A 49,187-nucleotide genomic window follows, 5' to 3' on the forward strand; every position below is an offset into this window, starting at 1 on the left:
TCGATCCCGTTAACTCCCATTTTAGCGGGTGTAGTTTAGTGGTAAAACTACAGCCTTCCAAGCTGTTGTCGCGAGTTCGATTCTCGTCACCCGCTTTGAACTTTGTTCTTTGTACCAAGTTTTTAACTTGGGCGCGTAGCTCAGGTGGTTAGAGCGCACGCCTGATAAGCGTGAGGTCGGTGGTTCGAGTCCACTCGTGCCCATAGTGTTTAGTCCATTAGTGGGGGATTGGAATATTATCTGTTCACTAAGAAGACGCGGGCTTGTTCCCGTATAAACTATTTTGGAGGATTACCCAAGTCCGGCTGAAGGGAACGGTCTTGAAAACCGTCAGGCGTGTAAAAGCGTGCGTGGGTTCGAATCCCACATCCTCCTTTTGTATTAACGCGGGATGGAGCAGCTCGGTAGCTCGTCGGGCTCATAACCCGAAGGTCGTAGGTTCAAATCCTGCTCCCGCAATAAGGCTCGGTAGCTCAGTTGGTAGAGCAATGGATTGAAGCTCCATGTGTCGGCGGTTCGATTCCGTCTCGCGCCATTTATATATTTTGGAAGGGTAGCGAAGAGGCTAAACGCGGCGGACTGTAAATCCGCTCCTTCGGGTTCGGGGGTTCGAATCCCTCCCCTTCCATTTTACGGGCATAGTTTAAAGGTAGAACTAAGGTCTCCAAAACCTTCAGTGTGGGTTCAATTCCTACTGCCCGTGTTAATAGAATTATGGCGGGTGTGGTGAAGTGGTTAACACACCAGATTGTGGCTCTGGCATGCGTGGGTTCGATCCCCATCACTCGCCTATTTTATATTATTGGGGTATAGCCAAGCGGTAAGGCAAGGGACTTTGACTCCCTCATGCGTTGGTTCGAATCCAGCTACCCCAGTTACTATTTGCCGGCGTGGCGGAATTGGCAGACGCGCTGGACTCAAAATCCAGTGTCCGCAAGGACGTGCCGGTTCGACCCCGGCCGCCGGTATAGTATAGCGATAAGGAACGTTGTAAGTCTTCGTTCCTTTTTTATGTTATTTTTGGTATAATAATACTTATCCAAATTTTATTTAGATTATGAAAGTGTAGGGAAGTATGTCTCGTTCTATCGATTTATTAAAACATCGGTATTTGAAAAATATTAAAGAAAATCCTGAATTGTTTGTCGGGATTGAGCTGGAATATCCTGTTGTAAACTTGGAAGGGGATGCTACAGATGTTGAAGTTATCAAGTACTTATTCCGATATTTAGTTTCTTCTTTTGATTTCACTGTCGAAAAGGTAGATGATTTTGGCAATCCGATCCAGTTAGTAGATCCGATAAGTCAGGATGCTATTTTGTTTGAAGTTTCCTATACTACGATTGAGTTTGCATTTGGTAAGGCCGAAACAATTCAAGAGGTCGAAAATCGTTTCAATAATTATATGGATGTAATTCAGAGACAATTAGGCGAATCCAATCATGCTATCGTTGGTTGCGGTATTCATCCTAACTGGGATAAAAATGAGAATTGTCCAGTGGCTTATCCACGCTATCAGATGTTGATGGATTATTTGAATTTGAGTAGGAATGTGATTGAATCAGATTTACATCATTTCCCTGAATATGGTGCTTTTATCTGTGGGAGTCAGGTTCAGCTGGATGTTTCAAAATCTAACTACTTACGGGTGATTAATGCTTTTACTCAAATTGAAGGAGTTAAGGCTTATTTATTTGCCAATTCTGAGTTTTCAGGTGAGGATTGGGATACGAAAATTTCAAGGGATATTTTTTGGGAAGAATCGATGCATGGTATATATCCAGAGAACGTCGGTGTCAATGCTAGGCTCTTTAAAGATAAGGATGATTTTTTTGATTATCTAGATCATTCTGCAATTTTTACTGCGGAACGTGATGGGCAAACCTATTATTTTTATCCGATTCAGGCTAGGGACTATTTGGATACACCTGAAATCCAAGCATTTGATCTTAATGGGGATGAGGTTCTTATTTCCCCTCAAGAGAAGGATTTTGAAACTCATCGTAGTTATCAGTACCAAGACTTAACGACTCGCGGAACAGTTGAGTTTCGTAGTGTGTGTACTCAATCTCTAGATAGAACCTTCGCTTCAGCAGCTTTTCACTTAGGATTGTTGGTCAATTTATATAAGTTAGAAGCTTACTTAGAAACAGCACCTTTTTTTAAAGAATTTGGGCGAAATTATAAGTTTTTAAGACGACAATTTTCTAAGAAAAAGCTTACAGAACAGGAAGAAACTGCAATTATAGAGTTTTCAAAAGACTTACTCCAGCTAGCTGAGGAAGGTCTGCAGATGAGAAATAAACAAGAAATGATTTATTTACAGCCTTTGAAAGAAGAATTGGGACTATAATTTCTTTTATAAAGGGAGAATTTTCTGAAAAATCATGATATAATGGAAGAGACTATAGATAAAGGATAGAGAGTAATGACATTAGTTTATCAATCAACGCGTGATGCGAAAAATACAGTAACTGCTAGCCAAGCTATTTTGCAAGGTTTGGCGACGGACGGTGGTTTGTTTACACCGCTTACTTATCCAAAGGTCGATTTGGACTTTGACAAATTGAAAGATGCTTCTTATCAGGAAGTTGCTAAGTTAGTTTTGTCAGCATTTTTAGATGACTTTACAGCTGAAGAGTTGGACTACTGTATCAACAATGCCTACGATAGCAAATTTGATACTCCAGCTATCGCACCATTAGTGAAATTAGACGGGCAATACAACTTGGAACTTTTCCATGGTTCAACAATTGCTTTTAAGGATATGGCCTTGTCTATCTTGCCATACTTTATGACGACTGCTGCTAAGAAACATGGCTTGGAGAACAAAATCGTCATTTTAACAGCGACATCTGGTGATACTGGGAAAGCTGCTATGGCAGGGTTTGCGGATGTTCCTGGCACTGAGATTATCGTCTTTTATCCAAAGGATGGTGTCAGCAAGGTACAAGAGTTGCAAATGACCACTCAGACTGGTGACAATACTCATGTTATCGCCATTGATGGTAATTTTGACGATGCGCAAACCAACGTGAAACATATGTTTAACGATGTAGCCCTTCGTGAAAAATTGGCTACCAACAAGTTGCAATTTTCATCAGCTAACTCGATGAACATTGGTCGTCTGGTGCCACAGATTGTCTACTATGTGTATGCTTACGCTCAGTTGGTCAAGACTGCTGAGATCGTGGCTGGTGATAAGATTAACTTCACAGTACCAACAGGAAACTTTGGAAATATCTTGGCTGCCTTTTATGCCAAACAAATCGGTCTTCCAGTTGGCAAATTAATCTGTGCTTCAAATGACAACAATGTTTTGACAGACTTCTTCAAAACACGTGTTTACGATAAGAAACGTGAGTTTAAGGTAACAACTAGCCCATCTATGGATATCTTGGTATCTTCAAACTTGGAGCGTCTCATTTTCCATCTTTTGGGTAATGATGCGGTTAAGACAGCTGAACTCATGAATGCTTTGAATAGCCAAGGTCAATATGAGTTGACAGACTTTGATGCAGAGATTCTTGACCTCTTTGCAGCTGAATATGCGACTGAGGAAGAAACAGCAGCAGAAATCAAGCGTGTTTATGAGTCAGATTCTTATATCGAGGATCCACATACGGCGGTTGCCTCAGCAGTTTATAGAAAATACCAAGCGGCTACTGGCGATGCGACTAAGACAGTGATTGCTTCAACAGCTAGTCCATACAAGTTCCCAGTAGTTGCAGTAGAAGCTGTAACGGGGAAAGTTGGCTTGACTGACTTTGAAGCCTTGGCTCAATTACATGAAATCTCAGGCGTTGCAGTGCCACCAGCAGTTGATGGGCTTGAAACAGCTTCTGTTCGTCATAAGACAACAGTGGCAGCTGCTGATATGCAATCAGCGGTTGAGGCTTATCTAGGACTTTAAGACAGAGGGAGTAAACTCGGTTGGGAAACCAACTGAGTTTCTTTTCATCAGGAGGAGAGATTGTTTAAGAAAAATAAAGACATTCTTAATATTGCCTTGCCAGCTATGGGCGAAAACTTTTTGCAGATGCTCATGGGAATGGTGGACAGTTATTTGGTCGCTCACTTGGGCTTGATAGCTATTTCGGGTGTATCAGTAGCTGGCAATATTATTACGATTTATCAGGCGATTTTCATCGCTCTGGGAGCTGCTATTTCCAGTGTTATTTCAAAAAGCATGGGGCAGAAAGACCAGTCGAAGTTAACCTATCATGTGACCGAGGCCTTGAAGATTACCTTATTATTAAGTTTCCTTTTAGGAGTTTTGTCCATCTTCGCTGGGAAAGAGATGATAGGGCTTTTGGGGACGGAGAGAGATGTAGCTGAGAGTGGTGGACTCTATCTATCTTTGGTAGGCGGATCGATTGTTCTTTTGGGCTTGATGACTAGTCTGGGTGCCTTGATTCGTGCAACGCATAATCCACGTCTGCCTCTTTATGTTAGCCTCTTGTCAAATGCTTTGAATATTCTCTTTTCAAGTCTAGCTATTTTTGTTCTGGATATGGGGATAGCTGGTGTTGCTTGGGGGACAATTCTGTCTCGTTTGGTTGGTCTTGTGATTTTGTGGTTACAATTAAAACTTCCTTATGCGAAGCCAACTTTTGGTTTAGATAAGGAGCTGTTGACCTTGGCTTTACCAGCAGCTGGAGAACGTCTCATGATGCGGGCTGGAGATGTCGTGATCATTGCCTTGGTTGTTTCTTTTGGGACGGAGGCAGTGGCTGGAAATGCAATCGGAGAAGTTTTGACCCAGTTTAACTATATGCCTGTCTTTGGCGTGGCTACGGCAACTGTCATGCTGGTGGCCCGAGCAGTTGGAGAGAATAATTGGAAAAGAGTCGCTAGTTTGAGCAAACAAACCTTTTGGCTTTCTCTGATTCTCATGTTGCCCTTGACCTTTAGTATCTATGCCTTGGGGGTACCATTAACTCATCTCTATACGACTGATTCTCTAGCGGTGGAGGCTAGTGTTTTAGTGACACTTTTTTCACTACTTGGTACTCCTATGACGATAGGAACAGTCATCTATACAGCAGTCTGGCAGGGTTTGGGCAATGCTCGGCTTCCCTTTTATGCGACAAGTATAGGAATGTGGTGTATCCGCATTGGAACAGGATATCTGATGGGGATTGTGCTTGGTTGGGGCTTGCCCGGTATTTGGGCCGGAACCCTTTTGGATAATGGTTTTCGTTGGTTATTTCTACGTTACCGTTACCAGCGTTATATGAGCTTGAAAGGATAGGAAATGCAAAAAACAGCTTTTATTTGGGATTTAGACGGGACTTTATTGGACTCTTACGAAGCAATTTTATCAGGGATTGAGGAGACTTTTGGTCAGTTTGTTATTCCTTATGATAAGGAGAAGGTGAGAGAGTTTATCCTCAAGTATTCGGTGCAAGATTTGCTTGTGCAGGTGGCAGAAGAGCGAAAGCTAGATGTGGAAGTGCTAAATCAGGTGCGTGCCCAGAGTCTGACTGAGAAGAATGCTCAGGTAGTTTTGATGCCAGGTGCGCGTGAGGTGCTAGCTTGGGCAGACGAGACAGGGATTCAGCAATTTGTCTACACTCATAAAGGAGATAATGCTTTTACCATTCTAAGAGACTTGGGTTTGGGATCTTATTTTACAGAGATTTTAACCAGTCAGAGTGGCTTTGCGCGGAAGCCCAGTCCAGAAGCGGCTACCTATCTGTTAGACAAGTATCAGTTGGATTCTGAGAAGACCTATTATATAGGGGATCGAACTCTGGATGTGGAATTCGCCCAGAATAGTGGTATTCAGAGCATTAATTTTTTAGAGTCGTCTTATGGAGGCAATCATAGGATTCAAGGGTTAGCAGATATTCCTTGTATTTTTGGGGATTGGGAACGATAAGATTGTGTCAGTTTTGTGACAGATACCTAACAAACTATTTCAAGTAACTGAGTTTGTTACAAGGAATAGACAGTTCTATTAAATAGGCCCGAGAGGGCTTTTTTTCTGCTCTTTTTGTGTTATCATAGACAGGTACTCATTTGAAAGGAATTTGAAAGAATGAAGAAAAGAATATTATTAGCCTCAACAGTAGCCTTGTCATTTGCCCCAGTATTGGTAACTCAAGCAGAAGAACTTTTTTGGACTGCACGTAGTGTTGAGCAAATCCAAAATGATTTGACTAAAACGGATAACAAAACAAGTTATACAGTACAGTATGGTGATACCTTGAGCACAATTGCAGAAGCCTTGGGTGTAGATGTCACAGTTCTTGCGAATTTGAATAAAATCACTAATATGGACCTGATTTTCCCAGAAACTGTTTTGACAACGACTGTTAATGAAGCTGAAGAAGTAACAGAAGTTGAAATCCAAACTCCTCAAGCAGACTCTAGTGAAGAAGTGAGAACTGCGACAGCAGATTTGACAACCAATCAAGTGACGGTTGATAATCAAACTGTTCAGGTTGCAGACCTTTCTCAACCGATTGCAGAAGCGCCAAAAGAAGTAGCATCAAGCTCAGAAGTTACAAAGACAGTGACTGCTACAGAAGAAGTGACACCATCTACAGGTACTTCTGTCCCAGAGGAGCAAACATCCGAAACAAGTAGTGCAGTTGAAGAAGCAGCTCCTCAGGCAACGATTCCAACTGAGAAGCAGGAAACACAAGCAAGGACTCAAGCTGAATCAGCAGTAGAAGCAACTACAACGCCAGCAGAAGAAACAGCAAGCGAAACAACTGTAACAAGTGCAGAAGAAGTAAAAGAAGTAAAAGAAGTAGCATCATCAAGTGAAGCTGCACCAACAGTTTCTACTTATCAACCAGAAGAGACGAAAATAATTTCAACAACTTACACAGCTCCAGCTGCGCCCGATTATGCTGGACTTGCAGTAGCGAAATCTGAAAATGCAGGCCTTCAACCACAAACGGCTGCCTTTAAAGAAGAAATTGCTAACTTGTTTGGCATCACATCCTTTAGTGGTTACCGTCCAGGAGACAGTGGAGATCACGGAAAAGGTTTGGCTATCGACTTCATGGTACCAGAAAGCTCAGAACTAGGGGATAAGATTGCGGAATACGCTATTCAAAACATGGCTAGCCGCGGCATTAGTTATATCATCTGGAAACAACGTTTCTATGCTCCATTCGATAGCAAATATGGACCAGCTAACACTTGGAACCCGATGCCAGACCGTGGTAGCGTGACAGAAAATCACTATGACCACGTTCACGTTTCAATGAATGGATAAATCAGACTTGGTAATATCATTTTGACGAATGAGATCTAGCTTTCGTGATAGGAAGCGAGTCTCGTTCGTTTTTTGTTTATCAATTTGAATGGGAAGTTACCATCTTGTAATGATTCAAGCATAATCCTTGAAATTTTTTTTACTTTGCATCATAATTGATTAGTCAACTATTGATAAATCAATAAAAGAGAAGAAGAAATGTTAGAGATTCAAGATTTACTGTATCAACTCCGCTTGTCTGAGCAAGCGAGTACGCAATTGTTTGAAAAAAGGCTTGGGATTAGTTTGACACGGTATCAGATTTTATTATTTTTACTGAAGCATTCCCCTTGTAATCAAATAGCGGTTCAGGAGCGTTTGAAGATTGATCAAGCTGCCTTGACACGACATTTCAAGATTTTGGAAAAGGAAGGTCTGGTGGAGCGTCATCGCAATCCTGAAAATCAACGAGAAGTGTTGGTAGAGACTACGAAGTATGCCAAGGAGCAGTTAGTTGTGAATCCGCCTCTGCAGCATATCAAGGTTAAAGAAGCGATGGAAAGTATCTTAACAGAGTCTGAAAGAACAGAACTCAGCCGTTTAGTAAATAAATTGGTTTTGGGTATTGAAAATATAGAAATTTAAGGAGAAATAGGTGTCAATTATGACAATCATTTTAGCAACGATTGTTGCTTTGGAGCATTTTTACATTTTTTATTTGGAAAGTATTGCAACGCAATCAGATGCGACTAGTCGTGTCTTTAACATGGACAAGGAAGAACTGGCTCGTCCGTCAGTAAGTTCATTGTTTAAAAATCAAGGGATTTATAATGCTCTGCTAGGAGTCTTTCTCTTGTATGGGATTTATTTCTCACAGAATTTAGAAATTGTGACTATTTTTGTTTTATTTGTGATTGGTGCTGCGGCTTATGGCTCTCTCACAGCAGATAAGAAAATTATTTTGAAGCAAGGAGGACCAGCTATTTTGACCTTGATGAGTATTTTACTCTTTAAATAAACTCATACTCTTCGAAAATCAAATTCAAACCATGTCAGCGTCGCCTTGCCGTACTCAAGTACAGCCTGCGGCTAGCTTCCTAGTTTGCTCTTTGATTTTCATTGAGTATCAAAGAGCAATCCTAGCCTCGCTAGTCCTTTTCACTCCAGAATAAGGGAAATATGTTATACTTGTCTTTAAGAAAATAGTTTCATTAAATTGGTTTTGAGGAGTTAGAAATGAAAGTATTAGTGACAGGCTTTGAGCCCTTTGGAGGTGAAAAGGTTAATCCAGCTTTGGAGGCCATTAAAGGTTTACCAGCTGAAATCCATGGTGCTGAGGTCCGTTGGTTAGAAGTGCCAACAGTCTTTCACAAATCGGCCCAAGTATTGGAAGAAGAACTGATTCGTTATCAACCTGACTTTGTCCTTTGTATCGGCCAAGCTGGTGGAAGAACTAGCTTGACACCCGAGCGAGTGGCCATTAATCAAGACGATGCACGCATACCGGATAACGAAGGTAATCAACCGATTGACCTTCCTATTCGTCCAGATGGTGCTCCTGCCTATTTTAGTAGTCTGCCGATTAAAGCGATGGTCCAAGCTATAAAAAAAGAGGGCTTGCCGGCCTCTGTTTCCAATACGGCAGGGACTTTTGTCTGCAATCATTTGATGTATCAGGTCCTCTATTTGGTAGAAAAGAAATTTCCACATATTAAGGCAGGTTTTATGCATATTCCTTATATGATGGAACAGGTGGTGAATCGACCGACTACTCCAGCTATGAGTTTAGTGGATATTAGGCGAGGGATAGAAGCGGCAATCGGCGCCATTATCGAACATGGAGATCAGGACCTCAAGTTGGTAGGCGGAGAAACTCATTGATAGAAAAAAGCTTGAGGGAAAACCTTCAAGCTTTTGGACGTTTTTGAGCCAGTATAGATCGGTAGAAAATTATTTTATTGATTTGAATGTAGGGTAGGAGTGAGAAACTAGCAATCCCAAAGGTAATCCAATTGAGGAAGTACCAAGGAAGGAGTTGTAGGTCTAGAATAAAGCGTTGAAATTTGTAGCCTTTCATCAGGAAACGGCTGGTTTTTAGGATTTGTCCTGGTTTGGCTTGTCCTAAGTCTAGAGTGTCACAGAGGAGAAATTCTACCTGTGAATAGGCATAGTATTGTGGAATATAGAGACTATTTCCGACAATCATCAAGAGGACACTTGCTAGAAAGTAGAGACCAAAGGTCATGAGGAAGCGTTCGGTTTCAATTGACGTGAGATCCAGATTGGGAAACTCAGGATGAAGGACAATGAATTTCTTTGCTAGAAAGCTACTGTAAAAAAGAAAGTAAATTCCAAGCAAGCTAGGAATGCTCCATAAAAAGAGAGAGAAACGTTTGAGAAGGAGGGTCAAAAAGGTTTGTGAAAAGTGCTCTTCGTCAAATAGAGCCAGACTATTTTTGACGGATAGTTCTGTATCTGGATTCTTGATGAGTTTCAGAGTTGTATAAACTGAACTGGTTAGAAGTATTGTTCCGATAAAGGAGACTAATAGTGGAAAAAGGTAGGCTTGGAATACATGACCAAGCACGCTTAAAAAGGATTGCTCTAAAATAGACTCGTTGATACGCTCTAAGGGATTGAGGAAGCCAGACAATATGACCAGCATGCTAGGTAAGAGATAGACGAGAAAGAGGCGGGGATTTTCAGCCTGAAATTGTCTGGCTTGCAGACGAACGGTTTTTAAATCAATTTTTGGGTATTTCATTCTCTCATTATACCATAGTTCGTGACAGTTCCTACTTTTTTTGATAAAATCATACAGTATGCCCTTGGGCACAAAGTATGAACTGGGACTGTTTTTCCCAGCTTCGGAGGTAAAAAATGTCAGATTCACCAATCAAATATCGTTTGATTAAGAAAGAAAAACACACGGGAGCTCGTCTGGGGGAAATCATCACTCCCCACGGTACCTTCCCAACACCTATGTTTATGCCAGTTGGAACTCAAGCCACTGTCAAAACTCAGTCGCCTGAAGAATTGAAGGAGATGGGTTCGGGAATTATCCTATCAAACACCTATCATCTCTGGCTTCGCCCTGGAGATGAACTCATCGCACGCGCAGGTGGTCTCCACAAATTCATGAATTGGGATCAACCAATTTTGACAGATAGTGGTGGTTTTCAGGTTTATTCCTTAGCAGATAGCCGTAATATCACAGAAGAAGGTGTAACCTTTAAAAACCATCTCAATGGTTCTAAGATGTTCCTATCGCCAGAAAAAGCCATCTCTATTCAGAATAATTTGGGTTCAGACATCATGATGTCCTTTGACGAATGTCCTCAGTTTTATCAGCCTTATGACTACGTTAAGAAATCAATCGAGCGTACCAGTCGTTGGGCTGAGCGTGGTTTGAAGGCTCATCGTCGTCCGCATGACCAAGGATTGTTTGGGATTGTGCAGGGGGCAGGATTTGAAGATCTTCGCCGCCAATCGGCTCATGACCTTGTCAGCATGGATTTTCCAGGCTACTCTATCGGTGGTTTGGCAGTGGGAGAAACCCATGAAGAGATGAATGCAGTCTTGGACTTTACAACTCAATTGCTACCTGAAAATAAACCTCGCTATTTGATGGGGGTCGGAGCACCAGATAGCTTGATTGATGGTGTGATTCGTGGGGTGGATATGTTTGACTGCGTCCTGCCGACTCGTATTGCTCGTAACGGAACTTGTATGACCAGTCAGGGGCGTTTGGTTGTCAAGAATGCCCAGTTTGCTGAGGACTTTACGCCACTGGATCCTGAGTGTGATTGCTACACATGTAAGAACTATACACGCGCCTACCTTCGTCACCTGCTCAAGGCCGATGAAACCTTTGGTATCCGCTTGACTAGCTACCACAATCTTTACTTCTTACTCAACCTGATGAAGCAAGTGCGACAAGCCATCATGGCTGACAATCTCTTGGAATTTCGTGAGTATTTTGTGGAAAAATATGGCTATAATAAGTCAGGACGCAATTTCTAAAATGGAATTGATATAAGCTAAAAATCCTAAGTTTTCTCTTAGGATTTTTCTTCTTTTTTTGATAGAATAAAGTGTACAATGAAAGGAAGAATAAACTCGTATGCGCATTAAATGGTTTTCCTTGATTAGGATTATAGGTTTACTTTTGGTACTCTTGTATCACTTCTTTCAGACCATCTTTCCTGGAGGTTTTTTCGGGGTAGATGTCTTTTTCACGTTTTCAGGCTTCCTGATTACGGCTCTACTCATCGAAGAATTTTCTAAGAATCACGAGATTGACTTGATTGGATTTTTTAGGAGACGCTTTTATCGGATTGTTCCACCTGTGGTTTTGATGGTCTTGGTAACCATGCCCTTTACTTTCTTAGTTCGACAAGATTATGTAGCTGGAATTGGGGGTCAGATTGCAGGTGTCTTAGGCTTTATGACCAACTTCTATGAACTTCTAACAGGTGGGAGTTATGAATCTCAGTTCATTCCTCATTTGTTTGTTCATAATTGGAGCTTGGCCGTTGAGGTTCACTACTATATTCTTTGGGGATTGGCAGTTTGGTTCTTATCTAAACAGGCTAAATCAAATGGTCAGTTGAAGGGGATGGTCTTTCTTTTATCTGCCACTGCCTTCTTGATCAGCTTCTTCTCCATGTTTATTGGTAGTTTTCTAGTAACCTCTTATTCCTCTGTTTACTTCTCCAGTTTAACTCATGTCTATCCATTCTTTTTGGGAAGTATCCTAGCAACTATTGTAGGCGTTCGTCAGACGACTTCCCTCGTCAAGCAGTTGGATAAAATCTGGGATTTACGAAAGACCCTGTTGATTTTTGCAGGAGGTTTTGCCTTCTTACTCATTTTGACCTTCTTTGTCAAATTTACCTATCTCTTTGCCTATCTTATTGGCTTCTTGCTTGCCAGCCTTGCAGCTCTTGCTATGATTCTGGCGGCGCGTGTCTTACATGAAAAGACTCCTAACGTGCAGGAGCCAAAGATGATCAGCTTTTTAGCGGATACTAGCTATGCGGTTTATCTTTTCCATTGGCCTTTCTATATCATTTTTTCACAGTTGACATCAAATCTTCTTGCTGTATTACTGACTTTGATTTTTTCTTATGGCTTTGCTAGCCTATCATTCTATGTATTGGAACCTTGGATTGCAGGAAAGAACACACCTATTATACAAACTCTTCGTCCCCTGCCTTATATTCACGCAATTCTTGCAACAAGTACAGGAATCTTGGCCTTCATTGTCTTCTTAGTAACTCTGTTGGCACCACAAGTGGGAGCGTTTGAGACAGATTTAACTGTCAATGGCTTGAAGCAAGCTGCAACAAATATTGCCCAAACAAAAGTGATGGCAGAACGAGCAGAAGCTGATAGTTTGGGGATTGCTGATGGTACTATGTTAATTGGTGACTCGGTGGCTTTAAGGGCAAATACAGCTTTGCAGACAGCCCTTCCAGGAGCACAGATAAATGCTCAGGTCAGCAGAACAACCAAGAATGCCAATGAAATCATGCTAAACAATAGCCAGAATAAATTTTTACCTAAGATGGTGGTCATTGCGACTGGGGTAAATAATCCTGAAAATTACAAGGAAGACTGGGACAGTATCGTGAAAAATCTTCCTAAGGGCCATCATATGGTTTTGGTGACTCCTTATGAGGGAGATAAGACAAAAGAGACCTATGCCATCGTTGAGAAGGCGGCTGCCTATATGAGAGAATTGGCAGAGAAGACACCTTACATTACGATAGCAGATTGGAATCAAGTTGCGAAAGAGCATCCAGAAATCTGGGCAGGAACAGACCAAGTCCATTTCGGAAGTGACACTAGCACTATTGAAGTAGGAGCAAAATTGTATGCAGATACCATTGCTACAGCCTTGCAAACAGCTCAAGACAAACCAGTCAAATCAAAATAACCTGTATTACAGAGAAAAGAGTTGGAGAAATCCAGCTCTTTTAAAATATCTCTAGAAAATAGGTCTATACCATTTACAAATAAAAAAGAAAGGTTTATAATGTAATTGACATAATAAATTGTAGAATCAATCTTTTAAGGAGGTTAACATTATGCCTAACTATATTAAAGCAGATCAATTTTTCTACCCACACGGGGTTCGTCGTGGTGGATACTTGGAACTTGTGGACGGCAAGTTTGGAAAACATGTAGAGCAAATTCCTGAAGGAGCAGAGGTGATTGACTATACAGGTTATAGCATTGCACCAGGTCTTGTGGATACTCATATTCATGGATATGCAGGTGTAGATGTGATGGACAACAACATTGAAGGGACATTGCATACTATGAGTGAAGGACTTCTTAGTACCGGTGTTACCAGTTTCTTGCCCACAACTTTAACAGCCACTTATGAGCAATTGCTTGCAGTCACTGAAAATCTTGGAAACCATTATAAAGAAGCAACAGGTGCTAAGATTCGTGGGATTTATTATGAAGGTCCATATTTCACAGAAACTTTTAAGGGGGCACAAAATCCAACTTATATGAGAGACCCGGGTGTTGAGGAGTTTCATTCTTGGCAAGATGCTGCAAAAGGGATGCTAAATAAAATCGCTATTGCACCAGAACGTGATGGGGTGGAAGATTTTGTACGTACTATTACAGGTGAAGGTGTGACAGTTGCACTTGGACACTCAGATGCGACATTTGAACAAGCTAAGAAGGCAGTTGATGCTGGAGCTAGTGTATGGGTACATGCCTATAATGGGATGCGTGGTTTAACACACCGCGAACTAGGTATGGTAGGAGCTATGTATGAGCTCCCACATACTTACGCAGAATTGATTTGTGATGGTTATCACGTAGATCCAAAAGCTTGTGAGATTTTACTTAAGCAAAAGGGGACAGAAAACATCGCTCTTATTACGGACTGTATGACAGCTGGTGGGCTTGAAGACGGTGACTATATGTTGGGAGAATTCCCTGTTGTAGTAGCAAATGGAACTGCACGTCTCAAATCTACTGGTAATTTGGCAGGTTCTATCCTCAAACTTAAAGATGGTATGAGAAATGTAGTCGAGTGGGGTATTGCAAATCCACACGAAGCGGTCATGATGGCTAGCCTTAACCCAGCAAAATCTGTTAATATTGATGATGTCTGTGGACAAATTCGTGAAGGATATGATGCAGACTTTATCGTATTAGATAAAGATTTGGAATTGGTAGCAACCTACCTAGACGGTGTGAAACGTTATCAAGCATAAGAGAGAAAGCAGAAGTTAGAGATTAGCTTCTGCTTTTTTATCTATATTGCTTTACCGGTAAATGAAAAAGTTAAAAATATCACAAAAAATCTTGAACAAGCAATTGAAAAGGTTTACAATTACATTATAAATAATACAAATAAAAAAACGGAGGAGTGCTTTATGAAAGCCTATACTTATGTTAAACCAGGACTTGCTTCTTTTGTTGACGTTGACAAACCAGTGCTTCGCAAGCCAACAGACGCTATTGTGCGTATCGTAAAAACCACTATTTGTGGAACAGACCTCCATATTATCAAAGGGGATGTTCCTGCTTGTCAAAGTGGTACCATTCTTGGTCACGAAGGAATTGGGATTGTTGAAGAAGTTGGGGAAGGAGTTTCTAACTTCAAAAAAGGCGATAAGGTCTTGATTTCTTGTGTTTGTGCCTGCGGTAAATGCTACTACTGTAAAAAAGGAATTTATGCCCACTGTGAAGACGAAGGGGGCTGGATTTTCGGTCACTTGATTGACGGTATGCAGGCTGAGTATCTACGTGTCCCTCATGCAGATAACACTCTTTACCACACTCCAGAAGCCTTGTCAGATGAAGCCTTGGTTATGCTATCAGACATTCTGCCTACTGGATATGAAATTGGTGTCTTAAAAGGGAAAGTAGAACCTGGTTGCAGCGTAGCCATTATTGGTTCAGGTCCAGTTGGTTTAGCAGCTCTTTTGACAGCTCAATTCTATTCACCAGCTAAATTGATGATGGTGGACTTAGACAATAACCGCTTGGAAACTGCTGTATCATTCGGTGCGACTCATAAGATTAATTCTTCAGACCCTGAAAAAGCCATTAAAGGAATTTATGATTTGACAGATGGCCGTGGGGTAGATGTTGCTATCGAAGCTGTTGGTATTCCTGCAACATTTGATTTCTGTCAAAAGATTATCGGTGTAGACGGAACGGTTGCCAACTGTGGTGTGCATGGTAAACCAGTTGAATTCGATTTGGATAAACTTTGGATTCGTAACATCAATGTAACAACTGGTTTGGTATCTACAAATACCACTCCACAATTGTTGAAAGCTCTTGAAAGTCATAAGATTGAACCAGAAAAATTGGTAACTCATTATTTCAAACTAAGTGAAATTGAAAAAGCCTATGAAGTTTTCAGTAAGGCAGCAGACCACCATGCCATTAAGGTCATCATCGAAAACGATATTTCAGAAGCTTAAGTAGTAAAAACATTTTGGAACATAAGCAAATAGAAATTCAGTCATCATAGGATGGCTGGATTTTTTATCTGAAAAATAAGCAATGAGCATATTTCTTTCCTTGTTTAGCGGAATTGGTTATAATATACGGTACAAAGGAATGAATGAATATGTATCGTGTTATAGAAATGTACGGAGATTTTGAACCGTGGTGGTTCTTAGAAGGTTGGGAAGAAGATATTGTAGCAAGTAAGAAATTTGACCAGTATTATGATGCTCTCAAATACTACAAAACTTGCTGGTTTAGATTGGAACGAGAATCTCCTCTTTATAAAAGTAGAAGTGATTTGATGACCATTTTTTGGGATCCAGAAGACCAACGCTGGTGTGATGAATGTGACGAGTATTTACAACAATACCATTCTTTGGCTCTTTTGCAGGATGAGCAGGTTATTCCAGATGAAAAATTACGCCCAGGCTATGAAAAACAAACAGGTAAGGAAAGGCACCGTTCTTGCCGTATGAAATTAAAATAGAGAAAAAGTAACTTTTTTGGAGTTGCTTTTTTTATTTTCCCAAATCTTTGCGAATAGTTTAGGTGAGGAGGTAAGTATGGTTCAAGAAATTGCACAAGAAATCATTCGTTCGGCTCGGAAAAAAGGGGCGCAGGATATTTATTTTGTCCCCAAGTTAGATGCCTATGAGCTTCATATGAGGGTAGGAGACGAGCGCTGTAAAATCGGTTGTTATGATTTTGAAAAATTTGCGGCCGTCATCAGTCACTTTAAGTTTGTGGCAGGTATGAATGTGGGAGAAAAGCGACGTAGTCAACTGGGTTCCTGTGATTATGAATATGACCAGAAGATGGCGTCCCTACGTTTATCTACTGTAGGCGATTATCGAGGGCAGGAGAGTTTAGTCATTCGCTTGTTGCATGATGAGGAGCAGGACTTGCATTTTTGGTTTCAGGATATTGAAGAATTGGGCAAGCAGTATAGGCAACGGGGACTTTATCTTTTTGCTGGTCCAGTCGGAAGTGGCAAGACGACCTTGATGCATGAATTGGCTAAATCTCTCTTTAAAGGACAGCAAGTCATGTCCATTGAAGATCCTGTAGAAATCAAGCAGGGCGACATGCTCCAGTTGCAGCTAAATGAAGCAATCGGACTGACCTATGAAAATCTGATTAAGCTTTCCCTACGGCATCGTCCTGATCTCTTGATTATCGGAGAAATTCGGGACAGCGAGACGGCGCGTGCAGTGGTCAGAGCCAGTTTGACAGGGGCGACAGTCTTTTCAACCATTCATGCCAAGAGTATCCGAGGTGTTTATGAACGCCTGCTGGAGTTGGGTGTGAGTGAGGAGGAATTGGCAGTCGTTCTGCAAGGAGTCTGCTATCAGAGATTAATCGGGGGAGGAGGAATCGTTGACTTTGCAAATAAAGACTATCAAGAACACCAGCCATCTAGCTGGAATGAACAGATTGACCAGCTTCTTAAAGATGGACATATCACAAGTCTTCAGGCTGAAACGGAAAAAATTAGCTACAGCTAAGCAAAAAAATATCATCACCTTATTTAATAATCTCTTTTCCAGTGGTTTTCATCTGGTGGAGACCATCTCTTTTTTAGATAGGAGTGCCTTGTTGGATAAGCAGTGTGTGACCCAGATGCTCACGGGCTTGTCTCAGGGGAAATCATTCTCAGAAATGATGGCTAGTTTGGGCTTTTCAAGTGCCATTGTCACTCAGTTATCCCTAGCGGAAGTCCATGGAAATCTCCACCTGAGTTTGGGAAAGATAGAAGAGTATCTAGACAATCTGGCCAAGGTCAAGAAAAAGCTAATTGAAGTAGCGACCTATCCTTTGATTTTGCTAGGTTTTCTTCTCTTAATCATGCTGGGGCTACGGAATTATCTACTACCGCAACTGGATAGTAGCAATATCGCCACCCAAATTATTGGCAATCTGCCACAAATTTTTCTAGGCATGATAGGCTTTGTTTCCATACTTGCCCTTTTAGCACTAACTTTTTATAAAAGAAGTTCTAAGATGTGCGTCTTTTCTATCTTAGCACGCCTTCCTTTTCTTGGAATCTTTGTGCAGACTTATCTGACAGCTTATTATGCGCGTGAGTGGGGGAATATGATTTCTCAAGGGCTGGAGTTGACGCAGATTTTTCAAATCATGCAGGAACAAGGTTCCCAGCTCTTTAAAGAAATCGGTCAAGATCTGGCTCAAGCCCTGCAAAATGGTTGCGAATTTTCTCAGACGATAGGGACCTATCCTTTCTTTAAGAAGGAGTTGAGTCTCATTATCGAGTATGGGGAAGTCAAGTCCAAGCTGGGTAGTGAGTTGGAAATCTATGCTGAAAAAACTTGGGAAGCCTTTTTTACCCGAGTCAACCGCACCATGAATTTGGTGCAGCCACTGGTTTTTATCTTTGTGGCTCTGATTATCGTTTTACTTTATGCGGCAATGCTCATGCCCATGTATCAAAATATGGAGGTAAATTTTTAACATGAAAAAAATGATGACATTCTTGAAAAAAGCTAAGGTTAAAGCTTTCACTCTGGTAGAAATGTTAGTGGTCCTTTTAATCATTAGTGTGCTTCTCTTGCTCTTTGTACCTAATTTGACCAAGCAAAAAGAGGCGGTCAATGACAAAGGGAAAGCTGCTGTTGTTAAGGTGGTGGAAAGCCAGGCAGAGCTTTATAGCTTAGAAAAAAATGAAGATGCTAGCCTAAGTAAGTTACAAGCAGATGGGCGTATTACTCCTGAACAGGCTAAAGCCTATAATGAATACTATACTAAAAACGGAGGAGCAAATCGTAAAGTCAATGATTAAGGCCTTTACCATGCTGGAAAGTCTATTGGTTTTGGGGCTTGTGAGTATCCTTGCCTTGGGCTTGTCCGGCTCTGTCCAGTCCACTTTTGCGGCGGTAGAGGAGCAGATTTTCTTTATGGAATTTGAAGAACTCTATCGGGAAACTCAAAAACACAGTGTAGCCAGTCAGCAAAAGACTAGTCTGAACTTAGATGGGCAGACGATTAGCAATGGCAGTCAAAAGCTGACAGTTCCTAAAGGAATTCAGGCGCCATCAGGACAAAGTATCACATTTGACCGTGCTGGGGGCAATTCGTCCCTGGCTAAGGTTGAATTTCAGACAAGTAAAGGAGCGATTCGCTATCAATTATATCTAGGAAATGGAAAAATTAAACGCATTAAGGAAACAAAAAATTAGGGCAGTGATTTTACTGGAAGCAGTGGTTGCTTTAGCTATCTTTGCCAGCATTGCGACCCTCCTTTTGGGACAAATTCAGAAAAATAGGCAAGAAGAAGCAAAAATCTTGCAAAAGGAAGAAGTCTTAAGGGTAGCTAAGATGGCTCTGCAGACAGGTCAAAATCATGTAAGCATCAACGGAGTTGAGATTCAGGTATTTTCTAGTGAAAAGGGATTGGAGGTCTACCATGGTTCAGAACAGTTGTTGGCTATCAGAGAGCCATAAGGTTAAGGCTTTTACCTTATTAGAATCCCTGATTGCCCTCATTGTCATCAGTGGAAGCTTACTCCTCTTTCGAGCCATGAGTCAGCTCCTCATTTCAGAAGTCCGCTACCAGCAACAAAGCGAACAAAAAGAGTGGCTCTTGTTTGTGGACCAGCTGGAGGCAGAATTAGACCGTTCGCAGTTTGAAAAAGTGGAAGACAATCGCATTTATATGAAGCAGGATGGCAAGGACATCGCCATCGGTAAGTCAAAGTCAGACGATTTTCGGAAAACCGATGCCAGTGGACGGGGTTATCAGCCTATGGTTTATGGACTCAAATCTGCGCAGATTACAGAGGACAATCAACTGGTTCGTTTTCGTTTCCAGTTCCAAAAAGGCTTAGAAAGGGAGTTCATCTATCGTGTGGAAAAAGAAGAAAGTTAAGGCAGGGGTTCTCCTCTATGCAGTCACCATGGCAGCTATCTTTAGTCTTTTGTTACAATTTTACTTGAACCGACAAGTTGCCCACTATCAAGACTATGCTTTGAATAAAGAAAAATTGGTTGCTTTTGCCATGGCTAAACGAACCAAGGATAAAGCCGAGCAAGAAAGCGGGGAACAGGTCTTTAATCTGGGTCAGGTAAGCTATCAAAACAAGAAAACAAACTTGGTGACAAGGGTTCGTACGCCTAAGAGACAATATGAATTCATCTTTCCTTCAGTCAAAATCAAAGAAGAGAAAAAGGATAAAAAGGAAGAGGTAGCGACCGATTCAAGCGAAAAAGTGGAGAAGAAAAAATCAGAAGAGAAGCCTGAAAAGAAAGGGAATTCCTAGCCAACCAAGCTACTTTGTGTTAAACTAAAAGCATGAAACATGATTTTAACCACAAAGCAGAAACTTTTGATTCCCCTAAAAATATCTTCCTTGCAAACTTGGTTTGTCAAGCAGTCGAGAAACAGATTGATCTTCTATCAGACAAAGAAATTTTGGATTTTGGTGGAGGGACGGGTCTGTTAACCTTGCCCCTAGCCAAGCAGGCTAAGTCTGTAACATTGGTGGATATTTCGGAGAAAATGCTGGAGCAAGCTCGTTTGAAAGCGGAGCAGCAAGACATCAAGAATATCCAGTTTTTGGAGCAAGATTTACTGGAAAACCCCTTAGAGCAAGGGTTTGATCTCATTGTTGTTTGTCGGGTTCTTCACCATATGCCTGATTTGGATGCGGCTCTCTCACTATTTCATCAACATTTGAAGGAAGATGGGCAACTCCTACTTGCTGATTTTACCAAGACAGAAGCTAACCATCATGGATTTGATTTAGCTGAACTGGAAAACAAGCTAGCTCAGTTTGGTTTTTCGAGCATTGATAGTCAGATTCTTTACAGTGCTAAAGACCTGTTTCAAGGAAATTACTCAGAACTCTTTTTAACAGTAGCCCAAAAATCACTCGCCTAGTCAGGGAGTGATTTTTCTATAAGGATGGAAAAAAGAAGGGAAATTTGATAAGATAGGAATATGGATTTTGAAAAAATTGAACAAGCTTATACGTATTTACTAGAGAATGTCCAAGTCATTCAAAGTGATTTGGCGACCAATTTTTATGACGCCCTGGTGGAGCAAAATAGCATCTATTTGGATGGTGAGACTGAGTTAGAGCAGGTCAAGGAGAACAATCAGGCCCTTAAACGCTTAGCGCTTCGCAAAGAAGAATGGCTCAAGACCTACCAGTTTCTCTTGATGAAGGCTGGGCAAACAGAGCCCCTACAGGCCAATCACCAGTTTACGCCAGATGTCATTGCTTTGCTTTTGGTGTTTATTGTGGAAGAGTTGTCTCAAAAGGAGGAGATTACGATCCTCGAAATGGGTTCTGGCATGGGAATTCTAGGCGCTACTTTCTTGACCTCGCTTGCTAAAAAAGTGGATTACTTGGGAATGGAAGTGGATGATTTGCTGATTGATTTGGCAGCTAGCATGGCAGATGTAATTGGTTTGCAGGCTGGCTTTGTCCAAGGAGATGCCGTTCGTCCACAAATGCTCAAAGAAAGCGATGTGGTCATCAGCGACTTGCCGGTCGGCTATTATCCTGATGATGCCGTTGCGTCGCGCCATCAAGTTGCTTCTAGTCAAGAACATACTTACGCCCATCACTTGCTCATGGAACAAGGACTTAAGTACCTCAAGTCAGACGGATACGCTATTTTTCTAGCTTCGAGTGATTTGTTGACCAGTCCTCAAAGTGATTTGTTGAAAGGCTGGTTGAAAGAGGAGGCAAGTCTGGTTGCTATGATTAGTTTACCTGCAAATCTCTTTGCCAATGCCAAACAATCCAAGACCATTTTTATCTTACAGAAGAAAAATGAAATAGCAGTAGAGCCTTTTGTTTATCCACTTGCTAGCTTGCAAGATGCAAGTGTTTTAATGAAATTTAAAGAAAATTTTCAAAAATGGACTCAAGGTACTGAAATATAAAATAGATTTTGTTATAATAGATGAAAACGCTTAAAAGAGGAGTCTTGTTATGACAAAAACAATTGCAATCAATGCGGGAAGTTCAAGTTTGAAATGGCAATTATACTTAATGCCAGAAGAAAAAGTATTGGCGAAAGGTTTGATTGAACGTATCGGTTTGAAAGATTCAATTTCAACTGTAAAATTTGATGGTCGTTCTGAGCAACAAATTTTGGATATCGAAAATCATACACAAGCTGTTAAAATCTTATTGGATGACTTGATTCGTTTCGATATTATCAAGGCTTATGATGAGATTACAGGTGTTGGACACCGTGTTGTTGCAGGTGGAGAATATTTCAAAGAATCAACAGTCGTTGAGGGAGATGTTTTAGAAAAAGTTGAAGAGTTGAGCTTGTTGGCTCCTCTCCACAATCCAGCCAATGCAGCAGGTGTTCGTGCCTTCAAGGAGTTGTTGCCAGACATTACCAGTGTAGTTGTTTTTGATACTTCATTCCACACAAGTATGCCAGAGAAAGCTTATCGCTATCCTCTACCAACAAAATATTACACAGAAAACAAGGTTCGTAAATATGGTGCCCACGGTACAAGCCATCAGTTTGTAGCAGGAGAAGCTGCAAAACTCTTGGGACGTCCATTAGAAGACTTGAAATTGATTACTTGCCACATCGGTAATGGTGCTTCTATTACAGCCGTTAAAGGTGGTCAATCTGTCGATACTTCAATGGGCTTCACTCCACTTGGTGGTGTGATGATGGGTACTCGTACAGGGGATATTGACCCAGCCATCATTCCTTACTTAATGCAATATACAGAGGACTTTAACATGCCTGAAGATATTAGTCGCGTCCTTAATCGTGAATCAGGGCTTATGGGTGTTTCAGGTAAATCTAGTGATATGCGTGATGTGATTGCTGCTATGGAAGAAGGGGATCATGATGCCACTTTAGCCTATGAAATGTATGTTGACCGTATCCAAAAACATATCGGTCAATACCTTGCGGTCCTAAATGGAGCAGATGCTATTATCTTTACTGCAGGTATCGGTGAAAATGCTGCAAACGTACGTGAAGATGTTATCTCAGGTATCTCTTGGTTTGGCTGTGATGTTGACCCAGAAAAGAACGTCTTTGGCGTGACAGGAGACATCTCAACAGAGGCTGCGAAGATTCGTGTCTTGGTTATTCCAACTGATGAAGAATTGGTCATTGCCCGTGACGTTGAACGCTTGAAAAAATAACTAAAATCAGAAAAAATATTCCGTACAAGGAGTTGGGAAAGTGATTTTTCCAGCTTCTTTTTCTGATGAAATTGTCCCAAACCTTGCTATGATTGGCTTTTTTGAAAAATATGGTATAATAGTAGTAATTTAATAGATGGAGTTGAGTTTTGAAGAAAAACTTTCGTGTAAAAAGAGAGAAAGATTTTAAGGCAATTTTCAAGGAGGGAACAAGTTTTGCCAATCGCAAATTTGTTGTCTACCAATTAGAAAACCAGAAAAACCATTTTCGAGTAGGTCTATCAGTTAGCAAAAAGCTGGGGAATGCCGTCACTAGAAATCAAATCAAGCGACGGATTCGTCATATTATCCAGAATGCAAAAGGGAGTCTGGTAGAAGATGTCGACTTTGTTGTCATTGCTCGAAAAGGGGTTGAAACCTTGGGATACGCAGAGATGGAGAAAAATCTACTCCACGTATTAAAATTATCAAAGATTTACCAGGAAGGAAATGGGAGTGAAAAAGAAACTACAGTTGACTAGTTTGCTAGGACTGTCTCTATTGATTATGACAGCCTGTGCAACTAATGGGACAACTAGCGATATTACGGCAGATTCGACTGATTTTTGGAGTAAATTGGTTTACTTCTTTGCAGAGGTCATTCGCTTTTTATCATTTGATATTAGTATCGGAGTAGGGATTATTCTCTTTACAATCTTGATTCGTACAGTACTCTTGCCAGTCTTTCAAGTGCAAATGGTGGCTTCTAGAAAAATGCAGGAAGCTCAACCACGCATTAAGGCACTTCGAGAACAATATCCGGGTCGAGATATGGAAAGCAGAACCAAGCTAGAGCAAGAAATGCGTAAAGTCTTTAAAGAAATGGGTGTCAGACAGTCGGATTCTCTTTGGCCGATTTTGATTCAGATGCCGGTTATCTTGGCCTTGTTCCAAGCTCTATCAAGAGTTGACTTTTTAAAGACAGGTCATTTCTTATGGATTAACCTTGGTGGTGTGGATACAACCCTTGTTCTTCCGATTTTAGCGGCAGTATTTACCTTTTTAAGTACTTGGTTGTCCAACAAAGCCTTGTCTGAGCGTAATGGTGCTACGACTGCGATGATGTATGGGATTCCAGTCTTGATTTTTATCTTTGGGGTTTATGCTCCAAGCGGAGTAGCGCTCTACTGGGCAGTGTCTAATGCTTATCAAGTCTTGCAAACCTATTTCTTGAACAATCCATTCAAGATTATCGCAGAGCGAGAGGCAGTAGTTCAGGCACAGAAAGATTTGGAAAATAGAAAAAGAAAAGCCAAGAAAAAGGCTCAGAAAACGAAATAATAAGGAGGAATCTGGTAATGGTAGTATTTACAGGTTCAACTGTTGAAGAAGCAATCCAGAAAGGATTGAAAGAATTAGATATTCCAAGAATGAAGGCTCATATCAAAGTCATTTCTCGCGAGAAAAAAGGATTTCTTGGTTTATTTGGTAAAAAACCAGCCCAAGTGGATATCGATGCTATTAGTGAAACGACAGTTGTAAAAGCAAACCAACAAGCTGTAAAGGGAGTTCCAAAACAAATCAATGATTTGAATGAGCCTGTTAAAACAGTCAGTGAAGCAACTGTTGATTTGGGTCATGTTGTAGAAGCAATTAAAAAGATTGAAGAGGAAGGCCAAGGTATTTCTGATGAAGTCAAGGCTGAAATCTTAAAACATGAAAGACATGCCAGCACTATCTTGGAAGAAACTGGTCACATTGAGATTTTAAATGAATTACAACTTGAAGAAACTGCTCTCGAAGAAGTAGAAACGCCTATTATTGAAAACCAAGCTGAGCAAACTGAAAGTCAAGAACTAGAAGACTTGGGCTTGAAGGTTGAACCGAGCTTTGATATTGAACAAGTAGCTACGGAAGTAACGACTTATGTTCAAACGATTATTGATGACATGGATGTTGAAGCCACACTTTCAAATGATTATAACCGTCGTAGCATCAATCTACAAATTGACACCAACGAACCAGGTCGTATTATCGGCTACCATGGTAAAGTCTTGAAGGCCTTGCAACTGTTGGCTCAAAATTATCTTTACAACCGCTATTCAAGAACCTTCTACATTACAATCAATGTCAATGATTATGTCGAACACCGTGCAGAAGTCTTGCAGACCTATGCGCAAAAATTAGCGACTCGTGTTTTGGAAGAAGGACGCAGTCATCAGACAGATCCAATGTCGAATAGCGAACGCAAGATTATCCATCGTATTATTTCACGTATGGATGGCGTGACCAGTTACTCTGAAGGTGACGAGCCAAATCGCTATGTCGTTGTAGATACAGAATAAGTAAAATCAGGGTTCTCCTGATTTTTTGCTAGCTAGAGGAGATGAAACTGATGTTGAATAAGATAAGAGACTATCTAGACTTTGCAGGGATCCAGTACCGTAATCCAGATAAAGCTGGGGAAGAACGAGAGAAAATGCTGGAATTCCGTCATAAAGGTCAAGAAGCACGAAAGGCTTTTACAGAACTGGCTAAAGTATTTCAAACCAGTCATCCAGAATGGCAACTCCAACAGACTAGTCAGTGGATGAACCAAGCGCAGCGTTTGCGACCACATTTCTGGGTCTATCTACAGAGAGACGGACAAGTAACAGAACCTATGTTGGCTCTTCGTTTGTACGGGACATCTACTGATTTTGGTATTTCCTTAGAGGTCAGTTTCATTGAGCGCAAGAAAGATGAGCAAACTTTGGAGAAACAAACCAAGGTATTAGAAGTTCCAGTTGTAGAAGGAATTTATTATCTAGCCTACTCTGATGGTCAAAGTCAACGGTGGGAGGCGAACGAAGAAAATCGTCAAATTTTAAGAAATAAACTATCCAATCAGGAAGTCCGAAAAGTGTTAGTTAAAATAGATGTCCCTATAACAGAGAATTCATCTGAAGAAGAAATCGTAGAAGCCCTACTGAAATCTTATGATAAAATTCTTCCATTTTATCTAGCTACGAGAAACTAAGCTAATCATTAAAATATCATAAATCATACAGTCCAAGAGTGAACAGTCCGCTGTGTAATTCTTGGTCTTTTTGTTTACGCTTTCAAATTATATAATAAACCTACAAAAACAATTCAAAAGGAGAACAATTATGGAAGTCATTTCAAGTGTTCTAAATTGGTTTTCTAGCAATATTTTGCAGAATCCCGCATTTTTCGTAGGTTTATTGGTGTTGATAGGATACGCACTTTTGAAAAAACCTGCCCACGACGTTTTCTCAGGGTTTGTTAAAGCAACAGTAGGGTATATGTTGCTCAATGTGGGTGCAGGTGGTTTGGTTACAACCTTCCGTCCGATCTTAGCAGCCCTTAACTACAAATTCCAAATTGGTGCAGCGGTTATCGACCCTTACTTTGGACTTGCTGCAGCAAACAACAAAATTGCAGCAGAGTTTCCAGATTTTGTTGGAACTGCAACTACAGCTCTATTGATTGGTTTCGGAATAAATATCTTGCTCGTAGCTCTTCGCAAGATCACGAAGGTAAGAACCCTCTTTATTACTGGTCACATCATGGTACAACAAGCTGCAACAGTATCTCTTATGGTTCTATTCTTAGTACCACAATTGCGCAATGCTTACGGTACAGCAGCGATTGGTATCATCTGTGGACTTTACTGGGCAGTTAGTTCAAATATGACTGTTGAGGCAACTCAACGCTTGACTGGTGGTGGCGGATTTGCGATTGGTCACCAACAGCAATTTGCAATCTGGTTTGTAGATAAAGTAGCAGGACGCTTTGGTAAGAAAGAAGAAAGTTTAGACAATCTTAAATTACCTAAGTTCCTCTCAATCTTCCACGATACAGTTGTTGCATCTGCTACCTTGATGCTCGTATTCTTCGGAGCCATTCTTTTAATCTTGGGTCCAGACATTATGTCTAATAAAGAAGTCATCACTTCAGGAACTCTATTCAATCCTGCTAAACAAGATTTCTTTATGTACATTATTCAAACAGCCTTTACCTTCTCAGTTTACTTGTTCGTTTTGATGCAAGGTGTCCGCATGTTCGTATCTGAGTTGACAAACGCCTTCCAAGGTATTTCAAACAAATTGTTGCCAGGCTCATTCCCAGCGGTTGACGTTGCAGCTTCTTATGGATTTGGTTCTCCAAACGCTGTCTTGTCAGGATTTGCCTTTGGTTTGATTGGTCAATTGATCACAATTGTCTTGCTCATCGTCTTTAAAAATCCGATTCTTATTATTACAGGATTTGTACCAGTGTTCTTTGACAATGCAGCCATTGCGGTCTACGCTGATAAACGCGGTGGATGGAAAGCGGCTGTTATCCTATCCTTCATCTCAGGTGTTCTCCAAGTTGCTTTAGGAGCTCTCTGTGTAGCTCTTCTTGATTTAGCATCTTATGGTGGTTACCATGGAAATATCGACTTTGAATTCCCATGGCTTGGATTTGGATATATCTTCAAATACCTTGGTATTGTTGGTTATGTACTTGTGTGTCTCTTCTTGCTTGTTATTCCTCAACTTCAATTTGCCAAAGCAAAAGATAAAGAGAAATATTACAACGGTGCAGTTCAAGAAGAAGCTTAGTATCTAGAAAAGGAGAAATAAAATGGTTAAAGTATTAGCAGCGTGCGGAAATGGAATGGGTTCATCAATGGTTATCAAGATGAAGGTTGAAAATGCTCTCCGTAAGCTTAATCAAACAGATTTTACAGTCAATTCATGCAGTGTCGGTGAAGCTAAAGGTTTAGCAGCAGGATATGACATCGTAATCGCTTCTCTTCATTTGATCCAAGAATTGGAAGGGCGAACTAATGGGAAGTTAATTGGGCTTGACAACTTGATGGATGATAAAGAAATCACTGAAAAACTCAGTCAAGCACTACAGTAAAAGGTTGGAGGGGGCTGGATAGAAACTGAGAGTCATCGTTTCTGTCCTTCTCCCTCTTTAAATAAAGGAGGCAGATATGAATTTAAAACAAGCTTTAATTGACAATGACTCGATCCGACTAGGTTTAGAAGCTAAAGACTGGAAAGAAGCAGTCAAGGTAGCAGTAGATCCCTTGATTGAAAGTGGAGCAATTTTGCCAGAGTATTACGATGCTATCATTGAATCGACTGAAGAGTATGGCCCATACTATATCTTAATGCCAGGTATGGCTATGCCCCATGCTAGACCTGAAGCTGGAGTGCAAAGAGATGCCTTTTCATTGATCACCTTACAAAATCCTGTTGTATTTTCAGATGGGAAAGAAGTTTCAGTTTTGTTGGCACTAGCAGCAACAAGCTCAAAAATTCACACAAGTGTAGCCATTCCACAGATTATTGCCTTGTTTGAATTAGAAGATTCTATCGCACGTTTACAGGTTTGCCAGACTAAGGAAGATGTCTTGACGATGATTGAAGAATCTAAGGATAGCCCTTATCTCGAGGGATTGGATTTGGAAAGTTAGAAAGAGGAATAAAGAGATGACAAAAAGAATACCTAATTTACAAGTTGCATTAGATCATTCAGACTTGCAAGGAGCGATTAAAGCAGCTGTTTCTGTTGGTCAGGAAGTAGATATTATCGAAGCTGGAACTGTTTGCTTATTACAAGTTGGAAGTGAACTGGTTGAAGTCTTGCGAAGCCTTTTTCCAGATAAGATTATTGTGGCAGACACAAAATGTGCCGATGCTGGTGGAACAGTTGCCAAAAATAATGCCGTTCGTGGTGCCGATTGGATGACTTGTATCTGTTGTGCAACTATCCCTACTATGGAAGCGGCTCTAAAGGCTATCATGGCTGAACGTGGAGACCGAGGCGAAATCCAGATTGAACTTTATGGCGATTGGACTTTTGAACAAGCTCAGCTTTGGCTAGATGCTGGTATCTCACAAGCTATTTATCACCAATCTCGTGATGCACTTCTTGCTGGTGAGACTTGGGGTGAAAAAGACCTTAATAAGGTTAAAAAACTTATCGACATGGGCTTCCGTGTGTCTGTAACAGGTGGTCTAGATGTAGATACTCTCAAACTATTTGAAGGCGTTGATGTCTTTACCTTTATCGCAGGTCGTGGAATTACAGAGGCTGCAGATCCAGCAGGAGCAGCGCGTGCCTTCAAGGATGAAATCAGACGAATTTGGGGGTAAACCATGGCACGTCCAATTGGAATTTATGAAAAGGCAACCCCGACACACTTTACTTGGCTAGAACGTTTAAATTTTGCCAAGGAGTTAGGCTTTGATTTTGTCGAGATGTCTATTGATGAACGTGACGAGCGTTTAGCAAGACTGGACTGGAGCAAGGACGAGCGTTTGGAAGTTGTCAAAGCAATCTATAAAACTGGTGTTCGTATTCCTTCTATCTGTTTTTCAGGCCATCGTCGCTACCCATTGGGATCAAATGATCCAGTTCTAGAGGAAAAATCTCTAGAACTCATGAAAAAATGTATTGAATTAGCCCAAGACTTGGGAGTTCGTACTATTCAATTAGCTGGTTACGACGTTTATTATGAGGAAAAGTCACCCCAGACACGCCAACGTTTTATCAAAAATTTGAGAAAAGCTTGTGACTGGGCTGAAGAGGCTCAGGTGGTACTTGCTATTGAAATTATGGATGATCCTTTCATCAATAGCATCGAAAAATACTTGGCTGTAGAAAAAGAGATTGACTCTCCCTACCTCTTTGTATACCCAGATATTGGTAATGTATCTGCATGGCATAATGATGTCTACAGTGAATTTTATCTTGGGCATCATGCCATCGCAGCTCTCCATCTCAAGGATACTTATGCAGTGACAGAAAGTTCAAAGGGCCAGTTCCGAGATGTACCTTTCGGGCAAGGTTGTGTCAAATGGGAAGAAGCTTTCGATATTTTAAAGCAAACCAATTATAAAGGTCCTTTCCTAATCGAAATGTGGTCTGAAAATTGTGAAACTGTAGAAGAAACACGCGCAGCCATTCAAGAGGCGCAAGCTTTCCTCTATCCACTAATTAAGAAAGCAGGTTTGATGTAAGATGAATCAAGTAATCAATGATATGCGTAAACGAGTCTGTGATGCTAATCAATCATTGCCAAAGCATGGACTTGTTAAATTTACTTGGGGCAATGTATCGGAAGTCAATCGCGAACTCGGTGTCATTGTTATCAAACCATCAGGTGTAGATTATGAGGAATTGACACCTGAAAACATGGTAGTTACTGATCTAGATGGTAAGGTTCTAGAAGGGTATTTAAGGCCATCTTCTGATCTTCCAACTCATGTTCAGTTATATAAGGCTTGGTCAGAAATTGGTAGTGTGGTCCACACTCATTCGACAGAAGCTGTTGGTTGGGCTCAGGCAGGTCGTGATATTCCTTTCTACGGAACAACCCATGCAGATTATTTCTACGGTTCAATCCCTTGCGCCCGTAGTTTGACCAAGGACGAAGTAGAAGTGGCCTATGAGAAAGATACTGGCCTGGTTATCGTAGAAGAGTTTGAACGTCGCGGACTTAACCCGATTGAAGTACCAGGAATTGTTGTACGCAATCACGGTCCATTCACCTGGGGAAAAAATCCAGAGAATGCTGTTTATCACTCTGTCGTACTAGAGGAAGTATCAAAGATGAATCGCTTTACAGAACAAATCAATCCAAGAGTTGAACCTGCTCCTCAGTACATTCTAGAAAAACACTACCAACGTAAGCATGGACCAAATGCTTATTACGGTCAAAAGAAATAAGAAATTGAATTGAAAAGAGGCTAGGACCTTTCGATCCAAGCCTCGCTTTTGTAATTGTAAGTATTCGTTATTAAGAGACTACTGTTGATAATTGAAATGCGTTAGTGAATGTGATACTATTATAAAGTTGTTTTCAAGGCAGTTGATTGATAGAGGAGTATGAAATATGGTACTGGATAAGGCAAGTTGTGATTTACTTCAATATTTGATGGATCAAGAAACGTCCAAAACGATTATGGCGATTTCAAAAGATTTGAAAGAGTCAAGAAGGAAAATTTATTATCACATTGACAAAATCAATGCTGCTTTGGGTGACGAGGCGCTTCATATCATTAGTATTCCACGAATTGGTATTCACTTAACGGAAGAGCAGAGAGATGCTTGTTGTGAACTATTATCGGAAGTAGATTCGTACGATTATATCATGAGTGCGCATGAACGTATGATGATAATGTTACTATGGATAGGTATTTCTAAAGAACGTATTACGATTGAAAAATTGATGGAGTTAACAGAGGTGTCTAGGAATACTGTTCTCAATGATTTGAATAGTATTCGTTATCAACTAACTTTGGAACAATATCAGGTGACCTTGCAAGTGAGCAAGTCACAGGGATACCATCTTCATGCCCACCCCCTTAATAAAATTCAGTATCTTCAATCGCTTCTATATCATATTTTTATGGAAGAAAATGCCACTTTTGTATCTATTTTAGAAGATAAGATGAAAGAGAGGTTAGATGGTGAGTGTTTGCTTTCTGTTGAAATGAACCAATTTTTTAAGGAACAGGTTCCTTTAGTTGAACAAGATTTAGGGAAGAAAATAAATCATCATGAAGTAACTTTTATGTTGCAGGTTCTACCTTATTTGCTGTTAAGCTGTCATAATGTTGAACAGTATCAAGAAAGACATCAGGATATAGAGAAAGAATTTTCTTTGATAAGAAAAAGAATAGAGTATCAGGTGTCTAAGAAATTAGGAGAGCGGTTGTTTCAAAAGTTTGAAATTTCTTTGTCAGAACTTGAAGTTTCTCTTGTAGCTGTTCTTCTCCTCTCCTATCGTAAAGATTTGGATATTCATGCAGAAAGTGATGATTTTCGGCAATTAAAACTTGCTTTAGAAGAATTTATCTGGTATTTTGAATCACAAATCCGAATGGAGATTGAGAACAAGGATGATTTGTTACGAAATTTGATGATCCACTGTAAAGCCTTGTTATTTAGAAAGACGTACGGTATTTTTTCTAAAAATCCTCTAACAAAACAAATTCGATCCAAGTATGGAGAATTATTTTTAGTCACTAGAAAATCTGCGGAAATTTTAGAAGGAGCATGGTTTATTCGGCTAACAGACGATGATATTGCCTATTTGACGATTCATATTGGAGGATTTTTAAAGTATACACCATCGTCTCAAAAAAATATGAAAAAAGTTTATCTCGTTTGTGATGAAGGTGTTGCGGTTTCGAGACTTTTGCTGAAACAATGCAAACTTTATTTTCCAAATGAGCAAATTGGCACTGTATTTACAACAGAACAATTTAAGAGTGTGGAGGATATTGCACAAGTTGATGTAGTGATTACTACTAATGATGATTTGGATAGCAGATTTCCGATTTTAAGGGTTAATCCTATCCTTGAAGCAGAAGATATTTTGAAAATGCTAGACTATCTTAAACACAATATATTTCGTAATGAGAGCAAAAGTTTCAGTGAAAATCTTTCTAGTCTTATTTCGTCTTATATTGTAGACAGCAAGTTGGCTAGTAAGTTCCAAGAAGAGGTTCAAACACTTATAAATCAAGAAATAGTAGTTCAAGCTTTTTTGGAAGATATTTGAAGGACAGTCCAATGATGAACACAAACCTGTGTTTTTCTTGGTCTTTTTTAGTGTTTTGAAGGGTGGTATACTAATCTCAAAGATAACAATTATATCCAAAGGAGGCAACATATGCCAAATGTCAAAGAAATTACAAGAGAGTCATGGATTTTAGCTACTTTCCCAGAGTGGGGAACCTGGTTGAACGAAGAAATCGAAGAAGAAGTCGTACCTGAAGGCAATTTTGCCATGTGGTGGCTAGGCAACTGTGGTACTTGGATTAAGACACCAGGTGGTGCTAACGTTGTCATGGACCTTTGGTCAAACCGTGGAAAATCAACCAAAAAAGTGAAAGATATGGTTCGTGGGCACCAAATGGCAAATATGGCAGGTGTTCGTAAGTTGCAACCAAACTTGCGTGTTCAGCCAATGGTTATCGATCCATTTGCTATCAACGAACTAGATTATTACTTAGTTTCACACTTCCATAGTGATCATATCGACCCATACACAGCTGCAGCAATTCTCAACAATCCGAAGTTAGAGCATGTTAAGTTTATCGGTCCTTACCACTGTGGACGAATCTGGGAAGGATGGGGTGTTCCAAAAGAACGTATCATCGTTGTTAAACCAGGTGACACTATCGAATTAAAAGATATGAAGATTCATGCAGTAGAATCATTTGACCGTACTTGCTTGGTAACTCTCCCAGTGAACGGTGCTGATGAGACAGGCGGTGAACTTGCTGGCTTAGCTGTTACAGATGAAGAAATGGCTCAAAAGGCTGTTAACTATATCTTTGAAACACCAGGTGGAACCATCTATCATGGTGCAGATTCTCACTTCTCAAACTATTTTGCAAAACATGGTAAAGACTTTAAAATTGATGTTGCTTTGAATAACTATGGTGAAAATCCGGTAGGTATCCAAGATAAAATGACATCTATCGACCTTCTTCGTATGGCAGAAAATCTGCGTACCAAAGTCATTATCCCAGTTCACTATGATATCTGGTCTAACTTCATGGCTTCTACTAATGAGATTCTAGAACTTTGGAAAATGAGAAAAGATCGCTTGCAATACGATTTCCATCCATTTATCTGGGAAGTTGGCGGTAAGTACACTTATCCTCAAGATCAACACTTAGTAGAATACCATCATCCACGTGGTTTTGATGATTGTTTTGAACAAGACTCTAACATTCAATTTAAAGCTTTGCTATAATATAAAAATATTCTTTGGAGGTTATCCGTATGTTGCATGATACGGATAATTTTCATATAATAGTAAAATAGAATGTGTGATTCAATAATCACCTCAAATAGAAAGGAAATTCTATGTCAAATCTATCTGTTAATGCAATTCGTTTCCTAGGTATTGACGCTATCAACAAAGCCAACTCAGGTCACCCAGGTGTGGTTATGGGAGCAGCTCCGATGGCATACAGCCTCTTTACAAAACAACTTCGTATCAATCCAGCTCAACCAAACTGGATTAACCGCGACCGCTTTATTCTTTCAGCTGGCCATGGTTCAATGCTTCTTTATGCTCTTCTTCACCTTTCTGGTTTTGAAGATGTCAGCATGGATGAGATTAAGAGCTTCCGCCAATGGGGTTCTAAAACACCAGGTCACCCAGAATTTGGGCATACAGCAGGGATTGATGCTACGACAGGTCCTTTAGGTCAAGGGATTTCAACTGCCACTGGTTTTGCCCAGGCAGAACGTTTCTTGGCAGCCAAATATAACCGCGAAAGCTACAATATCTTTGACCACTATACTTATGTTATTTGTGGAGACGGAGACTTGATGGAAGGTGTCTCAAGTGAGGCGGCTTCATACGCAGGCTTGCAAAAACTAGACAAGTTGGTTGTTCTTTATGATTCAAATGACATCAACTTGGATGGTGAGACAAAGGATTCCTTCACTGAAAGCGTTCGTGACCGTTACAATGCCTATGGTTGGCACACTGCCTTGGTTGAAGATGGAACAGACTTGGAAGCAATCCATGCTGCTATCGAAACAGCTAAAGCTTCAGGCAAACCATCTTTGATTGAAGTGAAGACTGTGATTGGATACGGTTCTCCAAACAAACAAGGAACTAATGCCGTACACGGTGCTCCTCTTGGAGCAGATGAAACTGCAGCAACTCGTCAAGCCCTCGGTTGGGACTATGAACCATTTGATATTCCAGAGCAAGTATATGCTGATTTCAAAGAAAATGTTGCAGACCGTGGCGCATCAGCTTATCAAGCTTGGACAAAATTAGTTGCTGACTATAAAGAAGCGCATCCAGAATTGGCTGCAGAAGTAGAAGCTATCATTGACGGACGTGATCCAGTTGAAGTGACTCCGGCAGACTTCCCAGCCTTAGAAAATGGCTTCTCTCAAGCAACTCGTAATTCAAGCCAAGATGCCTTGAACGTTGTAGCTGCTAAGTTACCAACATTCCTAGGTGGATCAGCTGACCTTGCTCACTCAAACATGACTTACATCAAAACGGATGGACTTCAAGACGACGCTAATCGCTTGAACCGTAATATTCAGTTTGGTGTTCGTGAATTTGCAATGGGAACAATCTTGAACGGGATGGCCCTTCACGGTGGACTTCGTGTCTACGGTGGTACTTTCTTTGTCTTCTCTGACTATGTGAAAGCAGCTGTCCGTTTGTCAGCCTTGCAAGGTCTTCCTGTGACTTATGTCTTTACTCACGATTCTATTGCGGTAGGGGAAGATGGCCCAACGCACGAACCCGTTGAGCACTTAGCAGGTCTTCGTGCCATGCCAAATCTAAATGTTTTCCGTCCAGCAGATGCGCGTGAAACGCAAGCAGCTTGGTACCTTGCAGTGACAAGTGAGAAAACACCAACTGCCCTTGTCTTGACACGCCAAAATTTGACTGTCGAAGAGGGAACAGACTTTGACAAGGTTGCAAAAGGTGCCTATGTTGTCTATGAAAATGCAGCAGACTTTGATACCATCTTGATTGCAACAGGTTCAGAGGTCAATCTTGCTGTCTCAGCTGCCAAAGAATTGGCTAGTCAAGGCGAAAAAGTTCGCGTAGTCAGCATGCCATCTACAGATGTCTTTGATAAACAAGATGCAGCTTACAAGGAAGAAATCCTTCCAAATGCAGTTCGCCGTCGTGTTGCAGTCGAAATGGGTGCAACTCAAAACTGGTACAAATACGTTGGTCTTGATGGTGCCGTTCTAGGTATTGATACCTTCGGAGCCTCTGCCCCAGCACCAAAAGTATTGGCAGAATATGGCTTTACTGTAGAAAATCTTGTAAAAGTCGTTCAAGACTTGAAATAATCCTAAGAATCAGAGCGTAAGCTCTGGTTTTTCTTACTAGAAAAGCAAGGTACAATCTTGTAAAAGTAGCTGAAATTTGATATAGTAGTCCTATGTAAAAGACAAAGGAGAATATAATGGAATCACAATATACATTTTTAATCATTCTTGTGGCTATGGTTGGCTTGATGTTCTTTACGCAACGTTCTCAAAAGAAACAAGCGCAAAAACGTATGGAAAGTTTAAACAAACTGCAAAAAGGCTATGAAGTTATTACAATCGGTGGACTTTACGGAACAGTCGATGAAGTAGATACGGAGAAGAGAACGATTGTTCTTGATGTAGATGGAGTTTACTTGACTTTTGAGCTAGCTGCTATCAAGACAGTATTACCGCTGAAAGAAACAGCTTCACTCGAAGGCGCAATTGAAAAATAAGACGGGATTACTAACTCCCGTTTTTCTATAGAAGAAAGGAAATGGGATGAAAAAATTAGTCTTTGTCTGTCTGGGAAATATCTGCCGTAGCCCTATGGCTGAGTTTGTTATGAAATCAATGACAGATAACTACGAAATCCAAAGTCGAGCGACTTCCTCTTGGGAACATGGTAATCCGATTCATAAGGGCACTCAAGGGATTTTTCAACAGTATCAGATTCTGTATGACAAGAACAAAACATCACTTCAGATTAGTAAGAAAGATTTTGAAGACTTTGATTATATTATCGGAATGGATGCTTCAAATGTTTCTGACTTACGTCAGATGTGTCCAGTAGACTGTCAAGATAAGATTTACTCATTTGCATCTGAAAGTGTTCCAGATCCTTGGTATACAGGAGATTTTGAAGAGACTTATCGGCGTGTTCAAGAGGGCTGTCAAGTGTGGTTAGAACGTTTAGAGGAGAGTGAGTATGGAGAATTTTAAGAATTTCTATGGGAAATATCATGTCTATCTGAGTCGTTCTCATTTAGAGATTTTAGCTGCAGTAACGATTGTTTTTTGTGCGGTACTAGTCTTTTTTCTCAATATTCCCGGGAAAGGTGTCTTAAAACTCGATAATGAAACGATTGTTTATGACGGCAGTCTTGTCCGTGGTAAAATGAATGGACAAGGTACTATCACCTTTCAAAATGGAGACCAATATACAGGTGGCTTCAACAATGGAGCCTTCAACGGAAAAGGTACCTTTCAATCTAAAGAAGGCTGGACCTACGAGGGGGATTTTGTAAATGGTCAAGCTGAAGGAAAAGGGAAACTAACAACAGAACAAGAAGTCGTTTATGAAGGGACTTTTAAACAAGGCGTTTTTCAACAAAAATAAAGCCTCCTTATCAAAGGAGGTATTGTTAAAACCAAATAAGTAAGCGCTTACCTGTAAATCCCTTTCTTTCCAAGCTCCTCTTCCAAGCAAGTTTGTGAAATAAAAAAATATTTGAAATAAATTTCACAAACTTTAAAGAAAAAGCTTGCTAAGAAAAGAAACTAGCAAACATTTCACAAGGTGCTAAAAATTCTTTGTGAAATGTTTATGAAACTGTTTACAAAGTTGAAATAATGCGTTATAATAAACTTGTGAAAAAATTAACAAAGGATTTAATCCTTGAAAGCTATGGAGGAAAATATGGCTGATAAAAAAACTGTGACACCAGAGGAAAAGAAACTCGCTGCTGAAAAGCATGTCGATGGCTTGGTGCAAAAAGCTTTAGTTGCTCTTGAAGAAATGCGTAAGTTGGATCAAGAGCAGGTTGACTACATCGTTGCCAAAGCATCAGTAGCAGCTTTGGATGCCCACGGAGAATTGGCTTTACATGCCTTTGAAGAAACAGGACGTGGTGTATTTGAAGATAAAGCAACTAAGAACTTGTTTGCTTGTGAACACGTAGTAAACAACATGCGCCATACTAAGACAGTTGGCGTTATCGAAGAAGACGATGTAACAGGTTTGACTCTTATTGCTGAACCAGTTGGTGTTGTTTGTGGTATTACCCCTACAACAAACCCAACATCAACAGCAATCTTCAAATCATTGATTTCATTGAAGACACGTAATCCAATCGTTTTTGCCTTCCACCCATCAGCTCAAGAATCATCAGCTCACGCAGCTCGTATCGTCCGCGATGCAGCTATCGCAGCTGGTGCTCCTGAAAACTGTGTGCAATGGATTACTCAACCATCTATGGAAGCAACAAGTGCCCTTATGAACCACGAAGGTGTTGCGACAATCCTTGCAACAGGTGGTAATGCCATGGTTAAGGCGGCTTACTCATGTGGTAAACCAGCTCTTGGGGTAGGTGCCGGAAACGTTCCAGCTTATGTTGAAAAATCAGCAAATATCCGTCAAGCAGCACACGATATCGTCATGTCTAAATCATTTGACAACGGTATGGTCTGTGCATCTGAACAAGCGGTTATCATTGATAAAGAAATTTACGACGAATTTGTAGCAGAGTTCAAATCTTACCACACTTACTTTGTAAACAAAAAAGAAAAAGCACTTCTTGAAGAATTCTGCTTCGGCGTGAAAGCAAATAGTAAAAACTGTGCTGGTGCAAAATTGAACGCTGACATCGTTGGTAAACCAGCAACTTGGATTGCAGAACAAGCAGGATTTACAGTTCCAGAAGGAACAAACATTTTGGCTGCAGAATGTAAAGAAGTTGGTGAAAATGAGCCATTGACTCGTGAAAAATTGTCACCAGTTATCGCAGTTTTGAAATCTGAAAGCCGTGAAGATGGTATTGCCAAAGCTCGTCAAATGGTTGAATTTAACGGTCTTGGTCACTCAGCAGCCATCCATACGGCTGACGAAGAATTGACTAAAGAATTTGGTAAAGCTGTTAAAGCTATTCGTGTTATCTGTAACTCACCTTCTACTTTCGGTGGTATCGGGGACGTTTACAATGCCTTCTTACCATCATTGACACTCGGATGTGGTTCTTACGGACGCAACTCAGTTGGGGATAACGTTAGTGCCATTAACCTCTTGAATATCAAAAAAGTCGGAAGACGGAGAAATAACATGCAATGGATGAAACTTCCTTCAAAAACATACTTTGAACGTGATTCAATTCAATACCTTCAAAAATGTCGTGACGTTGAACGTGTCATGATCGTTACTGACCATGCCATGGTAGAACTTGGTTTCCTTGATCGTATCATCGAACAACTTGATCTTCGTCGCAATAAGGTTGTTTATCAAATCTTTGCTGATGTGGAACCAGATCCAGATATCACAACTGTAAACCGTGGTACTGAGATTATGCGTGCCTTCAAACCAGATACAATCATCGCTCTCGGTGGTGGATCTCCAATGGATGCTGCTAAAGTAATGTGGCTCTTCTACGAACAACCAGAAGTGGACTTCCGTGACCTTGTCCAAAAATTCATGGATATCCGTAAACGTGCCTTCAAGTTCCCATTGCTTGGTAAGAAGACTAAATTCATCGCGATTCCAACTACATCTGGTACAGGATCTGAAGTAACACCATTTGCCGTTATCTCTGATAAAGCAAATAACCGTAAATACCCAATCGCCGACTACTCATTGACACCAACTGTGGCAATCGTAGACCCTGCTTTGGTATTGACAGTTCCTGGATTTGTTGCTGCTGATACTGGTATGGACGTATTGACCCACGCGACTGAAGCTTACGTATCACAAATGGCTAGCGACTACACTGACGGTCTTGCGCTTCAAGCCATCAAACTTGTATTCGAAAACCTTGAAAGCTCAGTTAAGAACGCAGACTTCCACTCACGTGAGAAAATGCATAACGCTTCAACAATCGCTGGTATGGCCTTTGCCAATGCCTTTCTAGGTATTTCTCACTCAATGGCTCATAAGATTGGTGCGCAATTCCACACAATCCACGGTCGTACAAATGCAATCTTGCTTCCATACGTCATCCGCTATAACGGTACACGTCCAGCTAAGACAGCAACATGGCCTAAGTATAACTACTACCGTGCAGATGAAAAATACCAAGATATCGCACGCATGCTTGGCCTTCCAGCTTCTACTCCAGAAGAAGGTGTGGAATCTTATGCAAAAGCTGTTTACGAACTTGGTGAGCGCGTAGGTATCCAAATGAACTTCAAAGCACAAGGAATTGATGAAAAAGAATGGAAAGAACATTCTCGTGAATTGGCCTTCCTTGCTTATGAAGATCAATGTTCGCCAGCTAACCCACGTCTTCCAATGGTTGACCATATGCAAGAAATCATCGAAGATTCTTACTATGGCTACAAAGAAAGACCAGGACGCCGTAAATAATTGTTATCAGCCTAGAGGCAGGAGAAATCCTGTCTCTTTTTTTGTAATTCTATTTGAAAAATGGTATAATCATCGCATATATTTATTTGAAAATCAAATCTTTAATAATCATGCGAGGGGCAAATGAACAAGATAAATGAGTTAGGGGATAAAGTGCGACTTTTAAGAGAGGAGAAAGGACTTAGTCGTCCAGTTTTTTGCGGGGATGAGTCTGAATTATCAGTGCGTCAGTTGGTGCGGATTGAAAAAGGAGAATTTCGCCCGACGATAAAAACACTAGAATATATTGCAGAACGATTAGAAATTCCGTCCTACGTCTTGATGCCAGATTATAAGGAATTACCCAAGCGTTACCAAGAATTAAAGTACTTTCTTTTACATCATCCTGACTATGGAGACGAGGAGTTGCAGGAACAAAAGGAAGAATATTTTGATGAGATTTTTGAGTGTTTTTATGATGACCTGCCCCGTGATGAGAAAGTGCTAGTGGATTGTCTTCAAGCTATAGATGCAGTGAGAGCGACTAGTAATTCCTTATACGGAAGTGGTGTGATTGAAGACGGTCTTCAAGATTTACTATCCAGAGATGTATATAAAGCCGAGGACTTGTTGAAACTGAGACTGTATTTCAACTGTCAGTTAATGGATGGTTTAAATGTGGGTGAGATAAAAGAATCTGAGCATGAAACCATTCTTTGTTTTCATGACAAACTAAGTTCTCAGGTTGATAAGATAGAGTTCGATTGTTTGGACTTACTTAGAGATTCCTTGTTAGCTTCTTTAGCTTGTATAGAAATTATGGGGCTGTTTCATTATTTTAAGAGGGTAGTCGAGACCTTAAATAAAATAGGACAAAAAACACGAGATTTCCAAAAGCAACCGATTGTCTTGATGGTGGAGTGGAAATATTATATTCATACCGATTATGATACAGCCAAACAAAAGTATGAAGAAGCAAAAATGATGGCGAGGATGTTTGGTAATGAGAAGTTACTCGTTAGTTTAGATAAGGAATGGAGCGAAGACTTAGAAAGGTATTATTAAATGATTTATAGGAGTGACATTTCTGTCATTGGGGAAATGTCGCTTTTTTGTTACAATAAATTTTACTTGCTATACATCCAGAGCAAACGAGGCAATAGAGAAAAAATTCTAAGCAGTAGGTTCATAGTGGCAATCAGTGCTGATGTCGCTTGAAGGCTTTTCTATAATTATGATGTATGACGATAACAGTTTTAAATAAGGGGGAAAGAATGTCCATTTTATCCATTAAAAACATTTCAAAGTTTTACACTTTGGACGGTAAACATCAAGAGCAGGCTCTAAGAAATATAAACCTACAGATTGCAAAAGGTAAAATTACAGCGATTTACGGGCCGTCGGGCTGTGGCAAAACCAGTCTACTAAACATCATCAGCGGTTTAGACAGACAATATGAAGGAGATTTAGAGTTTAAAGGAGAATCCCTCCGTGACTTATCAGAGATTGAACTAACTCAATTTCGTAAAAACAAGATTGGATTTGTGTTTCAAAACTTTAACCTCATTCCTCATCAGTCTGTCTTAGACAATGTCAAGCTACCTCTCTATGTCAAAGATTTATCTGACAGGGAGATGACAATGATTGCAAAGGAGCAATTAAGTAACTTGGGCATGGAGCCTTTTATGGCTAAAAATGTTAAACAGCTTTCTGGCGGGCAAAAGCAACGCGTAGCAATCGCGCGTGCACTGGTAAATCAGCCAGATATGATTGTAGCAGATGAACCAACGGGTTCGCTGGATTCTCAATCCCAAGAAATGGTATTGGAAGTATTTAAAAATTTAGCCCAAACAGGGAAAACAGTATTGATCGTAACCCATAATCCAGAGGTTGCTGAATATGCAGACGTGATTATCAAAATGAAGGATGGTGAAGTCGTTGAAGAAGTCAAAAAATAAAGGATTATCATTGAAAAATAAATTCAAACTTTCTTTAAATAACTTTCTGGAAAGAAAGTGGCGTAACCTATTGATTGCGCTAGCAACCTCAATCGGTTTTGTAGGAGTCTTAATTTCTTTCGGCTTGGGAAATGCTTTGATTTCGATGATTGATGAAAATACGAATGGAGGTCAAATCCCTTCTCAAGTTCAGATTGCTTTAAACACAAAAAATGTTGGACGAGGTTTTTTGAACCAAGATGATAAGAACTATATCACGGATACAGTTGGGAAAGAAGCTATTAAATATTTGGAGAGTCCTTTTGGGATGACCATGTCAAATATTACTATAGATGGGCAAGAAATGGATCTGAGTCAAACGATGCCTTCTTATGCTCAAGTAGTGAGTCTCTATGAGGATACAAGTATCTCTGTTAGTAGTAATGAGACGGACAAAGTGTTGGCTGGATCCCTCTATACTGATACAAATGAACAGGGTTTGACAATTCCAAGCAGTTTACTAAAAAATTGGAATGAACAGACAGGAAACAATCTGACAGCTAATGATGTTATTGGCAAATCAGTCTCAGCAAGTATTGTAGAAAATGCTGCCGAAGCTAGCAAGACTGCTCAATTTCAAACGAAGATTGTGCGTGTGATCAATGATGAAGATGACATGGAGGACAGCAACAGTTTCATGCCGTCTCATCAAATGGAAACGATTTTGAAAGAAGCTGGCTTTACAAAAGCTGTATCTTATTTTATCTTGGAACTCAAAGATCCATCACAAACAAAAGCGATAACAGAAGAATTGCAGAAAAACAAGAAGTATACTGTTCTTTCTCAACAGAAGGTTCTTGATATTGTGATTACTTTTATTCGTGTCATTCAGGGATTGTTGATTGTACTTTCATCACAAGCTATTGTGGTAGCAGCGGTCATGATTGGTATCATCATTTACATCAATATCATGCAACGTTCTAAGGAAATAGGTGTCATGAAGGCAGTTGGTTATCAAAATCGTGATGTCAAAGGAATTTTTATTTACGAGGCTATCTGGATTGTAGGCATCGCCTTGCTACTGGCCTTTTTGGTAGCACAAGGGGTGGGAAGTTTGGCGAATGCGGTTGTAAATCATTTTTACCCATCCATCACTAAGGTTTTTGAATTAAATTTGTTATCTGTTTTAGGAACTCTAGCTTTTGCTCTATTACTTGGTTATGTCTCAGCCTACTTCCCAGCACGTAAAATTAGTAAAATGGATCCTGTAGAATCGCTACGATATGAATAGTAAGGGAGTTCTTGATTTATATCCTTAAAAAGAAACTAACATAGAAAAACAATGTCCGTACTTGCAATTAAACTTAAATAGTTATATAATAGGTTTGTTGAAAGGTGATTTGTAGTGATTCAAGTTACTCTTTTCACAATAAAAATTTCATGATTTTCATAAGGAGGAAATCACTAATGGTAGTTAAAGTTGGTATTAACGGTTTCGGACGTATCGGTCGTCTTGCTTTCCGTCGTATCCAAAATGTAGAAGGTGTTGAAGTTACTCGTATCAACGACCTTACAGATCCAGTTATGCTTGCACACTTGTTGAAATACGACACAACTCAAGGTCGTTTCGACGGTACTGTTGAAGTTAAAGAAGGCGGATTTGAAGTTAACGGTAAATTCATCAAAGTTTCTGCTGAACGTGATCCAGAACAAATCGACTGGGCTAACGACGGTGTAGAAATTGTTCTTGAAGCTACTGGTTTCTTTGCTAAGAAAGCAGCTGCTGAAAAACACTTGCACGCTGGTGGAGCTAAAAAAGTTGTTATCACTGCTCCTGGTGGAAACGACGTTAAAACAGTTGTATTCAACACTAACCACGACGTTCTTGACGGTACTGAAACAGTTATCTCAGGTGCTTCATGTACTACAAACTGCTTGGCTCCAATGGCTAAAGCTCTTCAAGACAACTTTGGTGTTGTTGAAGGATTGATGACTACTATCCACGCTTACACTGGTGACCAAATGATTCTTGACGGACCACACCGTGGTGGTGACCTTCGCCGTGCTCGCGCTGGTGCTGTAAACATCGTTCCTAACTCAACTGGTGCTGCGAAAGCTATCGGTCTTGTAATCCCAGAATTGAACGGTAAATTGGACGGAGCTGCTCAACGTGTTCCTGTTCCAGCAGGTTCTGTAACTGAGTTGGTAGCAGTTCTTGAAAAGAACGTTACTGTTGATGAAGTGAACGCAGCTATGAAAGCAGCTTCAAACGAATCATACGGATACACTGAAGATCCAATCGTATCTTCAGATATCCTAGGTATGTCTTACGGTTCATTGTTTGATGCAACTCAAACTAAAGTTCTTGACGTTGACGGTAAACAATTGGTTAAAGTTGTATCATGGTACGACAACGAAATGTCATACACTGCACAACTTGTTCGTACTCTTGAATACTTCGCAAAAATTGCTAAATAATTCATGAGTCGATAAAAAGCAAGGCCTCTTGGTCTTGCTTTTCTTATATGGAAAAATGGATGACACAATCATCCATTCTTTTTTATTTCTCTTTCGAAAGTATCTGAAAGGGCAGTGAAGCTTAATTTTTCTAATGTAAGTGGATGGGTAAAGGAAAGTCGGAAGGCATGAAGCATAAGCCGACTTATCTTTGAATTGCTGTTATAGAGAGGGTCGCCCAAAATAGGGAAGTTATGATGCGAAAGGTGTACACGGATTTGATGGGTTCGACCTGTCTTTAGTTTGCAATGAACCAAGGAAGTCTTGTTTTGGAATTGCTTTAATCTGCTTACATGTGTTTCAGCATATTGCCCATTTTTTGTATCAACTATTCGCTTTCTGCGGTCATGGCGATCACGTCCGATTTTGTCTCTGAAAACAAGTTCTTTGCTGTTGATATTTCCGTCAACGAGTGCCCAATATTCCCTAGAAATCTCTTTTTTCTCCAATAAGCGATTGAGAATAGGTAGGATAAAAGGATTTTTGGCAAAGAGAACTAAACCACTGGTTTCCATGTCCAGACGATGAACGACATAGCAGGTTTGGCCAACATAGGCACTGACATGGTTAAGAAGGGCGATTTCGTTCGGCTGATTACCGTGGGTTTTCATCCCCTCTGGTTTGTTGACAATAATCAAGTGTTGATCTTGATAAACCTCTTGAACGAGGTTTGGGTTGCCCCAAGGAATTTCCTTTTTGGGATAATCTTCCTCATCAAAAGTCAACTGGCAAACATCCCCAGGGCTTACCATCTCGTTCCAGTGAACTTCTTCTTGGTTTATCAAAATATGTTTCTTGATTCTCAAAAAATGACGGATTTTTCTAGGGATGAGGAGTTGTTCCTCAAGTAATTGCTTTACCGTCATTTGAGGTAGAGAGTCTGGTAATGTAAATGTGAATTTCATACAGATATTGTAACAAAAAAACCCCTATTTTGATAGGAAATAGCTAAATTCTTGTCTTCCTATGATGAAGATGATAAAATAAACGCATGAAATTAGATAAATTATTCGAGAAATTTCTTTCTCTTTTTAAAAAAGAAACAAGTGAACTAGAGGACTCTGATTCTACTAGCCTACGTCGCTCTCGTAGTGATCGAAAAAAATTGGCCCAAGTAGGTCCAATTCGAAAATTTTGGCGTCGTTATCATCTAACAAAGATTGTCCTTATACTAGGTTTGAGTGCAGGCTTGCTAGTTGGAACCTATTTGTTTGCTGTGGCCAAGTCAACCAATGTCAATGATTTGCAAAACGCCTTGAAAACTCGGACTATCATTTTTGACCGTGAAGAAAAGGAGGCTGGTGCCTTGTCTGGTCAAAAGGGAACCTACGTTGAATTGACTGCTATCAGTAAAAATTTGCAGAATGCCGTTATTGCGACAGAAGACCGTTCCTTCTATAAAAATGACGGGATTAACTATGGTCGTTTCTTCTTGGCTATTGTCACTGCTGGTCGTTCAGGTGGTGGCTCTACTATTACCCAACAGCTGGCTAAAAATGCCTATCTGTCGCAGGATCAAACTGTTGAGAGAAAAGCGAAAGAATTTTTCTTGGCTTTAGAATTGACTAAAAAATATAGCAAGGATCAGATCCTAACCATGTACCTTAACAATGCCTATTTTGGAAATGGTGTGTGGGGTGTAGAAGATGCGAGTAAGAAATACTTTGGAGTTTCTGCATCAGAAGTGAGTCTGGATCAAGCTGCGACTCTGGCAGGGATGCTGAAGGGACCGGAATTGTATAATCCTTTGAATTCCGTACAAGATTCGACTAATCGTCGCGACACTGTCTTACAAAATATGGTTGCAGCAGGATATATTGATAAAAACCAAGAAACCGAAGCTGCAGAAGTTGATATGAATTCTCAATTGCACGATAAGTATGAAGGGAAAATCTCAGATTACCGCTATCCTTCTTACTTTGATGCGGTGGTTAATGAAGCTGTTTCCAAGTATAATCTAACAGAGGAAGAAATTGTCAATAATGGCTACCGCATTTACACAGAGCTGGATCAAAACTACCAAGCAAATATGCAGGTTGTCTATGAAAATACAGTGCTATTTCCGAGGGCAGAGGATGGAACATTTGCTCAATCAGGAAGTGTCGCTCTCGAACCGAAAACAGGGGGAGTTCGTGGAGTTGTCGGTCAAGTTGCTGGCAATGATAAAACGGGATTCCGGAATTTCAACTATGCAACCCAATCGAAACGTAGCCCTGGTTCTACAATTAAGCCTTTAGTTGTTTATACGCCAGCAGTTGAAGCAGGCTGGGCTTTGAATAAGCTCTTGGATAACCATACCATGCAGTATGACAGCTATAAGGTTGATAACTATGCAGGGATCAAAACGAGTCGAGAAGTTCCCATGTATCAAGCCTTGGCAGAATCGCTTAATCTACCTGCTGTTGCCACTGTTAATGATTTGGGCCTTGATAAGGCTTTTGAGGCGGGCGAAAAATTTGGACTCAACATGGAAAAGGTCGACCGTGTTCTTGGTATTGCCTTGGGAAGTGGTGTCGAAACCAACCCACTTCAAATGGCTCAAGCATATGCTGTTTTTGCCAATGAAGGTTTAATGCCGGAAGCTCATTTTATTAGTAGAATTGAAAATGCTAGTGGACAAGTTATTGCTAGCCATAAAAATTCACAAAAACGGGTGCTTGATAAGTCTGTAGCTGACAAGATGACTAGTATGATGTTGGGGACATTCACCAACGGAACCGGTATTAGTTCATCGCCTGCAGATTATGTCATGGCAGGGAAAACTGGTACAACCGAAGCTGTTTTTAATCCGGAATACACAAGTGACCAGTGGGTGATTGGTTATACTCCGGATGTGGTGATTAGTCATTGGCTTGGTTTTCCGATCACTGATGAAAATCACTATCTAGCAGGATCTACTTCAAACGGTGCAGCCCATGTCTTTAGGAATATTGCAAATACCATTTTACCTTATACACCAGGAAGTACCTTCACAGTTGAAAATGCATATAAGAAAAACGGAATTGCACCAGCTAACACAAAAAGACAAGTACAAACCAATGATAATAGCCAGACAGATGATAATTTGTCTGATATTCGAGGACGTGCGCAAAGTCTAGTAGATGAGGCTAGTCGGGCTATCTCGGATGCGAAGATTAAGGAAAAGGCTCAAACAATATGGGATTCGGTAGTCAATCTATTTCGCTAAGATGCTTGTCAAAGCCTAGCTTTCTTGTTATAATAGATAAGATGGAGGCGTTATGGCACTAAAAAAAGCAAGCCTAGCTTGTGCGGTTTGTGGTTCGAGAAACTATTCAATCAAGATTAGTGGAACCCCCAAGCCTACACGACTAGAAGTAAATAAATTTTGTAAGCATTGTGGTAAGTACACTACACACAGAGAAACGAGATAGGAGAGAGCGATGCGTTTTATTGGAGATATTTTTAGACTTCTTAAAGACACAACATGGCCAACTCGCAAGGAAAGCTGGAGAGATTTTCGTTCTATCATGGAATACACAGCTTTCTTTGTAGTAATTATTTACATTTTTGACCAGTTGATTGTTTCAGGTTTGATTCGATTTATTAACATTTTTTAGAAGGTTAGTGGAGTTAATTACACTAGAAATCTTCTATTTATGAAAGGAAATATCATGGATAGTTTTGATAAAGGATGGTTTGTCTTACAAACTTATTCTGGTTATGAAAATAAGGTAAAAGAAAATCTATTACAACGTGCACAAACCTACAATATGTTGGATAATATTCTACGCGTTGAAATTCCAACACAAACAGTGCAAGTTGAAAAAAATGGAAAGAGAAAAGAAGTAGAGGAAAATCGCTTTCCAGGTTATGTTCTTGTAGAAATGGTCATGACAGATGAAGCTTGGTTTGTTGTTAGAAACACACCAAATGTTACAGGATTTGTCGGATCACACGGGAACAGATCAAAACCAACTCCATTATTGGAACAAGAAATTCGTGACATTTTGGTATCTATGGGACAAACTGTTCAAGAATTTGATTTCGATGTTGAGGTTGGTCAAACTGTACGTATTATTGATGGTGCTTTTGCAGACTACACTGGTAAGATTACAGAAATTGATAATAACAAAGTAAAAATGATTATCTCTATGTTTGGTAATGACACAGTTGCAGAAGTAAACCTAAACCAAATTGCAGAATTATAACCCTGAGAGAGGCTTGTCCTCTCTTTTTTGTGCAGTTGAGGAGTTAAAGGGTGCAGAATGGAGGAAATGTGCCAAAAGTGTTTCTGAATCTGTTAGACTGTATCTAGAAAGGGGAAAATTATGCTTAAAAAAATGTATGAAGAAGTCCAAGGAATTGTATACAAGTGTAGAAATGAATATTACCTTCATTTGTGGGAGTTATCGGACTGGGACCAAGAGGGAATGATTTGCTTACATGAATTGATCAGTAGAGAAGAAAGGCTTGTAGAAGATATCCCTCGTTTAAGGAAATATTTCAAAACCAGGTTTCGAAATCGAATTTTAGACTATATCCGTAAACAAGAGAGCCACAAACGAAGATATAATAAAGAACCTTATGAAGAAGTAGGCGAGATCAGTCATCGTATAAGTGAGGGAGGTCTGTGGCTAGATGACTATTATCTCTTTCATGAAACACTAAGAGATTATAGAAACAAACAAAGTAAAGAGAAACGAGAAGAGTTAGAACGCGTCTTAAGAAATGAACGTTTCCGAGGGCGTCAAAGAGTGTTAAGAGACTTACGTATTGTGTTTAAAGAGTTTGACATCCGTGCTCATTAGGAATTCATGCAAAAAAGTAAAAAAAGTTTAAAAAAG

Annotated in this window: 51 protein-coding genes and 10 tRNA genes; 59 read left to right on the forward strand and 2 right to left on the reverse strand. The window is 40.3% G+C overall.

Annotated features, from left to right (window positions below):
* The first annotated feature begins 24 nt into the window (after positions 1 to 24).
* The 18 genes from HT696_RS05790 to pcp all read left to right on the forward strand — a co-directional run bounded on the left by HT696_RS05790 (position 25) and on the right by pcp (position 9,094).
* Positions 25 to 95, forward strand: a tRNA-Gly gene (locus tag HT696_RS05790).
* A gap of 34 nt (positions 96 to 129) precedes the next feature.
* Positions 130 to 203, forward strand: a tRNA-Ile gene (locus tag HT696_RS05795).
* An 82-nt stretch (positions 204 to 285) separates the two neighbouring features.
* Positions 286 to 375, forward strand: a tRNA-Ser gene (locus HT696_RS05800).
* A 10-nt stretch (positions 376 to 385) separates the two neighbouring features.
* A tRNA-Met gene (locus tag HT696_RS05805) sits at positions 386 to 459 on the forward strand.
* Between the two features lie 3 nt (positions 460 to 462).
* A tRNA-Phe gene (locus HT696_RS05810) sits at positions 463 to 535 on the forward strand.
* Positions 536 to 547: 12 nt separating this feature from the next.
* Positions 548 to 628: transfer RNA gene (locus HT696_RS05815), tRNA-Tyr, on the forward strand.
* Between the two features lie 4 nt (positions 629 to 632).
* Positions 633 to 703 (forward strand) — tRNA-Trp (locus HT696_RS05820).
* Positions 704 to 717: 14 nt separating this feature from the next.
* Positions 718 to 790 (forward strand) — tRNA-His (locus tag HT696_RS05825).
* Between the two features lie 13 nt (positions 791 to 803).
* Positions 804 to 875: transfer RNA gene (locus HT696_RS05830), tRNA-Gln, on the forward strand.
* 9 nt (positions 876 to 884) lie between these two features.
* Positions 885 to 968: transfer RNA gene (locus HT696_RS05835), tRNA-Leu, on the forward strand.
* A gap of 107 nt (positions 969 to 1,075) precedes the next feature.
* On the forward strand, positions 1,076 to 2,353 hold the full coding sequence (locus HT696_RS05840; protein ID WP_173282972.1) for a gamma-glutamylcysteine synthetase: 1,278 nt from the start codon (positions 1,076 to 1,078) through the stop codon (positions 2,351 to 2,353).
* A 75-nt stretch (positions 2,354 to 2,428) separates the two neighbouring features.
* Positions 2,429 to 3,913, forward strand: a complete 1,485-nt coding sequence (gene thrC, locus HT696_RS05845) for a threonine synthase (RefSeq protein WP_173282971.1) — start codon at positions 2,429 to 2,431, stop codon at positions 3,911 to 3,913.
* Between the two features lie 60 nt (positions 3,914 to 3,973).
* Positions 3,974 to 5,254 (forward strand): MATE family efflux transporter, encoded by a 1,281-nt coding sequence (locus HT696_RS05850; protein ID WP_173282970.1) that lies wholly within the window; start codon positions 3,974 to 3,976, stop codon positions 5,252 to 5,254.
* 3 nt (positions 5,255 to 5,257) lie between these two features.
* Positions 5,258 to 5,884: an HAD family hydrolase gene (locus HT696_RS05855; protein WP_173282969.1), complete on the forward strand. Its 627-nt coding sequence runs from the start codon at positions 5,258 to 5,260 to the stop codon at positions 5,882 to 5,884.
* Between the two features lie 159 nt (positions 5,885 to 6,043).
* Positions 6,044 to 7,234: a LysM domain-containing protein gene (locus HT696_RS05860; RefSeq protein WP_173218875.1), complete on the forward strand. Its 1,191-nt coding sequence runs from the start codon at positions 6,044 to 6,046 to the stop codon at positions 7,232 to 7,234.
* A 198-nt stretch (positions 7,235 to 7,432) separates the two neighbouring features.
* Positions 7,433 to 7,858, forward strand: coding sequence for a MarR family winged helix-turn-helix transcriptional regulator (locus tag HT696_RS05865; RefSeq protein WP_173218873.1), 426 nt, complete (start codon positions 7,433 to 7,435; stop codon positions 7,856 to 7,858).
* 10 nt (positions 7,859 to 7,868) lie between these two features.
* Positions 7,869 to 8,231, forward strand: a complete 363-nt coding sequence (locus HT696_RS05870) for a DUF1304 family protein (protein ID WP_173218871.1) — start codon at positions 7,869 to 7,871, stop codon at positions 8,229 to 8,231.
* Between the two features lie 218 nt (positions 8,232 to 8,449).
* Positions 8,450 to 9,094 (forward strand): pyroglutamyl-peptidase I, encoded by a 645-nt coding sequence (gene pcp / locus HT696_RS05875; protein WP_173218170.1) that lies wholly within the window; start codon positions 8,450 to 8,452, stop codon positions 9,092 to 9,094.
* Between the two features lie 25 nt (positions 9,095 to 9,119).
* Here the strand turns inward: pcp and HT696_RS05880 are convergent, their stop codons facing one another.
* Entirely contained in the window at positions 9,120 to 9,977 is an 858-nt protein-coding gene (locus tag HT696_RS05880) for a DUF975 family protein (protein ID WP_173282968.1), read from the reverse strand.
* Positions 9,978 to 10,093: 116 nt separating this feature from the next.
* On the opposite strand from HT696_RS05880, the gene tgt reads away from it, so the two are divergent.
* The 36 genes from tgt (at position 10,094) to gap (ending at position 44,343) form a co-directional block, all read left to right on the forward strand.
* Positions 10,094 to 11,236, forward strand: coding sequence for a tRNA guanosine(34) transglycosylase Tgt (tgt, locus tag HT696_RS05885; protein ID WP_173250001.1), 1,143 nt, complete (start codon positions 10,094 to 10,096; stop codon positions 11,234 to 11,236).
* Positions 11,237 to 11,336: 100 nt separating this feature from the next.
* Positions 11,337 to 13,154, forward strand: a complete 1,818-nt coding sequence (locus HT696_RS05890) for an acyltransferase family protein (RefSeq protein ID WP_120164283.1) — start codon at positions 11,337 to 11,339, stop codon at positions 13,152 to 13,154.
* A gap of 151 nt (positions 13,155 to 13,305) precedes the next feature.
* Positions 13,306 to 14,457: an N-acetylglucosamine-6-phosphate deacetylase gene (gene nagA, locus HT696_RS05895; RefSeq protein WP_173282967.1), complete on the forward strand. Its 1,152-nt coding sequence runs from the start codon at positions 13,306 to 13,308 to the stop codon at positions 14,455 to 14,457.
* Between the two features lie 162 nt (positions 14,458 to 14,619).
* Positions 14,620 to 15,678, forward strand: coding sequence for a zinc-dependent alcohol dehydrogenase family protein (locus HT696_RS05900; RefSeq protein WP_173282966.1), 1,059 nt, complete (start codon positions 14,620 to 14,622; stop codon positions 15,676 to 15,678).
* A 149-nt stretch (positions 15,679 to 15,827) separates the two neighbouring features.
* A complete protein-coding gene (locus tag HT696_RS05905; protein WP_173218179.1) occupies positions 15,828 to 16,193 on the forward strand; it encodes a DUF1033 family protein in 366 nt (121 codons plus the stop codon).
* Positions 16,194 to 16,269: 76 nt separating this feature from the next.
* Complete coding sequence (gene comGA / locus HT696_RS05910) at positions 16,270 to 17,211, forward strand: competence type IV pilus ATPase ComGA (RefSeq protein ID WP_173253262.1); 942 nt, start codon at positions 16,270 to 16,272, stop codon at positions 17,209 to 17,211.
* Entirely contained in the window at positions 17,159 to 18,175 is a 1,017-nt protein-coding gene (comGB, locus tag HT696_RS05915) for a competence type IV pilus assembly protein ComGB (protein ID WP_173283442.1), read from the forward strand. Before comGA ends, comGB begins: the two co-directional genes overlap by 53 nt.
* 1 nt (position 18,176) lies before the next feature.
* Entirely contained in the window at positions 18,177 to 18,503 is a 327-nt protein-coding gene (gene comGC / locus HT696_RS05920) for a comG operon protein ComGC (protein ID WP_083989313.1), read from the forward strand.
* The gene (comGD, locus tag HT696_RS05925) at positions 18,496 to 18,900 is read left to right on the forward strand and encodes a competence type IV pilus minor pilin ComGD (protein WP_240150250.1); all 405 of its coding nucleotides are present in this window, start codon (positions 18,496 to 18,498) and stop codon (positions 18,898 to 18,900) included. The genes comGC and comGD overlap by 8 nt, the downstream gene beginning before the upstream one ends.
* Entirely contained in the window at positions 18,863 to 19,165 is a 303-nt protein-coding gene (gene comGE, locus HT696_RS05930; RefSeq protein ID WP_188110395.1) for a competence type IV pilus minor pilin ComGE, read from the forward strand. Before comGD ends, comGE begins: the two co-directional genes overlap by 38 nt.
* Complete coding sequence (gene comGF / locus HT696_RS05935; RefSeq protein ID WP_173283430.1) at positions 19,128 to 19,589, forward strand: competence type IV pilus minor pilin ComGF; 462 nt, start codon at positions 19,128 to 19,130, stop codon at positions 19,587 to 19,589. Before comGE ends, comGF begins: the two co-directional genes overlap by 38 nt.
* Positions 19,567 to 19,980 (forward strand): competence type IV pilus minor pilin ComGG, encoded by a 414-nt coding sequence (gene comGG / locus HT696_RS05940; RefSeq protein WP_173253259.1) that lies wholly within the window; start codon positions 19,567 to 19,569, stop codon positions 19,978 to 19,980. The genes comGF and comGG overlap by 23 nt, the downstream gene beginning before the upstream one ends.
* 32 nt (positions 19,981 to 20,012) lie before the next feature.
* Positions 20,013 to 20,600 carry a class I SAM-dependent methyltransferase gene (locus HT696_RS05945; protein ID WP_173253258.1) on the forward strand — a complete coding sequence of 196 codons (588 nt, stop codon included), beginning with the start codon at positions 20,013 to 20,015 and terminating at the stop codon, positions 20,598 to 20,600.
* Between the two features lie 60 nt (positions 20,601 to 20,660).
* Positions 20,661 to 21,614, forward strand: a complete 954-nt coding sequence (locus HT696_RS05950) for a class I SAM-dependent methyltransferase (protein WP_173283431.1) — start codon at positions 20,661 to 20,663, stop codon at positions 21,612 to 21,614.
* Positions 21,615 to 21,663: 49 nt separating this feature from the next.
* Positions 21,664 to 22,854 carry an acetate kinase gene (locus HT696_RS05955; protein WP_173283432.1) on the forward strand — a complete coding sequence of 397 codons (1,191 nt, stop codon included), beginning with the start codon at positions 21,664 to 21,666 and terminating at the stop codon, positions 22,852 to 22,854.
* Between the two features lie 149 nt (positions 22,855 to 23,003).
* Positions 23,004 to 23,375, forward strand: a complete 372-nt coding sequence (gene rnpA, locus HT696_RS05960) for a ribonuclease P protein component (RefSeq protein ID WP_000739245.1) — start codon at positions 23,004 to 23,006, stop codon at positions 23,373 to 23,375.
* Positions 23,350 to 24,174, forward strand: coding sequence for a membrane protein insertase YidC (locus HT696_RS05965; RefSeq protein WP_345789488.1), 825 nt, complete (start codon positions 23,350 to 23,352; stop codon positions 24,172 to 24,174). The genes rnpA and HT696_RS05965 overlap by 26 nt, the downstream gene beginning before the upstream one ends.
* A 17-nt stretch (positions 24,175 to 24,191) precedes the next feature.
* On the forward strand, positions 24,192 to 25,178 hold the full coding sequence (gene jag / locus HT696_RS05970; RefSeq protein ID WP_101786351.1) for an RNA-binding cell elongation regulator Jag/EloR: 987 nt from the start codon (positions 24,192 to 24,194) through the stop codon (positions 25,176 to 25,178).
* 50 nt (positions 25,179 to 25,228) lie between these two features.
* Positions 25,229 to 25,852 (forward strand): ribonuclease P, encoded by a 624-nt coding sequence (locus HT696_RS05975; RefSeq protein ID WP_173283434.1) that lies wholly within the window; start codon positions 25,229 to 25,231, stop codon positions 25,850 to 25,852.
* A 130-nt stretch (positions 25,853 to 25,982) separates the two neighbouring features.
* Positions 25,983 to 27,440: a PTS ascorbate transporter subunit IIC gene (locus HT696_RS05980; RefSeq protein WP_000452074.1), complete on the forward strand. Its 1,458-nt coding sequence runs from the start codon at positions 25,983 to 25,985 to the stop codon at positions 27,438 to 27,440.
* A gap of 22 nt (positions 27,441 to 27,462) precedes the next feature.
* Positions 27,463 to 27,744 carry a PTS sugar transporter subunit IIB gene (locus HT696_RS05985; RefSeq protein WP_000241466.1) on the forward strand — a complete coding sequence of 94 codons (282 nt, stop codon included), beginning with the start codon at positions 27,463 to 27,465 and terminating at the stop codon, positions 27,742 to 27,744.
* A gap of 76 nt (positions 27,745 to 27,820) precedes the next feature.
* On the forward strand, positions 27,821 to 28,306 hold the full coding sequence (locus HT696_RS05990) for a PTS sugar transporter subunit IIA (RefSeq protein ID WP_033679597.1): 486 nt from the start codon (positions 27,821 to 27,823) through the stop codon (positions 28,304 to 28,306).
* A 16-nt stretch (positions 28,307 to 28,322) separates the two neighbouring features.
* Positions 28,323 to 28,988 (forward strand): 3-keto-L-gulonate-6-phosphate decarboxylase UlaD, encoded by a 666-nt coding sequence (locus HT696_RS05995; RefSeq protein WP_023947938.1) that lies wholly within the window; start codon positions 28,323 to 28,325, stop codon positions 28,986 to 28,988.
* 3 nt (positions 28,989 to 28,991) lie between these two features.
* Positions 28,992 to 29,855 carry an L-ribulose-5-phosphate 3-epimerase gene (locus HT696_RS06000; protein ID WP_173283435.1) on the forward strand — a complete coding sequence of 288 codons (864 nt, stop codon included), beginning with the start codon at positions 28,992 to 28,994 and terminating at the stop codon, positions 29,853 to 29,855.
* Position 29,856: 1 nt separating this feature from the next.
* Positions 29,857 to 30,564, forward strand: a complete 708-nt coding sequence (locus HT696_RS06005) for an L-ribulose-5-phosphate 4-epimerase (protein WP_173283436.1) — start codon at positions 29,857 to 29,859, stop codon at positions 30,562 to 30,564.
* A 166-nt stretch (positions 30,565 to 30,730) separates the two neighbouring features.
* Complete coding sequence (locus HT696_RS06010; RefSeq protein WP_000242091.1) at positions 30,731 to 32,404, forward strand: transcription antiterminator; 1,674 nt, start codon at positions 30,731 to 30,733, stop codon at positions 32,402 to 32,404.
* Between the two features lie 111 nt (positions 32,405 to 32,515).
* Positions 32,516 to 33,607, forward strand: coding sequence for an L-ascorbate 6-phosphate lactonase (ulaG, locus tag HT696_RS06015; RefSeq protein WP_001134226.1), 1,092 nt, complete (start codon positions 32,516 to 32,518; stop codon positions 33,605 to 33,607).
* A 113-nt stretch (positions 33,608 to 33,720) separates the two neighbouring features.
* The gene (gene tkt, locus HT696_RS06020; protein ID WP_173283437.1) at positions 33,721 to 35,697 is read left to right on the forward strand and encodes a transketolase; all 1,977 of its coding nucleotides are present in this window, start codon (positions 33,721 to 33,723) and stop codon (positions 35,695 to 35,697) included.
* 116 nt (positions 35,698 to 35,813) lie between these two features.
* Positions 35,814 to 36,113 carry a preprotein translocase subunit YajC gene (gene yajC / locus HT696_RS06025; RefSeq protein ID WP_000445811.1) on the forward strand — a complete coding sequence of 100 codons (300 nt, stop codon included), beginning with the start codon at positions 35,814 to 35,816 and terminating at the stop codon, positions 36,111 to 36,113.
* Between the two features lie 46 nt (positions 36,114 to 36,159).
* Positions 36,160 to 36,600, forward strand: a complete 441-nt coding sequence (locus HT696_RS06030) for a low molecular weight protein-tyrosine-phosphatase (protein WP_173283438.1) — start codon at positions 36,160 to 36,162, stop codon at positions 36,598 to 36,600.
* The gene (locus HT696_RS06035) at positions 36,587 to 36,997 is read left to right on the forward strand and encodes an MORN repeat-containing protein (protein WP_173283439.1); all 411 of its coding nucleotides are present in this window, start codon (positions 36,587 to 36,589) and stop codon (positions 36,995 to 36,997) included. The genes HT696_RS06030 and HT696_RS06035 overlap by 14 nt, the downstream gene beginning before the upstream one ends.
* 300 nt (positions 36,998 to 37,297) lie before the next feature.
* Positions 37,298 to 39,949, forward strand: coding sequence for a bifunctional acetaldehyde-CoA/alcohol dehydrogenase (gene adhE, locus HT696_RS06040; RefSeq protein WP_057488060.1), 2,652 nt, complete (start codon positions 37,298 to 37,300; stop codon positions 39,947 to 39,949).
* Positions 39,950 to 40,072: 123 nt separating this feature from the next.
* Positions 40,073 to 40,993: an XRE family transcriptional regulator gene (locus tag HT696_RS06045; protein WP_173283440.1), complete on the forward strand. Its 921-nt coding sequence runs from the start codon at positions 40,073 to 40,075 to the stop codon at positions 40,991 to 40,993.
* Between the two features lie 209 nt (positions 40,994 to 41,202).
* The gene (locus tag HT696_RS06050) at positions 41,203 to 41,886 is read left to right on the forward strand and encodes an ABC transporter ATP-binding protein (protein WP_173283441.1); all 684 of its coding nucleotides are present in this window, start codon (positions 41,203 to 41,205) and stop codon (positions 41,884 to 41,886) included.
* Positions 41,855 to 43,156 (forward strand): ABC transporter permease, encoded by a 1,302-nt coding sequence (locus HT696_RS06055; protein WP_173282952.1) that lies wholly within the window; start codon positions 41,855 to 41,857, stop codon positions 43,154 to 43,156. The genes HT696_RS06050 and HT696_RS06055 overlap by 32 nt, the downstream gene beginning before the upstream one ends.
* Before the next feature lie 176 nt (positions 43,157 to 43,332).
* Positions 43,333 to 44,343, forward strand: a complete 1,011-nt coding sequence (gene gap / locus HT696_RS06060) for a type I glyceraldehyde-3-phosphate dehydrogenase (protein ID WP_000260662.1) — start codon at positions 43,333 to 43,335, stop codon at positions 44,341 to 44,343.
* A gap of 68 nt (positions 44,344 to 44,411) precedes the next feature.
* On the opposite strand, the gene HT696_RS06065 is transcribed toward gap, so the two are convergent.
* Positions 44,412 to 45,287 carry an RluA family pseudouridine synthase gene (locus HT696_RS06065; protein ID WP_240147149.1) on the reverse strand — a complete coding sequence of 292 codons (876 nt, stop codon included), beginning with the start codon at positions 45,285 to 45,287 and terminating at the stop codon, positions 44,412 to 44,414.
* An 86-nt stretch (positions 45,288 to 45,373) separates the two neighbouring features.
* Here HT696_RS06065 and pbp2a point away from each other — a divergent pair, with 86 nt between their 5' ends.
* The 5 genes from pbp2a (at position 45,374) to HT696_RS06090 (ending at position 49,151) form a co-directional block, all read left to right on the forward strand.
* Entirely contained in the window at positions 45,374 to 47,569 is a 2,196-nt protein-coding gene (pbp2a, locus tag HT696_RS06070) for a penicillin-binding protein PBP2A (RefSeq protein ID WP_173220050.1), read from the forward strand.
* Positions 47,570 to 47,621: 52 nt separating this feature from the next.
* Complete coding sequence (gene rpmG / locus HT696_RS06075; RefSeq protein WP_014017356.1) at positions 47,622 to 47,774, forward strand: 50S ribosomal protein L33; 153 nt, start codon at positions 47,622 to 47,624, stop codon at positions 47,772 to 47,774.
* A 9-nt stretch (positions 47,775 to 47,783) separates the two neighbouring features.
* On the forward strand, positions 47,784 to 47,960 hold the full coding sequence (gene secE, locus HT696_RS06080) for a preprotein translocase subunit SecE (protein WP_001210991.1): 177 nt from the start codon (positions 47,784 to 47,786) through the stop codon (positions 47,958 to 47,960).
* 54 nt (positions 47,961 to 48,014) lie between these two features.
* Entirely contained in the window at positions 48,015 to 48,551 is a 537-nt protein-coding gene (gene nusG, locus HT696_RS06085) for a transcription termination/antitermination protein NusG (protein ID WP_000376739.1), read from the forward strand.
* Positions 48,552 to 48,671: 120 nt separating this feature from the next.
* Entirely contained in the window at positions 48,672 to 49,151 is a 480-nt protein-coding gene (locus HT696_RS06090) for a sigma-70 family RNA polymerase sigma factor (protein WP_173262303.1), read from the forward strand.
* Positions 49,152 to 49,187: the final 36 nt, after the last annotated feature.

It is taken from the genome of Streptococcus sp. 9903, from assembly GCF_013276625.1.
GTDB lineage: Bacteria > Bacillota > Bacilli > Lactobacillales > Streptococcaceae > Streptococcus.

What these genes read in the sequence shown, in the direction of transcription:
- HT696_RS05840 (WP_173282972.1), top strand. Translation starts at nt 1,076, where the DNA reads ATGTCTCGTTCTATCGATTTATTAAAACATCGGTATTTGAAAAATATT.
- thrC (WP_173282971.1), top strand. Translation starts at nt 2,429, where the DNA reads ATGACATTAGTTTATCAATCAACGCGTGATGCGAAAAATACAGTAACT.
- HT696_RS05855 (WP_173282969.1), top strand. Translation starts at nt 5,258, where the DNA reads ATGCAAAAAACAGCTTTTATTTGGGATTTAGACGGGACTTTATTGGAC.
- HT696_RS05860 (WP_173218875.1), top strand. Translation starts at nt 6,044, where the DNA reads ATGAAGAAAAGAATATTATTAGCCTCAACAGTAGCCTTGTCATTTGCC.
- HT696_RS05865 (WP_173218873.1), top strand. Translation starts at nt 7,433, where the DNA reads ATGTTAGAGATTCAAGATTTACTGTATCAACTCCGCTTGTCTGAGCAA.
- pcp (WP_173218170.1), top strand. Translation starts at nt 8,450, where the DNA reads ATGAAAGTATTAGTGACAGGCTTTGAGCCCTTTGGAGGTGAAAAGGTT.
- HT696_RS05880 (WP_173282968.1), bottom strand. Translation starts at nt 9,977, where the DNA reads ATGAAATACCCAAAAATTGATTTAAAAACCGTTCGTCTGCAAGCCAGA.
- tgt (WP_173250001.1), top strand. Translation starts at nt 10,094, where the DNA reads ATGTCAGATTCACCAATCAAATATCGTTTGATTAAGAAAGAAAAACAC.
- HT696_RS05890 (WP_120164283.1), top strand. Translation starts at nt 11,337, where the DNA reads ATGCGCATTAAATGGTTTTCCTTGATTAGGATTATAGGTTTACTTTTG.
- nagA (WP_173282967.1), top strand. Translation starts at nt 13,306, where the DNA reads ATGCCTAACTATATTAAAGCAGATCAATTTTTCTACCCACACGGGGTT.
- HT696_RS05900 (WP_173282966.1), top strand. Translation starts at nt 14,620, where the DNA reads ATGAAAGCCTATACTTATGTTAAACCAGGACTTGCTTCTTTTGTTGAC.
- HT696_RS05905 (WP_173218179.1), top strand. Translation starts at nt 15,828, where the DNA reads ATGTATCGTGTTATAGAAATGTACGGAGATTTTGAACCGTGGTGGTTC.
- comGA (WP_173253262.1), top strand. Translation starts at nt 16,270, where the DNA reads ATGGTTCAAGAAATTGCACAAGAAATCATTCGTTCGGCTCGGAAAAAA.
- comGB (WP_173283442.1), top strand. Translation starts at nt 17,159, where the DNA reads ATGGACATATCACAAGTCTTCAGGCTGAAACGGAAAAAATTAGCTACA.
- comGC (WP_083989313.1), top strand. Translation starts at nt 18,177, where the DNA reads ATGAAAAAAATGATGACATTCTTGAAAAAAGCTAAGGTTAAAGCTTTC.
- comGD (WP_240150250.1), top strand. Translation starts at nt 18,496, where the DNA reads ATGATTAAGGCCTTTACCATGCTGGAAAGTCTATTGGTTTTGGGGCTT.
- comGE (WP_188110395.1), top strand. Translation starts at nt 18,863, where the DNA reads ATGGAAAAATTAAACGCATTAAGGAAACAAAAAATTAGGGCAGTGATT.
- comGF (WP_173283430.1), top strand. Translation starts at nt 19,128, where the DNA reads ATGGTTCAGAACAGTTGTTGGCTATCAGAGAGCCATAAGGTTAAGGCT.
- HT696_RS05945 (WP_173253258.1), top strand. Translation starts at nt 20,013, where the DNA reads ATGAAACATGATTTTAACCACAAAGCAGAAACTTTTGATTCCCCTAAA.
- HT696_RS05950 (WP_173283431.1), top strand. Translation starts at nt 20,661, where the DNA reads ATGGATTTTGAAAAAATTGAACAAGCTTATACGTATTTACTAGAGAAT.
- HT696_RS05955 (WP_173283432.1), top strand. Translation starts at nt 21,664, where the DNA reads ATGACAAAAACAATTGCAATCAATGCGGGAAGTTCAAGTTTGAAATGG.
- jag (WP_101786351.1), top strand. Translation starts at nt 24,192, where the DNA reads ATGGTAGTATTTACAGGTTCAACTGTTGAAGAAGCAATCCAGAAAGGA.
- HT696_RS05975 (WP_173283434.1), top strand. Translation starts at nt 25,229, where the DNA reads ATGTTGAATAAGATAAGAGACTATCTAGACTTTGCAGGGATCCAGTAC.
- HT696_RS05980 (WP_000452074.1), top strand. Translation starts at nt 25,983, where the DNA reads ATGGAAGTCATTTCAAGTGTTCTAAATTGGTTTTCTAGCAATATTTTG.
- HT696_RS05985 (WP_000241466.1), top strand. Translation starts at nt 27,463, where the DNA reads ATGGTTAAAGTATTAGCAGCGTGCGGAAATGGAATGGGTTCATCAATG.
- HT696_RS05990 (WP_033679597.1), top strand. Translation starts at nt 27,821, where the DNA reads ATGAATTTAAAACAAGCTTTAATTGACAATGACTCGATCCGACTAGGT.
- HT696_RS05995 (WP_023947938.1), top strand. Translation starts at nt 28,323, where the DNA reads ATGACAAAAAGAATACCTAATTTACAAGTTGCATTAGATCATTCAGAC.
- HT696_RS06000 (WP_173283435.1), top strand. Translation starts at nt 28,992, where the DNA reads ATGGCACGTCCAATTGGAATTTATGAAAAGGCAACCCCGACACACTTT.
- HT696_RS06005 (WP_173283436.1), top strand. Translation starts at nt 29,857, where the DNA reads ATGAATCAAGTAATCAATGATATGCGTAAACGAGTCTGTGATGCTAAT.
- HT696_RS06010 (WP_000242091.1), top strand. Translation starts at nt 30,731, where the DNA reads ATGGTACTGGATAAGGCAAGTTGTGATTTACTTCAATATTTGATGGAT.
- ulaG (WP_001134226.1), top strand. Translation starts at nt 32,516, where the DNA reads ATGCCAAATGTCAAAGAAATTACAAGAGAGTCATGGATTTTAGCTACT.
- tkt (WP_173283437.1), top strand. Translation starts at nt 33,721, where the DNA reads ATGTCAAATCTATCTGTTAATGCAATTCGTTTCCTAGGTATTGACGCT.
- yajC (WP_000445811.1), top strand. Translation starts at nt 35,814, where the DNA reads ATGGAATCACAATATACATTTTTAATCATTCTTGTGGCTATGGTTGGC.
- HT696_RS06030 (WP_173283438.1), top strand. Translation starts at nt 36,160, where the DNA reads ATGAAAAAATTAGTCTTTGTCTGTCTGGGAAATATCTGCCGTAGCCCT.
- HT696_RS06035 (WP_173283439.1), top strand. Translation starts at nt 36,587, where the DNA reads ATGGAGAATTTTAAGAATTTCTATGGGAAATATCATGTCTATCTGAGT.
- adhE (WP_057488060.1), top strand. Translation starts at nt 37,298, where the DNA reads ATGGCTGATAAAAAAACTGTGACACCAGAGGAAAAGAAACTCGCTGCT.
- HT696_RS06045 (WP_173283440.1), top strand. Translation starts at nt 40,073, where the DNA reads ATGAACAAGATAAATGAGTTAGGGGATAAAGTGCGACTTTTAAGAGAG.
- HT696_RS06050 (WP_173283441.1), top strand. Translation starts at nt 41,203, where the DNA reads ATGTCCATTTTATCCATTAAAAACATTTCAAAGTTTTACACTTTGGAC.
- HT696_RS06055 (WP_173282952.1), top strand. Translation starts at nt 41,855, where the DNA reads ATGGTGAAGTCGTTGAAGAAGTCAAAAAATAAAGGATTATCATTGAAA.
- gap (WP_000260662.1), top strand. Translation starts at nt 43,333, where the DNA reads ATGGTAGTTAAAGTTGGTATTAACGGTTTCGGACGTATCGGTCGTCTT.
- HT696_RS06065 (WP_240147149.1), bottom strand. Translation starts at nt 45,287, where the DNA reads ATGAAATTCACATTTACATTACCAGACTCTCTACCTCAAATGACGGTA.
- pbp2a (WP_173220050.1), top strand. Translation starts at nt 45,374, where the DNA reads ATGAAATTAGATAAATTATTCGAGAAATTTCTTTCTCTTTTTAAAAAA.
- rpmG (WP_014017356.1), top strand. Translation starts at nt 47,622, where the DNA reads ATGGCACTAAAAAAAGCAAGCCTAGCTTGTGCGGTTTGTGGTTCGAGA.
- secE (WP_001210991.1), top strand. Translation starts at nt 47,784, where the DNA reads ATGCGTTTTATTGGAGATATTTTTAGACTTCTTAAAGACACAACATGG.
- nusG (WP_000376739.1), top strand. Translation starts at nt 48,015, where the DNA reads ATGGATAGTTTTGATAAAGGATGGTTTGTCTTACAAACTTATTCTGGT.
- HT696_RS06090 (WP_173262303.1), top strand. Translation starts at nt 48,672, where the DNA reads ATGCTTAAAAAAATGTATGAAGAAGTCCAAGGAATTGTATACAAGTGT.